General features: G+C 59.3%; 42 protein-coding genes and 1 pseudogene (1 of these 43 running past the window's edge). 25 read left to right on the top strand and 18 right to left on the bottom strand.

The features are described 5' to 3' along the window. On the bottom strand, window positions 1-684 hold the 5' portion of the coding sequence (locus PAF17_RS12660; RefSeq protein WP_271889469.1) for an autoinducer 2 ABC transporter substrate-binding protein. 363 nt of this gene lie to the left of the window's left edge; the window shows 684 of its 1047 coding nt (coding positions 1-684); it begins with the start codon at window positions 682-684; its stop codon lies beyond the left edge, outside the window. 196 nt (window positions 685-880) lie between these two features. Here PAF17_RS12660 and PAF17_RS12665 point away from each other — a divergent pair, with 196 nt between their 5' ends. Next, on the top strand, window positions 881-1597 hold the full coding sequence (locus PAF17_RS12665) for a DeoR/GlpR family DNA-binding transcription regulator (RefSeq protein WP_271889470.1): 717 nt from the start codon (window positions 881-883) through the stop codon (window positions 1595-1597). Between the two features lie 22 nt (window positions 1598-1619). Here PAF17_RS12665 and fba read toward each other — a convergent pair whose 3' ends face one another. The 6 genes from fba to PAF17_RS12695 all read right to left on the bottom strand — a co-directional run bounded on the left by fba (window position 1620) and on the right by PAF17_RS12695 (window position 7797). Beyond that, entirely contained in the window at window positions 1620-2654 is a 1035-nt protein-coding gene (gene fba, locus PAF17_RS12670) for a class II fructose-bisphosphate aldolase (RefSeq protein ID WP_271889471.1), read from the bottom strand. A gap of 5 nt (window positions 2655-2659) precedes the next feature. Then, window positions 2660-3637 carry a class 1 fructose-bisphosphatase gene (locus PAF17_RS12675; protein ID WP_271889472.1) on the bottom strand — a complete coding sequence of 326 codons (978 nt, stop codon included), beginning with the start codon at window positions 3635-3637 and terminating at the stop codon, window positions 2660-2662. An 18-nt stretch (window positions 3638-3655) separates the two neighbouring features. After that, window positions 3656-4117 carry a D-erythrulose-4-phosphate isomerase gene (gene derI / locus PAF17_RS12680; protein ID WP_271889473.1) on the bottom strand — a complete coding sequence of 154 codons (462 nt, stop codon included), beginning with the start codon at window positions 4115-4117 and terminating at the stop codon, window positions 3656-3658. 11 nt (window positions 4118-4128) lie between these two features. Further along, window positions 4129-4887: a triose-phosphate isomerase gene (locus PAF17_RS12685; protein WP_271889474.1), complete on the bottom strand. Its 759-nt coding sequence runs from the start codon at window positions 4885-4887 to the stop codon at window positions 4129-4131. Further along, window positions 4884-5681, bottom strand: a complete 798-nt coding sequence (locus PAF17_RS12690) for a DeoR/GlpR family DNA-binding transcription regulator (protein WP_271889475.1) — start codon at window positions 5679-5681, stop codon at window positions 4884-4886. Before PAF17_RS12690 ends, PAF17_RS12685 begins: the two co-directional genes overlap by 4 nt. Window positions 5682-5874: 193 nt before the next feature. Next, the gene (locus tag PAF17_RS12695) at window positions 5875-7797 is read right to left on the bottom strand and encodes a multiheme c-type cytochrome (protein ID WP_271889476.1); all 1923 of its coding nucleotides are present in this window, start codon (window positions 7795-7797) and stop codon (window positions 5875-5877) included. A gap of 361 nt (window positions 7798-8158) precedes the next feature. Between PAF17_RS12695 and PAF17_RS12700 the strand changes: the two genes are divergently transcribed. From PAF17_RS12700 to PAF17_RS12735, 8 genes are all read left to right on the top strand, one after another. Next, on the top strand, window positions 8159-9751 hold the full coding sequence (locus PAF17_RS12700; RefSeq protein ID WP_271889477.1) for an arylsulfatase: 1593 nt from the start codon (window positions 8159-8161) through the stop codon (window positions 9749-9751). 75 nt (window positions 9752-9826) lie between these two features. Then, the gene (locus PAF17_RS12705; RefSeq protein ID WP_271889478.1) at window positions 9827-10801 is read left to right on the top strand and encodes an HAD family hydrolase; all 975 of its coding nucleotides are present in this window, start codon (window positions 9827-9829) and stop codon (window positions 10799-10801) included. 95 nt (window positions 10802-10896) lie between these two features. Further along, window positions 10897-11901: an AAA family ATPase gene (locus tag PAF17_RS12710; protein WP_271889479.1), complete on the top strand. Its 1005-nt coding sequence runs from the start codon at window positions 10897-10899 to the stop codon at window positions 11899-11901. A gap of 6 nt (window positions 11902-11907) precedes the next feature. Continuing rightward, on the top strand, window positions 11908-12894 hold the full coding sequence (locus PAF17_RS12715) for a DUF58 domain-containing protein (protein WP_271889480.1): 987 nt from the start codon (window positions 11908-11910) through the stop codon (window positions 12892-12894). Next, the gene (locus PAF17_RS12720; RefSeq protein WP_271889481.1) at window positions 12894-13364 is read left to right on the top strand and encodes a DUF4381 domain-containing protein; all 471 of its coding nucleotides are present in this window, start codon (window positions 12894-12896) and stop codon (window positions 13362-13364) included. The genes PAF17_RS12715 and PAF17_RS12720 overlap by 1 nt, the downstream gene beginning before the upstream one ends. Further along, window positions 13361-14347 (top strand): vWA domain-containing protein, encoded by a 987-nt coding sequence (locus tag PAF17_RS12725; protein ID WP_271889482.1) that lies wholly within the window; start codon window positions 13361-13363, stop codon window positions 14345-14347. The genes PAF17_RS12720 and PAF17_RS12725 overlap by 4 nt, the downstream gene beginning before the upstream one ends. Continuing rightward, window positions 14344-15858 carry a VWA domain-containing protein gene (locus PAF17_RS12730; protein ID WP_271889483.1) on the top strand — a complete coding sequence of 505 codons (1515 nt, stop codon included), beginning with the start codon at window positions 14344-14346 and terminating at the stop codon, window positions 15856-15858. Before PAF17_RS12725 ends, PAF17_RS12730 begins: the two co-directional genes overlap by 4 nt. After that, a complete protein-coding gene (locus PAF17_RS12735; RefSeq protein ID WP_271889484.1) occupies window positions 15855-17102 on the top strand; it encodes a BatD family protein in 1248 nt (415 codons plus the stop codon). Before PAF17_RS12730 ends, PAF17_RS12735 begins: the two co-directional genes overlap by 4 nt. 23 nt (window positions 17103-17125) lie before the next feature. Here PAF17_RS12735 and PAF17_RS12740 read toward each other — a convergent pair whose 3' ends face one another. Genes PAF17_RS12740 through PAF17_RS12750 form a run of 3 tightly spaced genes read right to left on the bottom strand, consistent with a single transcriptional unit; the run spans window position 17126 to window position 20168 of the window. After that, the gene (locus PAF17_RS12740) at window positions 17126-18148 is read right to left on the bottom strand and encodes an ABC transporter substrate-binding protein (RefSeq protein ID WP_271889485.1); all 1023 of its coding nucleotides are present in this window, start codon (window positions 18146-18148) and stop codon (window positions 17126-17128) included. Further along, complete coding sequence (locus tag PAF17_RS12745) at window positions 18118-19506, bottom strand: sensor histidine kinase (protein ID WP_271889486.1); 1389 nt, start codon at window positions 19504-19506, stop codon at window positions 18118-18120. The genes PAF17_RS12740 and PAF17_RS12745 overlap by 31 nt, the downstream gene beginning before the upstream one ends. After that, window positions 19503-20168 carry a response regulator transcription factor gene (locus PAF17_RS12750; RefSeq protein WP_271889487.1) on the bottom strand — a complete coding sequence of 222 codons (666 nt, stop codon included), beginning with the start codon at window positions 20166-20168 and terminating at the stop codon, window positions 19503-19505. Before PAF17_RS12750 ends, PAF17_RS12745 begins: the two co-directional genes overlap by 4 nt. A 104-nt stretch (window positions 20169-20272) precedes the next feature. On the opposite strand from PAF17_RS12750, the gene PAF17_RS12755 reads away from it, so the two are divergent. From PAF17_RS12755 to PAF17_RS12780, 6 genes are read left to right on the top strand one after another with little or no spacing between them, the layout of a single operon-like run. Then, on the top strand, window positions 20273-21232 hold the full coding sequence (locus PAF17_RS12755; RefSeq protein WP_271889488.1) for a Bug family tripartite tricarboxylate transporter substrate binding protein: 960 nt from the start codon (window positions 20273-20275) through the stop codon (window positions 21230-21232). Next, the gene (locus PAF17_RS12760; protein ID WP_271889489.1) at window positions 21229-21672 is read left to right on the top strand and encodes a tripartite tricarboxylate transporter TctB family protein; all 444 of its coding nucleotides are present in this window, start codon (window positions 21229-21231) and stop codon (window positions 21670-21672) included. Before PAF17_RS12755 ends, PAF17_RS12760 begins: the two co-directional genes overlap by 4 nt. 3 nt (window positions 21673-21675) lie before the next feature. Next, window positions 21676-23202, top strand: a complete 1527-nt coding sequence (locus PAF17_RS12765) for a tripartite tricarboxylate transporter permease (protein WP_271889490.1) — start codon at window positions 21676-21678, stop codon at window positions 23200-23202. Between the two features lies 1 nt (window position 23203). Continuing rightward, entirely contained in the window at window positions 23204-24565 is a 1362-nt protein-coding gene (locus tag PAF17_RS12770; RefSeq protein ID WP_271889491.1) for an acyclic terpene utilization AtuA family protein, read from the top strand. Further along, on the top strand, window positions 24562-24861 hold the full coding sequence (locus PAF17_RS12775; protein WP_271889492.1) for a DUF4387 domain-containing protein: 300 nt from the start codon (window positions 24562-24564) through the stop codon (window positions 24859-24861). The genes PAF17_RS12770 and PAF17_RS12775 overlap by 4 nt, the downstream gene beginning before the upstream one ends. Continuing rightward, entirely contained in the window at window positions 24848-25879 is a 1032-nt protein-coding gene (locus tag PAF17_RS12780; protein ID WP_271889493.1) for an AbrB family transcriptional regulator, read from the top strand. Before PAF17_RS12775 ends, PAF17_RS12780 begins: the two co-directional genes overlap by 14 nt. A gap of 60 nt (window positions 25880-25939) precedes the next feature. Here PAF17_RS12780 and PAF17_RS12785 read toward each other — a convergent pair whose 3' ends face one another. The 3 genes from PAF17_RS12785 to PAF17_RS12795 form a co-directional block, all read right to left on the bottom strand. Next, window positions 25940-27883, bottom strand: coding sequence for a TonB-dependent receptor plug domain-containing protein (locus PAF17_RS12785; RefSeq protein ID WP_271889494.1), 1944 nt, complete (start codon window positions 27881-27883; stop codon window positions 25940-25942). 162 nt (window positions 27884-28045) lie between these two features. Further along, entirely contained in the window at window positions 28046-29548 is a 1503-nt protein-coding gene (locus tag PAF17_RS12790) for a UxaA family hydrolase (protein ID WP_271889495.1), read from the bottom strand. Window positions 29549-29645: 97 nt separating this feature from the next. Beyond that, entirely contained in the window at window positions 29646-30332 is a 687-nt protein-coding gene (locus PAF17_RS12795; RefSeq protein WP_271889496.1) for a FadR/GntR family transcriptional regulator, read from the bottom strand. 291 nt (window positions 30333-30623) lie between these two features. Here PAF17_RS12795 and PAF17_RS12800 point away from each other — a divergent pair, with 291 nt between their 5' ends. The 9 genes and pseudogenes from PAF17_RS12800 to PAF17_RS12840 all read left to right on the top strand — a co-directional run. Then, on the top strand, window positions 30624-31637 hold the full coding sequence (locus tag PAF17_RS12800; protein WP_271889497.1) for a zinc-dependent alcohol dehydrogenase: 1014 nt from the start codon (window positions 30624-30626) through the stop codon (window positions 31635-31637). Next, complete coding sequence (locus PAF17_RS12805; RefSeq protein ID WP_271889498.1) at window positions 31634-32395, top strand: SDR family oxidoreductase; 762 nt, start codon at window positions 31634-31636, stop codon at window positions 32393-32395. The genes PAF17_RS12800 and PAF17_RS12805 overlap by 4 nt, the downstream gene beginning before the upstream one ends. Before the next feature lie 11 nt (window positions 32396-32406). Next, window positions 32407-33375 carry a C-terminal binding protein gene (locus PAF17_RS12810; protein WP_271889499.1) on the top strand — a complete coding sequence of 323 codons (969 nt, stop codon included), beginning with the start codon at window positions 32407-32409 and terminating at the stop codon, window positions 33373-33375. A 73-nt stretch (window positions 33376-33448) separates the two neighbouring features. Further along, window positions 33449-34435, top strand: coding sequence for a C4-dicarboxylate TRAP transporter substrate-binding protein (locus PAF17_RS12815; RefSeq protein ID WP_271889500.1), 987 nt, complete (start codon window positions 33449-33451; stop codon window positions 34433-34435). 81 nt (window positions 34436-34516) lie between these two features. Beyond that, window positions 34517-35023 carry a TRAP transporter small permease gene (locus PAF17_RS12820; RefSeq protein ID WP_271889501.1) on the top strand — a complete coding sequence of 169 codons (507 nt, stop codon included), beginning with the start codon at window positions 34517-34519 and terminating at the stop codon, window positions 35021-35023. Further along, complete coding sequence (locus PAF17_RS12825) at window positions 35016-36308, top strand: TRAP transporter large permease (RefSeq protein WP_271889502.1); 1293 nt, start codon at window positions 35016-35018, stop codon at window positions 36306-36308. The genes PAF17_RS12820 and PAF17_RS12825 overlap by 8 nt, the downstream gene beginning before the upstream one ends. Before the next feature lie 36 nt (window positions 36309-36344). Continuing rightward, window positions 36345-37274, top strand: a complete 930-nt coding sequence (locus PAF17_RS12830) for a 2-dehydro-3-deoxygalactonokinase (protein WP_271889503.1) — start codon at window positions 36345-36347, stop codon at window positions 37272-37274. Then, window positions 37249-37896: a 2-dehydro-3-deoxy-6-phosphogalactonate aldolase gene (locus PAF17_RS12835; protein WP_271889504.1), complete on the top strand. Its 648-nt coding sequence runs from the start codon at window positions 37249-37251 to the stop codon at window positions 37894-37896. The genes PAF17_RS12830 and PAF17_RS12835 overlap by 26 nt, the downstream gene beginning before the upstream one ends. A 31-nt stretch (window positions 37897-37927) precedes the next feature. Further along, a pseudogene (locus tag PAF17_RS12840) lies at window positions 37928-38065 on the top strand (IS3 family transposase); the annotation flags it as partial. 117 nt (window positions 38066-38182) lie between these two features. Here the strand turns inward: PAF17_RS12840 and PAF17_RS12845 are convergent. The 5 genes from PAF17_RS12845 to PAF17_RS12865 form a co-directional block, all read right to left on the bottom strand. After that, window positions 38183-38836: a potassium channel family protein gene (locus PAF17_RS12845; protein ID WP_271889505.1), complete on the bottom strand. Its 654-nt coding sequence runs from the start codon at window positions 38834-38836 to the stop codon at window positions 38183-38185. Between the two features lies 1 nt (window position 38837). Then, the gene (locus PAF17_RS12850) at window positions 38838-40010 is read right to left on the bottom strand and encodes a low temperature requirement protein A (protein ID WP_271889506.1); all 1173 of its coding nucleotides are present in this window, start codon (window positions 40008-40010) and stop codon (window positions 38838-38840) included. A gap of 26 nt (window positions 40011-40036) precedes the next feature. Further along, a complete protein-coding gene (locus PAF17_RS12855) occupies window positions 40037-40576 on the bottom strand; it encodes a DUF924 family protein (protein ID WP_271889507.1) in 540 nt (179 codons plus the stop codon). Then, window positions 40573-40827: a hypothetical protein gene (locus PAF17_RS12860; protein ID WP_271889508.1), complete on the bottom strand. Its 255-nt coding sequence runs from the start codon at window positions 40825-40827 to the stop codon at window positions 40573-40575. The genes PAF17_RS12855 and PAF17_RS12860 overlap by 4 nt, the downstream gene beginning before the upstream one ends. 113 nt (window positions 40828-40940) lie before the next feature. Further along, window positions 40941-41714 (bottom strand): SDR family oxidoreductase, encoded by a 774-nt coding sequence (locus tag PAF17_RS12865; RefSeq protein ID WP_271889509.1) that lies wholly within the window; start codon window positions 41712-41714, stop codon window positions 40941-40943. Between the two features lie 143 nt (window positions 41715-41857). Here PAF17_RS12865 and PAF17_RS12870 point away from each other — a divergent pair, with 143 nt between their 5' ends. Continuing rightward, entirely contained in the window at window positions 41858-42760 is a 903-nt protein-coding gene (locus PAF17_RS12870) for a LysR family transcriptional regulator (RefSeq protein ID WP_271889510.1), read from the top strand. Window positions 42761-42895 lie beyond the last annotated feature (135 nt).

Raw genomic sequence — 42895 nt, forward strand, 5'->3', positions numbered from 1 at the left:
GATGTCGGGATAGGTGGTCATCGCTTCCTTCAGTTTGGTATAGTCTGTCGCAGCGTCATCATAGGTTTCCAGCCGGTCACCGACCATTTCCATATCAGGGAAGTTTTCTTCCTGATATGCAACCGCGCCATCGATCCATTCCATCTGGCTCTTGGAGGTCAGTGAGCCGACGGTGGTGACATATTTGCCTTTTCCACCCGTGAAGGCGCCAAGTTCTTTCATAAGGTTCGCGCCATAGGCGTGGTTGTCAAAGGCTTCCAGATCGTAATCGGTGTTTTCGAGATTGGATGCCTCGTGCGAGATCACCACGATTCCGCGTTCGCGGGCCTTCTTCAGCACCGGTTCCAGGGCTTCGACGGAAAACGGCACGACTGCAATGGCATCGACGCCTTGCGCGATCAGGTTCTCGACCAGTTGCACCTGTGCGGCGGCGTCCGCCTGGCTGGGCCCGACCATCCAGACGTCATGGCCGGTTTCGTCCTTGAACTGTTCAACCCCGTCGCGCATCCGGTCGAACCAGGCGATTCCGTCGACCTTGACCACAGTCGCGATGGTATATTTCTGGTCGTCCTTGGTTGCGATCAGGTCCTGATTGATCTTGGACGTGTCGACGATTTCCTGGGCGATGGCGGGTGCGCTCAGACATGCCAAAGCCAGCGATGCCGATGTCAGCAGCGTTTTCATGCGTTTCTCCTCCTCATGCGCGATTCTGGTCCGGGGTGATCGGCGTCAGGTTGCGCGGTGTATATTGATCAGATCGATTCAATATGTTTGTATTCATTCAAAACACGATGCGCCGAGTCAACCCAAACTTTTCCCTTTCACGCGGATCATGTCCGAAGAAGGGTTGGCAACGTGCACGTCAGGTCGGAGAGGTAAGGTGGGCAGACCATCGGGACGCAGCCTGCGCGTCGAGGAAATGAAGAAGCTGTGCGCCTCTGGGGCCATTGTCCATATCGGCGAGGCGGCGCGGCAATTGCAGACCTCGGAAATCACCATTCGCCGCGATTTGAGCGGTCAGGACAGCGGGCTGCTTTGTCTGGGCGGCTATATCATGTTCGCGGAAGGGGCGGGTGAGCGCTATTCGCTGTCGCGCGCGCAAGATACCAACGCCGGCGAAAAGCAGAGGCTGGCAAGGAAAGCCGCGAAGCTGATCGAACCCGGTGATACGATTTTCATCGATTGCGGTTCGACATTGCAATATCTGGCCGCTGCGGTTCCTGAAGATGCGAATGTAACCGTGGTGACGCAGGCCCTGAACATCGCCGACGAAATAGCCAAGCGCCGTGGCGTCAGCCTTATTCTGTTGGCCGGTCATTACCACCCGGAAAGCGGCAGCTTCAGTTCCCAGACTGCGTTGGACATGCTGGCCGAAGTAAATATCACGAAAGGGTTCTTTTCAGCCGCCGGTGTGCATGAAAGGGCAGGCGTGACCTGTTTCCATTTCCACGAGGTCGCGGTCAAGCGCCATGCCATCCGGCGGTCGCACAGGCGTATCCTGGTCTGTGATCCTTCGAAGCTGGGGCGTTCGCGCCCGGCGACCTTCGGGGATCTGAGTGATTTCGAGATCTGGATCGGCCAGCCCGGTTCAGGCTGACCGACTTCGTGTTCCCGACGCGTCAGTAACGGCCCGCCATCTCGACCAGTGTCAGGGGCCGAATGCGGGATGCATGTCCTGCCGTGCCGAACGCCTCGAAACGGTTGCGACAGATATCCGCCATCATCTCCATCGCGGGTTTCAGATATTTGCGCGGATCGAACTCGGCCGGATCGCGGGCCAATGTCCGCCGGATCGCCGCAGTCATTGCCAGCCTGTTATCGGTGTCGATGTTCACCTTGCGCACACCGGATCTGATGCCGCGCTGGATTTCCTCGACCGGGACACCCCATGTCGGGCGAATGTCCCCGCCATAGCTGTTGATGATTGCTTGCAGATCTTCGGGAACCGAGCTGGAACCATGCATCACCAGGTGGGTGTTGGGGATGCGCGCATGGATTGCCTCGATCACATGCATGGCCAGAATCTGACCGTCGGGCTTGCGGGTGAACTTGTAGGCCCCGTGGCTGGTGCCCATAGCAACGGCCAACGCGTCTACGCCGGTATCGGCCACAAAACGCGCCGCTTCGTCGGGGTCGGTCAGCAACTGGTCTTCGGACAGTTTTTCGGTCGCGCCGTGGCCATCTTCCTGATCGCCCATACCGGTTTCCAGGCTGCCCAGAACGCCCAGTTCACCTTCCACCGAAACGCCGCAGGCATGGGCCATTTCCACCACGCGGGCGGTGATGTCGCGGTTGTAATCGTAGTCGGCAGGCGTTTTCCCATCGGATTTCAGGCTGCCATCCATCATGACGCTGGTGAAGCCGTTCTGGATTGCGGTCGCGCAGGTCGACAGGCCGTTGCCGTGATCCAGATGCATGCAAACAGGGATTTCGGGAAAGGCGCGCGCAAACCCCGCGATCAACCCCGCCAGGACAAGATCATTGGCATAGGACCGCGCGCCGCGGCTGGCCTGAAGGATAACCGGGCTGTCGGTGGCCTGGGCGGCCTGCATCACTGCAAGCCCTTGTTCCATGTTGTTGATATTGAACGCAGGCACGGCATAGCCGTGTTCGGCCGCGTGATCCAAAAGTTGGCGAAGCGTGATCATTGCCATGGCTGTTATCCTTTGTGGCCGGCGAGATAGGCGAGGATCGTTTCAACCTCGTCCTTTGCGCCAAAGATGAGGGGAGAAAATTCGTGCAAGCCCTGCGGTTGCCGATCAAGTATCGGCACTTGGCCGTCGCTTGCCGCGCCGCCTGCCTGCTCGATCAGAAACGCGATGGGTGCGCATTCATAGACAAGCCGCAAGCGGCCGTCCTGATAGCCGGGCCGATGATCGGCAGGATAGAGAAACGCCCCCCCTTGCAGCAGGATGCGATGCAATTCTCCGACTGCTGCCGCCAACCAGCGCATGTTGAAATTGCGTTGGCGCGGACCGTCGGCACCGGCCCGCAGATCGCGCAGCCAGGCCTGCAGCCCGGCGGACCAGTGCCGTTCATTCGAGGCATTGTAGGCGATGGTCGTAGCTTGTGGTTTCAGCGTGACGTTCTGATGCGTCAGGCGGAATTGACCCGCTTCACCGTCATAGGTCGCGATCTGAACACCGTTTCCCGTAGACCAGCCAAAATCCAGCGAATGGCCGAATGAAGCGTATCCCGCGGCGATGATCTCGCGACCGGGGCGTTGGAAGCCGTCTTCCGCGGCCGGAAGGACCGAGAACAACATTCCCAATGGCGCGCCGATTCCAATGCTTCCGGAACCGTCGATCGGATCAATGGCCACATCATATGCGCCGTCGGGGGCGAGGATCGCGATGTCTTCCGCTTCTTCGGACAACACTTGGCGCACACCCGTGTCACGCAATGCGGCAAGCATGTGGTGATGCGCCGCAAGATCCAGCGCCTTTTGCTTGTCGCCGCTGTCATTCACGCCGACAATCGAAGCAGGGTCGCCATGCAGCCTGCCCGCCGCCAGCCGCGCGGCCAGCGGAGGCAGCGCGTTGGCAATGGCCAGAACAACGCTTTCACGCCCCGGTTGCGTCAGGGCATCGGCTAACGGGCGGCCCGTCGCGGGGCCGTCATTTGGCAGGGTCAGCATGGCAGATGGTTCCCGACCTCAGGCCTTGTTGTACTTGGCGTCAACGTCGTCGATGGCATTGACATTGCCGGCCGAACGGCCTGCGGCGTCAAAATTCATCGTCTCGGCCAGCCACGCATCGGCGATGGTCTTGGCGACCTCGGCCCCGATAACGCGGGCGCCCATGGTGATGATCTGGGCGTTGTTGGACAGGGCCGCGCGTTCAGCCGAATAAGTGTCATGGGTCAGGGCGGCACGAATGCCCGGCACCTTGTTTGCGGCAATGCACACGCCAATGCCGGTTCCGCAGACCAGAATGGCGCGGTCATATGTGCCATCCAGAACCTGCCCGGCCACGCGGTCAGACAGATTGGCATAAAAGGCATCGGGCCCGGCATCGGTGCGGCTGATTTCCGACACCTCGTGCTTGTCCTTCAGGTGGTCGGCCAGAACCTTGGCCAGACCTTCGCCGGCGCTGTCACCTGCAATTGCCAATTTCATTCCTGTCTCCTTCATAGTTTCGCGGCGCAGCGCGCCAGAATGTCAAGATAACCCTCGACCTGCCAGGCCGAGCGTCCGATGAACAGCCCGTCAATATGCGGGCATTCAATCAGCTCTTCGCAATTTCCGGGGTTGACCGAGCCGCCATAAAGGCATGGCACCTTGCGCCCCAGCATCTGTTCCGCCACCGCAATGATTTCGGCTTGTCGGGCGTCGGCATAATCCGAAGAGGCGGGGATGCCGTTCACGCCGATTGCCCAGACCGGTTCATATGCCAGCAGGATTTCTGCACCATGCTGGTCCTTGCCCAGCTTGCCCAAAGCCCCGCGGACCTGGGTTTCCAGCACCTGCCGGGCACGTCCGGCCTCGCGTTCGGCCAATGTCTCGCCGATGCAGATCAGGGGAACCAAGCCGTGGCGCACGGCGGCTTCGGTCTTCAATCCGACGGTTTCATCGGTCTCGCCGAAATGCTCGCGCCGTTCGCTATGGCCCAGCTCCACGAGGTCCAGATTGCAATCGGTCAGCATCACCGGAGACACTTCCCCTGTCCAGGCACCTTGATCGTCCCAATGCATGTTCTGCGCGCCCACCTTGACCGAACTGTCGGCAAGCATGGCCTTGACCTCGCGCACGGCCGTGAAAGGCGGGATGACGAAGCGTTGGATGCGTGGGTCGCGGCCGGCATCGGCGGCGGCCAGGCCTTGGGCAAACATGCGGGCCTCGGCCAGGGTCTTGTTCATCTTCCAGCTGGTGCCGATCCAGAAGGTCATGGGGTTGTTTCCTTTATGTCCGGGTTTTGCTGCCTGACGGGCGGCGCGATGGTCAACGCAATCCCCGCCCGGTCGATCGCGGTGCGGCTTTCCGGGGGGGCGTCGGTGATGATTGCCTCGAAGTCCGACAGATCGGCCATCCGATGCAACGCCGAGTGCCCAAAGCGGCGATGATTCACCAGCAGTATCCGGCGATCTGCGGCGGCGATCATTGCGCGTTTTACACGCACAACCGATTCATCCATATGAAAAGAGCCGAGGCCGGAAATGGCGGGCGAAGAAAGGAACGCGATATCTGCGCGCAGTTCCGACAAGACGGTTTCGGTGAGCACGCCGAAAAACGCATTGAACTTGGCGTTGAACAAACCACCCAGGGCGATCAGCCGGATACGTGATGCATCCTTCAGCCTTTCGATGATTGCCGCGTTGTTGGTGATGACCGTCAGCGGAACTTTCTGTGTCAGCTGCGCGCCCAGCAGGGCCGCCATGGAACCGTCATTGATCATGACCGTCATGCCCGGTTCGATCAGGTCCAGCGCGGCCGCCGCCATGCGAGCCTTGGCCTCGCCATCCTGCAGTTCCCGGATGCGGAAATCGCTTTCGAATTGCGTGCCGGTTTCGATGGTGGCCCCGCCGCGCATCTTGCGCAACAGGCCGGCCTGTTCAAGATCATCCAGGTCGCGGTGGATGGTCATTTTCGATACCGCGAAACGGTCGGCAAGATCGTCCAGATCCACGGCACGATCCGCGATCAGAATATCCATGATCGCCTGCCGGCGCTCGTCTCGTTTCACGTCGATTTCCCCAGGATCGGTCTGAATGGTTCAGTGGGTGAATAACACAGAATGCCAACAAAACAACATATATAATGTTATTTTAATACAGTGAATGTGACATTCCGATGTGAAAACGGCACACCTGTATCAAGGTGCGCCGCTTCGGCAGATGTCAGACTGACGCGCTTCGTGGTCAGAGCGCACGGGTGGTTTACTGAGGTGGCAATTGCTGCTGAAGGTCGGTCAGTCCAGCCTCATCGGGGTTGAAGCGCAAAGCCTCTGCCAATGTTTCGCGCGCGCCCGGCAGATCGTCGGTTGCCGCCTGGATGCGGGCGATCATCATCCATGCGTCGACCCGCTGAGGGTCCAGCCGCACGGCTTCCTGAAACGCGCCTTTGGCCAGATCGAAATTGCGCATCGTCAGGGCGGTGCCCCCAAGCACCAGATGCGTTTCCGGAAAATCCGCGCGATTGGCAAGCTGCTGCTGCCAATCCTGCATGACGGATTGCATGTTCTCGGCCATTTGATCGGGCAGGCGGGCGATGGGGGCGTTCAGCAATTCCGGGGCAACATTGATACGCACCAGGCGCACTGGGTCCGCCAGCATGCCGATCAGGTTCTGGACGCGATCCATCGCGGACGAGCTGCGCTGCAACCTGACAGCCGATGCGCGAACCAGCGGGCTTTCATCCTCCAGCAGCGGCTGCGCCGAGGCAGCCGTCGCGGCATCTGCGCCGTTTTGCATCAGATACAAGGCAGTTGCACGAACGATATCCGCCTGCTCTTGATCCGTTGCAATTTCAAGGAGTGATGCGCGCGCGGCAAGCGGATCGGCAATTGCATGCGCGAAACTGGTGCCGAAATGCGGCCCGCGTTTGTCCGAGTCGGGATACCATTCCTCGATCCTTGCTGCGGCCCACTGGGCAGTTTGATCGCTGTGGCAAGCGGTGCAGGCATTCGGTGCCCCGGTTTCGTCCGCCAGGTCGGGGCGCGGAATGCGAAAGCTGTGATCGGCGCGATCATCAATGCCCATATAGGTCTGTTCCATCATGTGGCAGTTTTTGCACTGAGCGCCTTCTGAGTCCTGCGGATGGAAATGATGGTCGGGGCTGTCGAATTCCTTCAGGGGCAGGCTTGCAAATTCCGGATTTCCCGCCGGGGAATGGCATTGCGTGCAAACCGCGTTCCCTTCGGCGATCAGGCGCGCGGCATGGGGGTCATGACAATTCGTGCAGCTGACACCTTCGGCATACATCTTCGATTGCAGGAATGACCCGTAGACATAGACCTCTTCGCGGATCTGGCCATCGGGAAAGTAAAGGCCCGGCGTCAGCAGGGACAGGCGATAGGCGTCGTGATAGGGGGTGCCGGGCAGGGGGTTGCCGTCTTCAAATGCCTCTCGGCGGGAATGACAGCTGGCGCATTGCTGGATCCAGGCCTCGTTTCCGGCATCGCCTGCCATCGTGAAGCCATATGGGTCCAGCTTCGGGATCTCGATCGGCTTGCCGCGTTCGGCCCAGTCGACATGCGCGGAACCGGGGCCGTGGCAAGCCTCGCATCCGACGCCGATTTCCGCCTGCGTCGAGTGATAGCTGCGCGTGTCCGAACGATAGTTCTTTTCAAAATCCGTGGCGTGACATTCCGCACAGCGCGCATTCCAGTTCTTGTAGGGGCCGGTCCAGTGCAACCCGTCCGACGGGGGCAGCGATTGATCGGGGTAAAGGTGAAACCATTCCTTGCGGCGATCGTCCCAGACCACGTCAAAGCTTTGCAGCCGACCCGGTTCAGTTTCGAACAGATATTGTTGCAAAGGTTCGATTCCGACAACCGAATGAACTTGGTATCTACTCGTTTCTCCTGTTTTTTCAGTGACATCTGCGTAAAACCCAGAATTATTCTGGGAAAATGCCACTGCGGTGCCCGCGCCTGAAAAATGCGTGCCGTCGAAATCCGCGACAACGTTATTGGCCGTTGGTTCGGTCCAGGCAAGCGCATGGTGCGAATCGGCCCATGCCTCGGTTTCGGACTGGTGGCATGATGCGCAGCTTTGAGAGCCCACATAGTCGGGAATTTCCTGCGCAGAGGCCGATGACGCGCCAAGCGCGAGGAAAGTTGCGGTGAGGGATCTATACACGTTGCTGGCTCGGTCGTTGATCGCGGAAATGGTCTGCACGATATGCTGCGCAGGTTTGGGGCCGGATTGCCAGAGTGCTTCATCCGAGAATCGGTTTTTGCCGGGCGGTTCTCGGGGCGCCAGATTCCGACTGTTTTAGGGTGTCTTTTTGATCCCGGGACTGGCTCCCTGTCGCGTAAATCTTTGAAGCAATCTCAATTGTAATGTCTAAGACATTGAATTGATATGATTTTGCGCGACTTCCTTTGTCATCGACATGAAACGTAACGCCTTCATAACGTTTGGTGTTTGAGCAGACATTTATCTTCACATGCTGGTGAAAACCGGTAACATGACCGTATCTGAAATAGAGGAGTCTATGATGCGACCTTCGATGGCGCTTGGACCGCTGGGGGCTGCCGTACTGGCCGCGACCTTGGCAAGTGCGCCCGCTTTCGCTCAGGATACGGCAAATGCGGGCGGTGATGACGCCAAGCCGAATATTCTGGTGATCTGGGGCGATGATATCGGCACCTGGAACATCAGCCACAACAATCGCGGCATGATGGGCTACACGACCCCGAATATCGACCGCATCGCGGATGAGGGCCTGTCCTTCACCGATTACTATGGTCAGCAAAGCTGTACAGCCGGCCGCGCTGCTTTCGTGGGCGGAAACGTCCCCGTGCGCACCGGCATGACCAAGGTTGGCCTGCCCGGCGCCCCCCAAGGCTGGCAGGAAACCGATGTCACCATCGCTACGGTCATGAAGTCGCAAGGCTATGATACCGGCCAGTTCGGCAAGAACCACTTCGGCGACCGTGACGAGCATCTGCCCACCAATCACGGCTTCGACGAATTCTTTGGTAACCTGTACCACCTGAATGCCGAAGAAGAGCCCGAGAACCGCGACTATCCGGGTGACATGGTGCTGGCCGACGGTCAGACCTTCCTTGAAAAATTCGGTCCCCGCGGCGTCATCAAGGCGTCGGCTGACGGTGAAATCGAAGATACCGGCCCGCTGACCAAGAAGCGCATGGAAACGGTGGACGAGGAAACCCTGGCCGCCGCGATGGACTTCATCGATCGCAAGACCGATGAGGGCAAGCCGTGGTTCGTGTGGTGGAACGCCACCCGCATGCACTTCCGCACCCATGTCAAGGAAGAGAATGTCGGCATCTCGGGTCCCGATGGTGACAACTATCATGACGGCATGGTCGAACATGACCGCATGGTCGGACAGCTGCTGGACAAGCTGGACGATATGGGCATTGCCGACAATACCATTGTCTTCTACTCGACCGACAACGGCCCCCACTTCAACACCTGGCCGGATGCCGCGACCACGCCGTTCCGCAGCGAAAAGAACTCGAACTGGGAAGGTGCCTATCGCGTGCCGGCATTCGTGCGTTGGCCGGGCCATTTCCCCGAGGGCGTGACGCTGAACGGCATTGTCGCGCATGAGGACTGGCTGCCGACCTTGGCCAATATCGCCGGCAATTCGGACATCAAGCAACAGCTTCTGGACGGTGTCGAGCTGAACGGTCGTTCCTATCGCAACTATATCGACGGTTACGATATGACCGACTATTTCTCGGGCGATGCCGAGGAATCGCCGCGCAAGGAATTCTGGTATGTCAATGATGACGGCCAGATCGTCGCGGCGCGTTACGACGCGTGGAAAGCGGTCTTCCTTGAAAACCGCGGTCAGGCATTCGGCGTCTGGATGGAACCCTTTACCGAACTGCGCGTCCCGGCCATCTTCAACCTTCGCCGCGACCCGTTCGAAAAAGCCCAGCACAACGCGAATGTCTATTACGACTGGTTGCTTGATCGCGCCTTCGTACTGGTTCCGATGCAGGCTTTGGCGATGAACTTCCTGAAAACCATGGAAGATTACCCGCCCAGCCAGAAGCCGGGTTCGTTCAACCTGGGCGCAGTTGCCGAGCAATTGCAAAACGCTGCGCCGCACTAAATCATCGCGCAACGTGATCTTGTTCGCCCCGGCATCTGTCGGGGCGAGTTTCCCAAAGAATAACCGGAGCAACCGATGCGCATACTGCCACCTGTCGCGGCCCTTCTTGTCGGGGTATCTGCGGTTTCTGCGGACCCGCTGCCATCTTGGCAGGAAACGGACACGAAAACCGCGATCATCGATTTTGTCGAGGCCGTCACCGACCCGGATTCACAGGACTTCGTGCCGCGTGCGGATCGGATAGCGGCCTTCGATAATGACGGCACGCTATGGAGCGAACAGCCTGCTTATTTTCAGCTGCTCTATGCGCTGGATGTGTTGAAGGACAAGGCCGAGGCAGACCCGGATATTCTGTCGTCGGACGCGTTGAAGGCCGCGAATGATGGCGACATGGCCGGGTTGATGGCCAGTGGCAAGGATGGGTTGATCGAGCTGTTGAACGTTTCCCATTCGGGATTATCCGTCGATGATTTCATGGCGGATTCGCGCGACTGGCTTTTGTCGACCAACCATCCGCAGACCGGTATCCCCTTCGCCCAGATGACCTATCAGCCGATGGTTGAATTACTGCGGTATTTGCGTGACGAGGGCTTTGAAACCTATATCGTCTCTGGTGGCGGGGTGCATTTCATTCGTGCCGTTTCAGATGATGCCTATGGAATTCCCAGTCAGAATGTCGTCGGCAGCGAAGGCACGACCGTTTATGACGTGGTGGAAGGCAAAGGCACCCTGATGAAGCAGGGCGGCGTCTTTTTCATTGATGACAAGGCCGGAAAGCCTGTTGGAATTGACCGCTATATCGGCAAACGGCCCGTTCTTGCCGTGGGAAATTCCGATGGTGATTTCGCAATGCTGGAATATGCGACACAAGGCGACGGGCTGCGGATGGGGGTCTTGATCCATCATACCGATGCTGAACGTGAATTTGCGTATGACCGTGAGGGTCATATCGGCGTGCTTGATCAGGGCCTGGACGAGGCCGTTGATCGCGGCTGGCTGGTTGTGGACATGGCCAAGGATTGGTCCCGTGTCTGGACCGGACAGCAATAATAGCGCCGCCGTGTCGGGCGGGTGCCTGGCATCCGCCCGACACGTGTTCGCCCCCGAGACAGGGTTGAAACCCCCAATTGCCGGATAGAGAGATCATGGATATTTGCGACATCGATCCCAAGGACCAGATCGAAGAATTGCGCGCCCGGATGGGGCAGGCGATCATTGGCCAGCGCGATGTCATAGATCGGCTTCTGATTGGTCTTCTGGCGAATGGCAACCTGTTGGTCGAGGGTCTTCCGGGTCTTGCAAAAACACGCGCGATCAAGGCACTGGCCAAGAATCTTGAGGTGGATTTCAGCCGTATCCAGTTCACACCCGACCTGTTGCCATCGGATGTGACAGGAACCGAGGTTCTGTATCAAAGCGCCGGATCATCGGAATTTCGTTTCGCGCCCGGCCCGATCTTTGCCAATATCGTTTTGGCCGACGAGATCAATCGTGCGCCCGCCAAGGTGCAGGCCGCCCTGCTTGAGGCGATGGAGGAACGGCAGGTCACCGTCGCCGGCAAGACCCACGAAATGGAACCTCTGTTCATGGTGATGGCGACCCAGAACCCGATTGAACAAGAGGGAACATATCCATTGCCCGAGGCGCAGATGGATCGCTTCCTGATGCATGTAAACATCACCTATCCGCCGGTCGAGGACGAGGTCGAGGTGATCCGGCTGGTGCGCGGCGAAGAGATCGCGGCGATGCAACCTGAAACCGACGGGCCGCAGGCCGCACAATCCGCGAATATCCCGCAATCTGCGGTTTTCGCGGCGCGCAGGCAGATCGGCGGCATTCATGTCAGCGCAGCAATCGAGCGTTACATGGCCGATTTGGTGAACGCGACCCGTATCCCCGAACAATACGGCGAGGATTTGCACCGGTGGATCGAAGTGGGCGCATCACCGCGTGCGTCGCTGGCGCTGGATCGCTGTTCACGCACCCATGCCTGGCTGAGCGGTCGCGACTATGTTGACCCCGAGGATGTGCAGGCGATCCTGCCGGATGTGCTGCGTCATCGTCTGGGGCTGACCTTCGAGGCACAAGGGGAAGGGGTGACACCGGATCATGTCACTGCCGAGATCGTCAAACAGGTCGCATTGACCTGATCAGCCATGAAGGATCGCGCGGCCCGCATACGCACCGGCATCACCCGCAAGGTTTCCGCGGAGGCAAGCGATGATCCGCGCATACGCACCGACATGGCCCATCTGCGTCAGCTGGAATCCCAGGCCCGGCGCATCAGCTTTTTGCCCCGGCAGCCTTCGAGCAGTGTCCTGAACGGCCGGCATGCGTCGCGTTTGCGGGGGCGTGGCCTGAATTTCGAAGAGCTGCGCGATTATCTGCCGTCGGATGACACGCGCAATATCGACTGGAAAGTGACCGCCAGAACCGGTGTGCCCCATATCAGGGTTTATACCGAGGAAAGGGACAGGCCGACCTTGATCGTGGTCGATCAGCGCATGTCGATGTTCTTTGGTTCGGTGCTGAACATGAAATCGGTCACGGCCGCAGAATGCGCAGCCCTGGCCGCCTATCGAATCTTCGATCAGGGTGATCGCGTCGGCGGCATCGTTTTCGGTGACGAGGTGATCGCCGAAATCAGGCCAACACGCGGCCGTCAGGCATTGACCGGGTTCATTGACGCGCTTGCACGGGCCAATGCCTTGCTGAGTGCAGATGCCCCCGCCGTCGAGCCGATTTCCATGAACCGGGTGTTGCAGTCGGTCGCGCGCCTTGCTCCGCGGAATCATCTTGTCCTGGTTTTCAGCGACTTTGATATCGTCGATGAAACCACAGAGCGCCTGATCGCCGGTCTGGCGCGCCGCAACGATCTGGTGCTGGGCCTTGTCTCTGACCCGTTTGCCGATGCCTTTCCCGCCGATCGCCGGATTGTCGTGTCGGATGGCCAGTTACAGGTCGAGATCGATACCGCCGACAAGAAAACCCATCTCGCCTTGCAAAACATGGCACAAGGACGGCTGGCGGCAATCATGGATTGGCAGCGGCGATTCGGCTTTCCGGTGATGCCGCTGAGCAGTGCCGAAGACAGCGTGGACCAGATGCGCCGCCTCATGGGGCTGGCGGGAGGAAGACGCTGATGGAGCAGGTGGACAATGACAGCCTTGTCGGACTGCTGGATCAGCTTGTTCAGCCCGATCCTCCGGCTCCGGTGTCGATGCTTCCCCAGACCTGGGGGTGGGTTGTTGTGGGCCTGTTGGTTTTGGCATTGCTTGGCTATCTTGCGCATAAGCTGATCAAGCACCGCCGCGCAAATGCATATCGTCGCGAGGCGCTGGATCTGCTTGATGCAGCGCGGGATGATCCCGCGCGGATCGCCGAAATTCTGCGCCGGACAGCCCTCGTTGCTTATCCTCGCGACAAGGTGGCCTGGCTGACCGGCGAGGATTGGCTGCATTTTCTCGACCATCAGATCGACAAGCCGGTCTTCGCGCAGGGACCGGGGCGTGCCATCGCGACCGCGCCCTATCGCGATCAGGCGCCGGACGCGGCCCTGACGGTTTTGGCGGCGAACTGGATCCGACATCATTCGCGGGGACTGCGCGAATGATCTCCTTGGGGTTTCCATATGCGCTGATTGCATTGCCATTTCCGGTGCTGGTCTGGTGGTTGTTTCCACCGCGTCGCGAACAGGTATCGGCGCTGCGCTTCCCGTTCTTTCGCCGCGTGGTCGATCTGTCGGGCAGCGAGGCGCGGTCAGGATCGATCATTCTGCGCCGATCGGGATTGCAGATGATCGTGGCCGTTCTGGTCTGGACCCTGCTGATTCTGGCGATGGCGCGTCCCGAACGGGTGGGGGCGCCGATTCAGAAACAGCAAGCTGCGCGGGATGTGGTGATGGCCATCGACATTTCCGGGTCGATGGATGCGGTCGATTTTAACGCCGCCGATGGTGTCAGGCTGCAACGTCTTGCGGGGGTGCGCCAGGTGGTCGACGACTTTGTCGCCGAGCGTGAAGGCGACCGCATGGCCTTGATCGTCTTCGGGTCCAAGGCTTACGTTCAGGCCCCTCTGACCGAAGATCTCATAACCATTCGCGAGTTGTTGGATCAAACCGAGGTCGGCATGGCGGGACCGCATACGGCCTTGGGCGATGCAATCGGTCTGGCCATCCGCACATTTGACGCCAGCGATATCCAGCAGCGCCTGTTGATCCTGTTGTCTGACGGCACCGACACGGCCAGCCGGATGAGTCCTGTGAACGCAGCCGAGATCGCCCGGGATCGCGGGATCGAGATCTATACGATCGGTGTCGGCGATCCAGATGCAACAGGCGAGGACAAGGTTGATCTTCGGACCTTGCGTGACATCGCGGCCCGCACGGGCGGACAGTATTTCTTTGCCGAAGATGGCGATGGGTTGCGTTCTGTTTATGACCGGATAGATCAGCTTGCGCCGCGGGAAACCGAAACGCTTTCCTATCGGCCGCGGCAATCCCTGGCGTGGATGCCTTTGATCCTTGCTGGCATGCTGGTCTTGCTGACCACTTTGTTTCTGACCGGGGGTTTGGTCCGCCGGGGGCGCAGGACATGACCGGTATCCTGATCGCCATCGAAATGTTTCATTTCCTGCGCCCCTGGTTTCTGCTGCTGATCCCGGCGGCGGCCCTGCTGTGGTGGTATTTGCGTCATCGGCTGGGTCATCAGAACCTGCCGACCGATACGGTGGCGCCGCATTTGCTTGTGGCGCTGACGGTCGGGCAACAGCGCAAAGGGCGCTTGATGCCCATTGATCTTGTGGCGGTCCTGATGGTGCTGACATCCTTGGGTGCGTCTGGCCCGACATGGTCGCGTGTGCCTGATCCTTTCGTGGCCCAGACCGCGCCATTGGTGATTGCCTTGCATGTTTCGCCGTCAATGCAGGCAACGGATGTCCAACCCTCGCGTCTGGACCGGGCCAAACAGAAGATCCGTGACCTTCTGGCGATCAGGGCGGGTGCGCGCTCGGCGCTTGTGGCCTATGGCGCGACGGCGCATTCGGTTGTGCCCATGACCGAGGATCCCAATGTGTTGCAGCCCTATCTGGAGGGTTTGCAACCCGACGTGATGCCGGATGATGGGAACGATGCCGGGCGGGCGCTTGATCTGGCGAATGACATTCTTGCGGATGAGGATGCGCCGGGGGGGGTTCTGTTCGTCACGGATGCATTGCAATCATCGGATGTTGCTGGGCTGAGCAGTCAGGAACAGATCAGCGTGGCCATTCTGGCGATGCTGCCACAGGGCAAGGGCGATGCAGGGCTTGATGCGGTATCGGTGCCGGTCGCGCAGGTTGCAATTGACGATGGCGACATCGCCCAGTTGGAACGTGCATTGAATGCGGCCTATCGCCGGGCCTTGGCCGAGGATGGCAAACAGCCATGGGATGACAAGGGGTGGATCCTTGCCTGGCCGGCCGCACTATTGGTGCTGTTATGGTTCAGGCGAGGTTGGACCATGCGGTGGAGCATGGTGGTGGTGCTGTGCTTTGGGCTTCAGATCCCCGGCGGTGTCCGGGCCGAAGGGGTGGCAGACTGGTTTCTAACGGCGGATCAGCAAGGCCAGATCGCCTTTGACCGCAAGGATTTCACCCGCTCGGCAGAGCTGTATCTGGATCCCATGCATAAAGGCTATGCCCAGTTCAGGGATGGACAGTATCCCGAAGCAATCGCCACCCTGTCGCAATTGGACACACCCGAGGCATCCTTTGTTCAGGGCATGGCGTCGCTGCGCAACCGCGGCTATCGCGATGCCATTGACGCGTTTCAGCTGACCTTGGACCGGGACCCGGATTTTCCGGGGGCCGCGCATAATCTGGTGCTTGCCAGAAAGATATTGGAATATGTGGAATCCACCCGAGAGCAATCTGATACCGGCGAACATACCGGCGAAGGCGCAGACGATATCGTGTTCGATAACGAAGATGCACGCGGTGCCGATACGCAAATTCAGGGGCGCGAGGATTCCATCGGTCTTTTGACCGCGGATCAGTGGATGAATACGGTTGATACCGACACCGGTGATTTTCTGCGACAGCGATTTGCCATCGAGGCGGCCAGACAATGATCCGGGTGTTTCTGTTATATGTGCTGATGGCGGTACCGGCCCTTGCTCAAGCCACAGCAGAGCCGATCGTGGAGATCGCGCTGGATCAGCCCGAGGTGATCCCGGGGCAGTCCGCATCCTTGCGGGTCACGGTTCTTGTGCCCAGTTGGATGTTGAGCCCCCCCGAATTCCCCAGTTTCGAAGCTCCGAACCTGCGGGTCATGACCCCGCCACGTTCGGGCACGTCGATCAGCAGGAATATAGATGGCGATACCTGGTCGGGTGTGACTCGGCGTTTCCTGTTGATGCCATTGGTGCCGGGGCGCTTCGCGATTCCGGCGCAAGAAATCGCGCTCAACTATGCTGATTCTGATGGAACCACGCCAATTGCCGCTACGGTCGCCACACAGGCCGTGACCCTGACAGGGGTGCTGCCGGAAGGAGCCGAGGGTTTGGATCCCTTTATCGCCGCCAGTGATCTGCGGCTGACGCAGGAACTGTCCGGTGATCTCACTGACCTTCAGGTGGGCAATAGCGTCCAGCGCGTGATTACCGCAGAAATTACCGGCACCTCGCCCATGGTGCTGCCCACCCTCATCCCATCGGCGGAGATTCCGGGTATTCGTGTCTATCCCGATAGTCCGAAGATTGCCGAAACCCAGGAACGTGGCCTGTTGGCCGGTCATCGCGTGGAAAGTGAAACCCTGATGGCCGTTGCCGGCGGACAGGGCGAAATCCCCGCCATTTCGCTGCAATGGTATGATCTGGACAGCAAGGAAATCCAGACAGCCACGATCCCGGCCATGGCAGTGACGGTCGAAGGCGATCTGGCTGATCGTGCCCGACAGGTCGCGGCCACGGATTGGCGCCTTCTGGCGGTAATTCTGGGCGGATTGGTTTCTGTATTGCTGGCGCTGTGGTGGATTTTGCCGCGATTGCGCCGATACCGTGCCGCCCGTCAACATGCCTATCGTGCGGGGCCGGGTTACGCCTTTCGCCGCCTGTCTGCCGCCCTTCATGGCCATGACTATCGCGAAACGCGCCGGTGGCTGGCAATCTGGCTTGCCCGTTGCGCGCCATTGTCGTCAGACGATTCCAAAGATTTGTCGGCGGCAATGGCTGCCATTGGGGCGGCGCGCTATGGGCAGCATCCGTCAGACCGGCAGGGCGAGAACTGGAAAGCACTGCAAAAGGCGATCGATACCGCCCGTCTACATATGAAGACGCGGGACAAGCCTAGCTTGCCAAAGTTGAACCCCAACTGACATGGCGATCTGACGTCGCTGGGTCAGGGTTGGACCATTGCCGCGTTCCATTCCGCCAAAAGACCCGCCCGCCGCAATTGATCATCATAGACCAGCAGGCCGGTATCCAGCCGGATCGGACGCAGATGCGCGGACGGAGCCTCACCCGTGCCGGGGATCAGCGCAACGCCGGAATCGGCCGCGAACCGGCGCTGCGCGGTATCCGACAGCAGAAACGACAGCAGCGACGTCGCGCCGCCGGGGTCGGGGGCATTCACGGGGACAAGGGCCGAACGGACGATCGCGAATGTGTAATCCTCCAGTGCCAGCCGCACCAGATCGGGGTCGTCAGGTGTAAAGCGCGCGGCATAGCTGGCCACGACATTATAGGCGATGGTGATCCGGCCTGCGCGCAATTCCTCGATCATGTCGACCGAACAGCAGAACAGGCGCGCATTCAGACGACCCATGACCTCGGCCATGCGCCAGAATCCTTCGGATTCGCGGCTGTCCTGCGACATCAGAAAGTATCCCACACCGGATTGCTGGGGGTCATAGGTGGCAACGCGGCCATTCAGGGCCGTTGGATGTTCGCGCATCATGGCGATCAGGTCACGGCGTGTGCGGGGTACGGAAAGATCGCCCAGACCGCGGCGCGACGCCAGCGTGACCACCGGTTCCAGCGCGACCCCGAACAGCTGATCGCGCCAGCGTGCCCAGGATGGCAACCCCGTCGCTTTGGGCAGGATAGAGGCGGCGAAGCCATCATTTGCCAACTTCATCTGCAAATCCATTGCAGAGGACATGACCAGATCATAGGCAGCGCCCTCGTCATGGATGGCCCGGAACACCTCGATACTGGCGGCCTGATCATATCTGACCCGCATATTCGGGCGCGTCTCGGCGAAATCCTGCAGAACCGGGGAAATTGCGGTCAGGTCGGTCGTGGACAGGACCCGGATCTCGTCCGATCCGTCGCCAAAGATCCTTTGCTCTTCGATCTCATAGGCAGTGGCCGGTGCTTGCAAGCAAAGGCTTATGATTGCGGCAAGAACAAGGTCGCGCATGTGCCTTTTTCCTTTCCGGGTTCGAGAACGAATTTACCACCATGCGCGGCCGCGACCTCGGACACGATTGTCAGGCCCAGCCCTGATCCGACCACATCACCGACATTGCTGCCGCGCTGGAAACGGGCCGTCAGGTCGGTATCGCCATCGGGCAGGCCCTTGCCTTCGTCTTTGACCGACAGTTCCGCCATGCCCGCCTGTGTTTGCAGGGTGACGGTGATCCGGCCGTCGCTGTGGGAATATTTCAGGGCGTTGTCCAGAATGTTGCGCAGCGCGACCTCGATCATCCGCTCGTCCGCCGGTATTTGGCAGGGATGTTCCAAGCCTGTATCGCGCAGCTCTATATCACGCATTTCGGCGATGGGCTGGACAGAACGCAGAACCGAACGTGCAAGCGCCGCAAAATCAATCTCGGCCGCGCTGAACTGGTCGCTGCGATACAGCACCATCGCGTGATCCAATATCTGCGTGGCCGAGCGGCTGCTTTCGCCGATGGCGCGCAGCATCCGGCGCAGCCTTGCCCGCGTCGCCTCATCCGAGGTTTCCGCAAGCGCGATTTCCGCTTCGGTCCGCACAAGCGACAATGGGGTGCGGATACGATGCGCGGCCTCGAAGATGAAGGTCTCGGCCAATTTCAACGCGCCACGTAGCCGCGCAATGAAATCGTTCAAAGCACCGACCAGCGGCACAAGCTCGCGGGGGGTCGGATGGCGGACAGCACGCAGGTCATGGGGGCCGCGCCGCGCAACGGCCCCCGCCAAGCGATCAACCGGCCGGATCACCGCACGTATGGCCCATAATGCCAAGGGTACGGCCAGAATCAGGAATCCCAATCCGATCCAGACCGCACTGCGCGCGGTGTCGCGCGCGATCGCCGCCTGTCCGTATCGGGTTTGTCCCAACGTCACCACCACCTCTTGCACCTTGTCATCCAGCAATACCCTGCGCGTGATCGCAGCCAGTCGCAGGCGGCTGTCCTTGTATTCATTGCTGTAAAAGACCGGAGACAGATCGTCGGGCGTGGTCTGGGGTTGCGGTAACGCGTCATATCCGGTGACCAGCCGCGTGCCGATCATCAGGCTGTAGAAGATCCGTTCATCGCCCATCGCCCCCAACATCGAGAATGTCGCATAGGGCAGGTCCAGCGCCAGCCCGTCATCCAGCGCCCGGATCCCATCCCCAACCGAAATGACAGCCGCGCCCAGTATCGCATCCTGACTGGCCCGCGAGGCGCGTTCTGCGGCGAACCTGACCGCAAAGAAAAGTGCCACGACCAGCAGCAGGGACAGGGCCAGAAATTGCCACACAAGTCTGCGGCGCAGCGAAAACCCAGCCTGTCGCGCCAGAACCGCCCTCATTCCGGGATCAGCCGATAGCCGACACCGCGCAGGGTTTCCAATCGCGCACCAGAACCCTGCAGCTTGCGGCGCAGGCGACCGACATAGACTTCGATGGCGTTGTCGCTGATTTCCTCGTCAAAGGAAAACAGGCGGTCGATCAGATGTGGCTTGGAATAGGTCTGGCCGGGTCGGGACAGTAGAATTTCAAGCAAGCGCAGCTCTCGGGCGCGCAGCTCGCGGGTTTCGTCTCCGATGGTGATCGTCGCGGCAAGGGCATCGAAGATAAAGCCGGCATAATGCTGGCGGCTGTCGGCCACCCCCTGATGGCGGCGCAGCACAGCCCGGCAACGGGCTTGCAGCTCGGCGAAATCAAAAGGTTTGGTGATATAATCATCAGCGCCCTGATCCAGTGTGCTGATCCGATCACTGACCGAAGCGCTGGCGGTCATCATGATGACCGGAGTGCTGCGTTGCGCGGCACGTTCTTTCGAAAGAAAATCCCGACCGTCCCCGTCTGGCAGGGAAATATCAAGTAATATCAGATCATAAGGGGCGGAATCCAGAAAATCTCTGGCTTCTTGCAACGTTCCGGCGCGATCGACGCCATGCCCGTCCATTGCCAGCCGCGAGGCGACAGCAGCAGCAAGATCATCGCTATCCTCGACCAGAAGAAAACGCATGCGCCCAACTTTTCAGCAGTTCATGACAGGTTGGTGTCAGCTTTTCACCAAAAATTGTATCCCGCAAGCCTGCGCCAAACGCGCGGGCTGATGGGAGGAAAATCATGAAGAACTGGACCCGCGTGGCGATTGCCGCGCTGATGACAAGTGTCGCGGCCCCTGCAATGGCCGAAGAATGCATCGCACCTGCAAACCCGGGGGGCGGATGGGATTTCACCTGCCGTCAGATCGGCCGGATCATGACCGATCTGGGCATCGCGCCGAATCTGGTGCAGGTCACCAACCTCGCCGGTGCCGGGGGTGGCGTTGCCTATACCCAGGTTGTCAGCAGCCGTAACGACGACCCCGAGGTGTTTGTTGCTGCCAGTTCGGCCACCACCACGCGTCTGGCACAGAACGCATTTGCGGGCGCGACGGCGGATCAGGTGCGCTGGGTCGGCACGATTGGCGGCGATCCCGGGGTGATCGTGGTCGCAAAGGACAGCGAGTATCAGAACCTCGCCGATCTGGTCGAGGCCGTGAAGGCCGATCCGTCGAAGGTTGCCTTCGCCGGCGGATCTGCGGTCGGTGGGTTCGACCACCTGAAGGTTCTGATGATGCTGGACAAGGCGGGTTTCAGCGAAGCGCGTCAGGTGAAATATATCGGGCTTGACGGCGGCGCAGACGCTGTGACGCAGACAGTTGGCGGATTTGCGCAGGCCATGACCGGCGATCTTTCCGAGATCACCGGCTTTATCAAATCCGGGGATGTCCGTCCGATTGCGGTTCTTTCAGAAGAGCGGGTCGCGGGGTTTGACGACGTTCCTACCGCAAAGGAGCAGGGCGTCGATATCGTCGCGATGAACTGGCGTGGCATCTATGTACCAAAGGGCATCAGTGATGAACGTTACGACGAATGGGTCGATGCGTTGCAAAAGGTTGGTGCCAGCGATGAATGGCAGCAGGTGATGGCTGAAAACGGGTTGGCGCCCTATGATGTCTTTGGGGCCGATTTCGAAGCGTTTGTCGCCGACAACATCGCCCAGATCCAGGACGTGTCCAAAGAGATCGGGTTGCTGAAATGATACGTGGCGACCGCATCTTCGGGTCGGTCGTGATTGTCATCGCGCTGGGGTATATCCTCAGCGCGCGCGGCATCGAGACCAGCTTCATGTCGGACCCGGTCGGCCCGCGGGTTTTTCCCTACATGATCGCGGCGGTGATGATCGTTTGTTCATTGGTGATGGTCCTGCGTCCTGACCCCGAAGCCGATTGGCCGGCCGGACCCATGCTGGTCCAGCTTGCAATCGCCTTTGGTGTTCTGGTGGCTTATGCCTATGCGATCACGCCGCTTGGCTTCATTGTTCCGACCGCCTTTGCGTCCGGGGTGCTGTGCTGGCAGATCGGCGGCAAGCCCGTGCGTGCCGCAATCACCGGAATGGGTCTGGGTATCGGGCTTTGGGTTCTGTTCCGTCTGATCCTGGGTCTGGGTCTGCGTGGCCTGCCTGCGGGCTGGGGGTTCTAAATCATGGATATTCTTTCCAATCTTGCGATGGGCTTTGAAATCGCCGCATCGCCCTATACGCTGCTGCTGGCGGTGATCGGCTGTTTCGTCGGCACGATCATCGGCGCGCTGCCGGGGCTTGGGCCGTCGAACGGCGTCGCACTGCTGATCCCGATTTCCTTTTCGATGGGGCTGGACGCGATCTCGGCGCTGGTGCTGCTGACCTCGGTCTATTACGGCGCGATGTATGGCGGGCGCATCAGTTCGATCCTGCTGAACATTCCGGGCGACGAACCCGCGATGATGACAACGCTGGACGGCTATCCCATGGCCAAGCAGGGCCGCGCCGCCGAGGCGCTGGTCGTGTCGGGCGTGGCGTCTTTCGTGGGGGCATTTGCGGCGACAATCGGGTTGATGATTTTCGCCCCATATCTGGCGCGCGTTGCATTCAAATTTGGTCCGGCTGAATATTTTGCGCTGTACATGCTGGCCTTCTGCACGCTTGGCGGGATTGGGTCCAACAATCAGGCGAAATCGGCGCTGGCCGCCGCGATCGGTCTGGCCATTGCGATGATCGGGCTGGACAAGACCACCGGCATGCCGCGTTTCACCTTTGGTGAACTGCATCTGATGGACGGGGTCGATTTCCTTGTCGCCATCGTCGGCCTGTTCGCTGTTGCCGAGGTGTTCTTCTTTATCGAGACCCATGGCAAGGACAGCGCCATCGGCGTCAAGCTGGGCAAGATACTGGTGCCATGGAAGATGCTGCGCCAGACCAGCGGCGCCATGGCGCGCGGCACCGGGATCGGGTTTGTGTCAGGTGTGCTTCCCGGCGCGGGTGCATCGCTGGGGTCGTTCCTTGCCTATATGGCTGAAAAATCCGCCTCGCGTGACAAGGCCAGTTTCGGCACGGGAAATCCTGCGGGGGTTGCGGCGCCAGAGGCGGGCAACAATGCGGCGGCAGGCGGTGCGTTGGTGCCGATGCTGACATTGGGGGTGCCCGGTTCCGGCACGACGGCGGTGCTTCTGGCATTGTTGCTGACGCTGAACATCACGCCCGGACCATTGTTGTTCACCGAACGCCCTGAAGTCGTATGGTCGCTGATCGCGGCTCTGCTGATCGCCAATATCGTATTGCTGTTGATGAATGTGCCGATGATCAAGATCTTCGTGCATATTCTGTCGGTGCCGGCATGGATCCTTTTGCCCGGCGTCACGATGGTCGCTTTTGTCGGCATCTATTCGTTGACCGGGTCCAGCTTTGACATGCTGATGATGGTTGGTTTCGGTGTTCTTGGATATGTGATGCGCAAGCTGAGCATACCGACGGTGCCGGTGATCCTTGGCATCCTGCTGGGCAATGCAATGGAAGACAACCTGCGCCGCGCCATGGTGTTGTCGAACGGCGACTGGACCTTTCTTTTCAGTTCGCCTATCGCGATAGGGCTGTGGATCGCTGCCATTCTGGGCTTTGTCGCGCCGATTTTCCTTCGTGGGCTGCTGAAAAAGCCGGCCTTGCCCGACAATGATCCAACAACGATCGAGGATTGACATGCCGACTCGTGTATTGGTGCCTTCGGGCGTCCTGGGACTGGGCTTCGACCGCACCGCGCTGGCGCGCGGTGTGGCCATGCGCCCGGACATCATCTGCATCGACGGAGGGTCCACCGACAGTGGCCCCTTCAGCCTTGGGGCGGGACAATCGAAATATTCCCGCGCCGCTACCAAATCGGAATGGCGCAGCCTGATGCAGGCCCGCGCCGAACTGGGCGTGCCGCTGGTCATCGGTACCGCCGGCACCTGCGGAACCGACAGCACCGTCGACTGGATGTATGACATCACGGTCGAACTGGCGGCAGAACTGGGCCAGTCGCTGAAGATCGCGCGGCTGTATTGCAGCCAACCGGTCGCGCGGATCGCGACCGCCGTGCAACAGGGGCAGGTCACGCCGCTGACGCCCGCGCCGGAACTGGATCTGTCGAACCTGTCGAACATCGTCGCCCTTGCCGGGGCCGAACATATTCAGGCCGCGCTGAACACAGGTGCCGATATCGTCATCGCCGGTCGCACCACCGACACCGCCACCATCGCCGCTTTGCCGCTGGCACGCGGCGATGCCGTGGGCGGTGCCTGGCATGGTGCCAAGATCGCGGAATGCGGGGCGCTTTGTTCGACGAACCCGACCTCGGGCGTGATCATGGTCGATTTCGACGCCGACGGCTTCACGGTCGAGCCGATGGCCGAAACCGCCGCCTGCACCCCCCATTCGGTCAGCGCGCATATGCTGTATGAAAATTCGGACCCGTTCCGCCTGTATGAACCGGGCGGGCATCTGGACGTGACCGACGCGCGCTATACCGCGCTGGACGCCCGCTGCGTGCGGGTCGAGGGATCGCGCTGGATTCCCGGCACCTATACCGTCAAGCTGGAGGGGGCGCGGATCGGCGGCTATCAGACCACGATCATGGCGATCCTGCGCAACGCCCATTACGCAAGGAATGCGCAGGCATGGGTCGATCGGCTGACCGGTTTCCTGACCGGCGAGATCGAAAGCCGCATGGGGCTGACCACCGCCGATTACACGCTGGAATTCCGGCTGATCGGGGTGAATGGCGCATTGGGTGATCTGGAAAACCGCAGCGGCGATCCGGTCGAGGTCGGCGTTCTGGGCATCATCACCGCCCGCAGCCAGGACGAAGCCGCCGAGATCGGCAAGCTGATCAATCCCTTCGTGCTGCATTACCCGCTGACCGATGACGAGGAACTGCCGACCTTCGCCTTTCCCTATTCGCCCGCGACCACCAATCGTGGCGCGCTTTATGAATTCGCGCTGAACCATGTGCTGCATCTGGACGACCCGATGTCGGCCTTTCGCATTGAACTCAGCCAGACAGACGCAAAGGTTCCGGCATGAAACTGGGCGATACGGTTCTGAAGGTCAGATCCAAGAATGCAGGCCCGTTCTGGGTCACCATCGACATCTTCTGCGACAAGCCCGATGTCTACCGGATGGTGCGCGACCGGCTGTCCAACGCCGCCGTCGCGGGGCTTTACAAGGTGCCCGAACAGATCCTGAAACGGTTCGACATCGAGGATCTGCGCGTCATCAAGTTCAGCGTCCCCCGCCCGGTCGTGCAGGGTTCGGCGGCGGATCGTGACATGCATGGCGCCCAATACGCGGCTTTGCTGGAAGAACATGAACTCGATTAACCGACGCATTCTGACTTTCGTTCTGGCGGGGGCCGGGGCCGCGATCTTCCTGCTTTTGAAGTTGCCCCTGCCTTTGTTGCTGGGGCCGATGCTGGCTTGTCTGATCGCGGCGCTTGCAGGTGCGCCGCTGATGGGGGCAGGGGCGCTGTCCACCTTCATGCGCACCTTCCTGGGGGTTGCGGTGGGCGCTTCGATCACGCCAGAGGTGCTGATCCGCATGCCCGATATTGCCGCCTCTCTCGTCTTTGTGCCGGTGTTCATTCTGGTCATCGCGGCGGTCGGTTATCCCTTGTTCCGACGCGCGTTCGGTTTTGACCATCCGACGGCGTGGTATGCGGCAATGCCCGGCGGCTTGCAGGATATGCTGGTCTTCGGGGAAGAGGCCGGCGGTGATATTCGCGCCCTGTCCTTGATTCATGCAACACGGGTTTTGGTGATCGTCACGGTCGCGCCCCTGATCATGCAGACATTCTGGGGCGTCGATCTGTCCCAGCCTCCGGGTGAATCCATGCGTGCAACCGACGCAGCCGAGATCCTTGTCATGGTGGCGGCCGGGTTCTTTGGCTGGAAAATCGCGGAAAGGGCGGGCCTGTTCGGGGCATCTATTCTTGGTCCGATGATCCTGACCACGATCCTTTCGCTGACTGGCGTGATCCAGCATCGTCCGCCCGCGGAAATCATCCAGGCATCGCAGTTCTTCATCGGAATTGCGGTTGGCGTCAAATATGTCGGCATTACCGCGCGTGAATTGCGGATCGATGTGACGGCGGGTTTGGTCTATGCGATCTTTCTGGCGATTATCAGCGTGGTTTTCATTGAAATCATCATGCATCTGGGGTTGGCCCCGCCGCTGGACGCGTTTCTGGCCTATCTGCCCGGCGGTCAGGCCGAGATGGTCATCATTGCCATCATCGCGGGGGCCGATCTGGCATATGTGGTCAGCCACCACTTGTTGCGCATCGTGATTGTGATCACCCTGGCACCGATTGTCGCCAAGGTGATGTCCCGCCGGGGGTAAGGCCGCCGGCGGGCATGGTATCGGGCCTGATCGCGGCGTTGGATCACCTGACCCCGAACATCAGAATTCCGAAACAAGGACCAGTGACACGGTTCGCCCCGGCTCTTTCAGCACACCGACCGATTCATATTCGTGGCCATAGGTGGCGCGATCGGCGTAATCCGTGTCGAACAGATTTTGCACCTCGGCGCGAATGGTCAGGTTATCGTGCCGGGGTGGGGTATATTCGGCAAAGACATTCAGAACCGTATAGGCATCCAGATCGTTTTCGGCACCCTCCGGCATATCATAATCCAGAGCCGCATCGATCCAACCGCCGACACGCAACCCGTCCCATGCGGTTTGCTGTTCGACCTCCAATGCAAGAACCGTTCCCAGAGGCGCGCCAAAGTCCAGCGCCTCATAGCTGGCCGAATCCTGCCCATTCACTGAAATGTCGCTGTGAGACAGGGTGAAACGCGCGGATCCGGTGTTCCAGCCATATTGCGCGCCAAGGTTGAACCCTTTGCTTTCAAAGTCGAAATTCTGATCTCCGCTGCGGGCATTGTCGATCCGGGTCAGGAACAGGTCGCCACCAATCACCAGATCGCCCTGAACCCAGTCAAAGCCCAACGTGGCGTTTTCGGCGCGCGCTGGTTCCAGATCGTCATATTGCCAGCTGGGGACGTAGGTATAATTATCTTCGATATCGATGCCGCCAAAGACCGAGGATACGCCGCCGCGCAGGGTCAGTTGGTCGGTCATCGCATAACTTAGCGAGACATTTCCAGAGAGGCCGGAATTGGTCTGGTCGCTTCCGTCCAGACCTTCGAAATTCTGCCGATCCGCGCGCAGGCCCGCCGATATGCGCGTGCGATCGTCCAGATCCATCCGCGCCTGTGCGAACACCCCGATATTTTGCGACTGCTCTTCGAAGTGGTCGCCATATAGCGGGCTGCGGTATTCACCAAAGCGGTCTTGCCAGTCAAGTCCGGCAACAACGGTATTCTGACCACCGAAGCTGAAGGTGTTTTGCACCGTTGCGGACCATGTCCCCGACGTGCCGTTGCTGTCCCAGGGATCCGGGACAACGATATCGCTTTCGGAATATCCGACATGGATTTCGGGGTCCCACATCCCGTCCGCCTGGGTGTTTTCGTAGTGGAACGAATAGCTGTCGCGTGTGGTGTCATACCGGCGAAGGTTGTTGTTATCACCGAAGAAATCGCCAAAATTTGCGCGAAACTGACGCAGGGCATCATCGCGCAACCGCTGTCCCGACAATTCGAAGCGATGGCCTGTATCCGCTTCATAGGCGATCTTGGCCAAACCGCTGTTCAGGTCAGCTGCCGTGCCTCTCATGACGGTGCCATCGCCGCTTTCGTAATCATTTCCCGTCGCGCGCTTGCCATAGGCCAGCCACGAAAAACCCTGAGCCTGTCCCGCTAATGTCAGCGCGGCCTGAGCTGTGTCGCCGTTATCCGCATATGACAGCCGCAGATTTCCCCCGAACATGTCGTCAGCACCAAGGATGTCTTCCGGATCAATGGTTTCAAAGACCACCGAACCGGCCAATGCATAAGGTCCGGCATCCGCGGGCGAGATCGTTGCGTCCGCGCGAACCTGTTTCAGAAGGCCGGGGTCAATCGCATTTGCCGTAACATGGTGAAAGGCCCGGTTGTTCTGCGCCGTGCCGTCAATGGTCACGCCGAGATTCAGCATATCAACGCCGTTTACATAGATCTTCTGGGTCAGAGGCAAGGCGCCGCCGACCGACACCGACGCGATGCCCGAAAAGACATCCTTCAGATCGCCGGTCCGTGCCTGTTCCAGTTCCAGACCCGACACATACATGCTGGTCGCGCGGTCGGCGGCCCCGAAATAGGGATCATTCGCCTCAAGAAAGATCGGGTCGAGCTGATAGACTTTTTCCTGCGCGCCTGCGGCTGTCGCCCCGGCAAGGGCGATGGCCGTCGACGCATAGAAGCGCGCAATGTGCCGTGAACGGGCAGCTGAATGAGACATGGGGCAACCTTTTTCCTGAATGCCGATCACTCGGCTGTGATTAATCCGAGTAAAACATTCAGGATATTAAATCAACGCCCCGGAAAGCTGTCTCTTTCGACAGCTGCTTAGACCTGAGATGCGCCGCGATCTGTGGCAGGTACAGTGACGCGCTCTGTCGTTTTACATCACCGCACCGATTTGCCAGGGAACGAATTCGTGGTCGCCCAGACCTTGGGCTTCGGATTTCGAAGCTTCGCCCGAGGCGACCCGCAGGATCATGTCATAGATCTCGCGTCCGACCTCTTCGATCGACGCGCGATCGGTCAGAATCCGCCCGGCATTTACATCCATGTCATCGGTCTGGCGAAGATAGGTTTCGGTATTGGAGGATACCTTGATCGAGGGGGAGGGCTTGGCCCCGAAGGCGGACCCGCGTCCTGTCGTGAACACAACGATATTGCAGCCCGACGCAATCTGCCCGGTGACCGATGCGGGGTCATAGCCGGGACTGTCCATGAAGACAAAGCCGCGTTCGCGGATCTGTTCGCCGTATTTATAGACGGCATTCAACGGGGTCGTGCCGCCCTTGGCTGCAGCGCCAAGTGATTTCTCTAGGATCGTGGTCAGGCCGCCCTTCTTGTTGCCGGGGCTTGGATTATTGTTCATCGATCCGTGATTGCGTGCGGTATAGTCCTGCCACCAGTCAATCAGCGTCAACAGCTTTTGGCCGACCTCGGGGGTGCGGGCGCGCGCGGTCAGCAAATGTTCTGCCCCATAGATTTCCGGTGTCTCGGCAAGCACACCGGTGCCGCCCTGCGCGACCAGAAGATCACAGGCATGGCCCAATGCCGGATTCGCGGTCATGCCCGACCAGGCATCCGATCCGCCACATTGCAATGCGACGGTCAGTTCGCTGACGGGGCAGGGTTCGCGCCGCGCCTCGTTGACGAGGTGCAGCATTTCTTCGACCATGCGAATGCCCGCGGCGACGGTTTTTTGAACACCGCCCATATCCTGAATATTCATATGCTTGAACAACGGGCCAACCTGCATCCCATGCGCTTCGACAAGCCAGTCGATCTGGTTGATTTCACAACCCAGCCCCGCCATCAGGACGCCACCGACATTCGGATTGCGGGCATAGCCCCACAACACACGCTGCAACGCCTCGAAACCCTCGCCTGACGCCGCCATGCCGCAGCCGGTCCCGTGGCTGAATGCGGCCACGCCATCGACATTGGGATATTGGGCCAGCCGTTCGGGCGTGAAATGCTGTGCAATCAGATGCGCGGCGGTTGCCGAGCAATTGACCGAAGTCAGAACGGCTATGTAGTTGCGCGTTCCAACGCGGCCATTGGCGCGCCGATAACCCATGAAACTGTCGGGTTCCGTCGCGGGTGCCGCAGGGTGCAGGTTCGACGAGAATTCGTAGTCCATGCCGATGTCGCGAAATTCGAGATTATGGACATGGACATGTTGTCCGGCTGCAATATCCTCGCTGGCGTAGCCGATGAGCTGCGCGTATTTGCGCACCGCCTCGCCCTTGGAAATGGCGCAGGTCGCGATTTTGTGGCCCCGCGGGATCATGTCCAGCGTGATTATATCCTCGACGCTCGAACCCTGCCGGATTTCGGCGACGGCGGTCACAACATTATCCGCGGATGAAAGTCGAATGGTTTGCATGCGGTGCCTCATACATGGGTGCCACCCTGCAAGGGGCAGTTCACAAAGTTAAAACAAGATTTGGGTCGCGCCGCGATATTTGGTGTCGCGGCGGACATCAGCCGGGAAAGGCCTCGTCCAGAGAATCCATCACGGCCTGCAGGTGTTGACGCATTTCCGATTGCGCGGCCTCGCCATCCTGACGGCGGATTGCATCCAGAATACGCATATGGTCATAGACCGCGCGGGTGCGGGCCTCGTCTACGCGGACACGCTTTTGTAGCTCGGGCCAGAGCTGTCCTTTTTCGCGCATCTTCCACATTTGAATGATCGTGTTTTCGATCAGTTGATTTCCGCAGGCCGCGGCAATCAACAGGTGAAAATCACGATCGCCGATTTCGGTTCGAAAACCATCTTCATGCTCTTTAAGCATTTGGATGATTGTCGTTTCCATTTTGCGGGGCAGATCGTCCGGGCGCCGTTGCGCGGCCAGGTAGGCCGCGTAGGGTTCGATCGCCAGGCGCGCCTCCAATTGTTCAAAAGGTCCGTATTCCCCATCAAAGCCGATGGTCATCAGGTTTTGTGTCGGCGCCGCGCTGACGAATGCCCCCGCATTCTTGCGCACAGTCACCACGCCGGTCACCTCTAGCGCGACAAGTGCCTCGCGAAGCGTAGGGCGGCTTACACCCAATTCGGCGACCAGTTCGGCCTCGCTTGGCAGTTTTGCTCCGGGCGCCAGGCCGCGCGCCCGGATAAGCGATGCGATTCGTTGCGCTACTTCTGCAAAAAGGCGTTCTGTCGTCATGTTTTCTGTGTCCGGGCCGCCGGGCTGGCTGCAACTTTCAGGCAATCTAGCATTAGATTGACAGACAATCAAGAAACTTGGCTATGCGCAGCATCTTCCAGACTGGAGGAGTATGTTGCCATATATTGCTGCGATATTTGTGATACCTAGAATGCTTGAACAGATTTGGTGCGAGCGATTGTTTGCCAATTTATAGATTGACAGGCAATAATTTCAGGAATAGGTCGCTGCCAACGGATTGATTGGCAATGCGCGTCGCGCTTGCGGGCCGCTGGCATCAGGGGGCAAGAATTGAAAGCACTTATCTATCACGGGGCGCGTGATGTCCGGGTTGAGGATGTCGCCCACCGCCACGATCCCGCCAAGGTCGGATTGCGTCTTCGGTATTGCGGAGTATGCGGCACCGATATTGGCATTTTCTCTGGCAAGCATCCCAGGGCTGCTGCGCCGCTGGTCATTGGTCATGAATTTGTGGGGACCGTTTGCGATCCCTTGCCCGAAGGTCGATTTTCAACCGGGGATCGTGTGGTTGCCTATCCGCTGATTAGCTGTGGGAACTGCTATCCATGCCGAAATGGCAGCCCTCATGTCTGTCAGACCTTGCGTCTGATCGGTATCGATTGCGACGGCGGCATGGCCGAACATGTCGATGTCCCCGAGGCCGATCTGTTCGCCATTCCCGCCGCCCTGAGCGATGAGGTCGCCGCCCTGATCGAGCCTTTGGCGGTGGTGGTTCATTCGCTTTACAAGGCGGAATTTCAGCCTTTCGACAGTTGCCTGATCATGGGTGCGGGGCCGATCGGGTTGCTGACGGCAATCGTTGCGCGTCATGCGGGGGCAGGGCGCTTGTTGATTTCGGATATTGACGAAGCGCGCCTGTCGATCTGTCGCGAGCTTGGCTTCGAGACCGTCAATGTGGCCAGGGAATCCCTTGCCGAACGCGTGGCGCAGGTCACGAATGGTGATGGGATGGGCCTGATTTTCGAATGCTCGGGCGTGGCAAGTGCGGCGATCGAGATGAGCGAACTTGCGCGTGTCGGCGGCACCATCTGTGTGACCGCTACCCATAAAGACGCCCATCCGGTGCGACTGATAGACGTCAATTTCAAGGAATTGCGTGTCATCGGATGCCGCGTTTACACGAAAGAAGACTATGCACGCAGTATCGATCTGGCGGTCGAGTTGCAGGACGAGCTGCGTAGCATCATCACCCAGATCGTTCCGCTATCCGAGGCCGGCAAGGTCTTTGACATGATCGCGGACCCATCTCTGACAACCGTCAAGATTCTTGTGGATTGCTCATGACCGTTTCAATTGACCTGACCGGCCGCAAGGCCATCGTGACCGGTGCCACGCGTGGCCTGGGCCAAAGCATGGCCGAAGCCCTGATGCAGGCCGGAGCCGAGGTCGTGATCACCGGCACGAGCAATTCGGTGCAAGACAGCGCATGCAAGCATAGTGAGGCCGGGTATCTTTGCCACGGGGTTCAGGCTGATTTTTCCGATGCCTCCGGTGCGACGACGATTTTCGATGCTGCGTTGGACAAGCTGGGTGGCCGCGTCGACATTCTTGTTACGGCGGCAGGCATTCAGCGCCGTGCACCGGCCGAGGAATTTCCGCTCGATGACTGGGCCGCCGTGCTTCAGGTCAATCTGACCTCCGTCTTTCAGCTGTGCCAGCTGGCCGGCCAGAAGATGCTTGAGCAGGGCGGGGGCAAGATCATCAATGTGGCGTCACTGTTGTCATTTTTCGGGGGTTTCACGGTGCCTGCCTATGCGGCCAGCAAGGGTGGCGTGGCGCAGCTGACCAAAGCCCTGTCAAATGAATGGGCGGGACGCGGCATCAATGTCAACGCGATCGCCCCCGGATATATGGCGACCGAGATGAACACTGCGCTGCTGAACGATGCGGGTCGCAATGCCGAGATATCGGCACGCATCCCCGCCGGTCGTTGGGGACAGGGCGAGGATATGAAAGGGGCGACGCTGTTTCTGGCGTCGAACCTGTCTGATTATGTCAACGGCGCGATTATTCCGGTCGATGGCGGGTATCTCAGCAAATGACCGGAGAAGTTATGAAGATTGTCATTTCCGATCTCGATCACGTCGATCACGAGATTGAAACCCAGACTTTGCATGCCGCCGGTTTTCAGTTCGAAAAGTTGGACTGCAAGACTGAAGATGATTTGATCCAGCAATTGAAAGGCGTATCGGTCGTCATCAACCAATATGCCCCCTTTACCCGGCGGGTTTTCGAGGCGCTGCCGGATCTGCGTGCGGTCGTGCGCTATGGGGTCGGGGTCAATCATATCGATTTGCAGGCTGCGGCGGATGCCGGCGTGCATGTCAGCAATGTGCCCGATTACGGCATGAACGAGGTGTCGGATCACGCAGTCGCCCTGGCTCTGGCCCTGGTGCGCAAGCTGGTGCCGATGAACAACGACACACATGCAGGCGGTTGGGATTACCAGCATGCAATTCCGATACGCCGGACGTCATGCATGGTCGCCGGGGTCATCGGATTGGGCCGGATTGGCCGTCTTTATGCGCAAAAAATGCATGCGATGGGCTATCGCGTCATCGGTGCCGATCCGGCCATGCGCGAGACCGGCGGGCTTGAATTTGTCGAAATGGTGACGCTGGACGATGTGGTGACACAATCGGATATCATCGCGCTGTTCTGTCCGTTGAACGACGAGACGCGCCATATCATCGATGCTGCGGCTATCGCGCGGATGAAGTCTGGTGCCTGTGTCGTCAATACCGCGCGCGGCGGCCTGATTGACGAAACCGCGCTTGCCGCCGCCCTGAATTCTGGTGCGCTTGGCGGGGCGGGTATCGATGTCTGCGCAACCGAGCCCTTGCAGCAAGCCAGCCCGCTGCGCGGGATCGCCAACTGCATCCTGACGCCGCATATGGCCTGGTATTCAGAAGAAGCCGGTGACGAGTTGAAGCGCAAGGTCGCGGAAGAGGCGATCCGATTTATGCGCGGCGAGGCCCTGCATTGGGATCTCAGCGCGGCGTTGCGGCGCTGTTTGGCCTGAATTCCGTGCCTCCTTGCGCTCGGACATGAGGGCAGGGGGCACCCGACGCATCAAAACCTCTGGAGGAGAAACAATGAAATTTGCTTGTATCGTCGCTGGCGCGATTGCCGCCACCGCTCTGGCCGGACCCGCACTTGCTGCCCCGGTTCACATTGCCGTCGGCTTTGGCCCGGTCATGGATACCCCATATGGACAGGGGCACGCCGAATGGAAGCGCCTGCTGGAAGAACGTTCCGATGGCGAGATGATTCTTGATCTGTATCCTTCGGACCAGCTGGGGAATGGCAAGCAAATGCTTGACCAGATGCTGCTGGGTGAGCAGGTCTGTTTCTCGACCGATGCTGCGCCGTTTGCGGATACAGGTGTTCCGGATATGGGGATTGCACAGGTCGGGTTCATGTTCCGTGACTGGGACGAAGCCGATCGCCTGTTCGCAAGCGATCTTTGGGCCGGTCTGGAAGATCAACTTGCCGACAAGGGTATCAAGATCGTTGCGCGCAACTGGCGCTATGGTGCACGCCAGACACTGACCACCACCAAGGTCGAACATCCCGCCGATCTGGAAGGCCTGAAAATCCGGGTTCCGCAGGCAACCGTGTTCGTGAAAAGCTTTGAACATCTGGGTGCGGCGGCGACACCCATGGCACTTGGCGAGGTGTATACCTCGTTGCAACAGGGTGTGATTGACGGGCTGGAAAACCCGCTGGCGGTCATTGACGGCGGCAAGTATCAGGAAGCTGCGAAATACCTGTTGATCGACAACCATATGCGGACCGTCAACCTGATGGGTTGTTCGACATCGCTTTGGGACAGCCTGACGCCTGAACAACAGCAGTTGCTTGTGGATACGGCTGAAGAAGCGGGTGTCTACCAGAACAAGCTGGTCGAAGAAAGCGACGCGGCAGTGATCGAGAAGTTCAAATCCGAGGGCGTCACCGTGACCGAGGCGGATTATGACGAATTCGCCGAAGCGATCCAGCCGATCTTTCAGGATCCGGCATTCTCCAACTGGACACCCGGTTTGCATGACGAAGTGCTGCGCATCATAGGGCGCGAATAAGTTTGATCGGGGCTGCCGGAACCGGTGGCCCCGCGATCCCAGCTGGCTGCGATGCGCGGCCTATATGGCAAGGTTGATGAAATGGGCAGCAAACTTCGCGCGGCATTGGATAGGATCGATTTCGCGATCGCCTATCTTGCGACAATCGGCATCGTCGGCGTAACGATCCTGGGAATCGTGATGCGTTATGTAGTCGGCGCGCCTTTGACCTGGCTGGAAGAGGTGCAGATGATGCTGATCGTCTGGCTGGTCATGTTCGGCGGCAGTGCCGCGTTCCGGTTGAACCAGCATGTCGCCATCGATGCGGTCGTGGACACCTTGCCTCATGTCTTGCAGCGGCTTGCCCAATGGGTCGTTGCGGTGGTGGTTCTGGTGTCGCTTGGGTTTCTTGTCTACGCGGGATCGAAATTCGTGTCCTTTCAGTTTGGTGCCGCGCGCGTCACGGATGTGCTGGGGATTCCTTATGGGTGGATCTATCTCGCGCTTCCGGCCGGAGGCGGAATGATGATGATTTCGTATTTCCTCACGACAGTCCTGCCGATGTTTTCAGGCGCGACAGAGCCTTTGGACGGAGAGCGGCATGTCTGATATTGTCACGCTCGCGCTGGTGGTGCTGTTCATTTCGTTGATGATCCGCGTCCCGGTTTTCATTGCGATCCTGGCTGGCACCGGGGTCTATTTCCTGGCCTCGGGCTCGGTATCCCCGACATTGATCGCGCAGCGGTTTTCATCGGGCATGGAAAGCGTGCCATTGCTGGCGGTGCCGTTCTTTGTTTGCGCCGGGGTGTTCATGAACCATTCCGGCATCACAGGCCGGCTGATGGATCTGTGCGTTGCCTTGACGGCGCGGATCTGGGGCGGGTTGGCGCAGGTCAATATCCTGCTTTCCACGCTGATGGGCGGGTTGTCGGGGTCCAGCCTTGCCGATGCCGCGATGGTCTCGAAAATGCTCGTTCCGGAAATGGAACGGCGCCGCATGTCCAAGGCCTTTGCGACATCGGTCACGGCCTTCAGCTCGACCATTACTCCATTGATTCCGCCCGGGATCGGCATGATCATCTATGGTTCGACCGCGAATGTCTCGATCGGCCAACTGTTCATGGGCGGCATTTCGGTTGGCTTCTTGATGTGCGTGTCGATGATGTTCATGACCGCGCGCATCGCACGGCGCCGTGGATATGCCCCGATGGCAACCGAAGCGGATTACGAACCCGTGCCGTTGAGGCAGGCCTTCTTGCGCTCGGCGTTGCCGCTTTGCCTGCCGGTGCTGGTCATGGGCGGGATTCGCATCGGCGCATTTACCCCGACCGAGGCTGGCGCGGTGGCCGTTATCTATGCGCTGTTCCTGGGCCTGATCTATCAAGAACTGACTTTCGCAAAAATTCGGCTTTGCCTGCGTGAGACCGTTCTGACCACAGCATCGGTGATGCTGATCGTCGGCGCGGCTTCGGCACTGGCGTGGATCCTGACGCGCGAACGAATTCCCCAGAACCTGACGACCTGGATGGTCGAGGTGGTTTCCAACAAGTATTTCTTCCTGCTGATCGTGAATGTTTTTCTGCTTTGCGTCGGCATGTTCATCGAAGGCAACGCGGCCATGATCGTGCTTGTGCCGTTGTTGGTGCCGATCGCCCGCGCCTTTGGAATAGATGACATTCATTTCGCGTTTGTGGTGATTTTCAACCTGGCAATGGGGGGGATCACGCCGCCAATGGGCACATTGATGTTCGTGTCCTGCGGGATCACGGGATGCAAGATCCGCGACTTTCTGCGCGAAAGCGCGCCGTTCTTCGCGCAAATGACGATCTGTCTGTTGCTGATCACCTTTGTCCCGCAGGTTTCGATCCTGCTGGTGGATATTTTCTATCGTTGATGGTCGCACCTGCGTGGCGCCATATTTGAGGATCCGATGACCAAACCCGAACTTGTCGCCATTGATTGGGGCAGCACCAGCTTTCGCATGTGGCTGATTGGCCCCGATGGCGAAATATTGGCCGAACGGCGCAGTGCCGAAGGTATGATCCATTGCAACCGGACCGGCTTTGCCGATGTGTTGTTGTCGCATTTGCAGGCGTTGAATGTCGCACCGGATGTGCCGGTGATTGCCTGCGGCATGGTGGGCGCGCGACAAGGCTGGGTCGAAGCGCCTTACCTCGATACCGGTGTTCCGCTGGATCAGTTGACGCAACATGTGGCGCGGGCCGATTTTTCCCGCAACCCGGTGACGATCCTGCCAGGTGTGGCGCAGCGTGGCATCGGCGCGCCCGATGTGATCCGGGGCGAAGAGACTCAGGCGATGGGCCTTGTCGATCAGGGCGAGGCGGTTGTCGTCATGCCCGGAACACACAGCAAATGGGTCGAGCTGAAGGATCGGGCCATTCACCGGTTTTCCACCTATATGACGGGCGAACTGTTCGCGATCATCTCGGCGCATTCGACGGTCGCGCCGTCATTGGAGGCCGATCATGTGATTTCCGAATCCGATCCGGGCTTTGTCCAGGGGCTTGAAATGGCATTGGACGATCCGTCGAATGCCCTCGAAACGCTTTTTTCATTGCGTGCAGGGGTGCTGTTGCAAGAGTTGGCCCCTGATGCCGCCAAGGGAAAATTGTCGGGCCTTTTGATCGGGGCCGAGCTGGCGATGGCGCGGCGTCGCTATCACGATGTTGATGTGCATCTGGTGGCGTCGGGCAAGGCGGCAGCCCTTTACGGGGCTGCGCTTGAAATGGCCGGAATGGCTTATCGCCGCCAAGACGCGGAAACGCTGTCGCGGCAAGGGTTGATCTATGCTGCAAAGAATCTGGAGTTGCTGAATGACAAATCGTACGCCCCTGCCTGAACTGCGCCGCCCGCTTGTCGCCATCTTGCGCGGGCTGCGCCCCGAAGAAGCGCAAGGACATATCGGAGTTCTGGTCGATGCCGGTTTCGAGGCTGTCGAAGTGCCGCTGAACTCGCCCGAACCATTTGACAGCATCGCCACTGCGGTTGATGCATTCGGCGCGCAGGCATTGATTGGTGCCGGAACCGTTCTGGACCCTCGTGATGTTGACCGGCTTGCCGATCTGGGGGCGAAACTGATCGTCACACCCAATCCGAACGCGGCAGTTATCGCGTCGGCTTGCGGGCATGGCATGGTCAGCATTCCGGGTGTATTCACCCCCGGAGAGGCCCTCTCTGCGTGGCAAGCAGGGGCGTCGGCATTGAAATTCTTTCCTGCCGGCGTGCTTGGCCCCGAAGGGATCGCCGCGATCCGCGCAATCCTGCCCGCCGAAGCCCCGGTGGCCGCGGTTGGGGGCGCGTCTGAAGACAATTTCGCGCAATATATTGCGAAAGGCATCAGCATCTTTGGCTTGGGCAGTTCGCTCTACAAACCGGGGATGGGTCGGGATGAGTTGAAACAACGCGCGCTTGGCATCATCGCGGCATATGATAACGCGATGCAAGCGGTTCGCGCTGCTTGAGCGATTGTCTGTCGAGACCTGTTTCAACTGAAAGAAGAAGTATGGCGGGCCATTGCCCGACGAGATGCGCCGGCTGACGCTGCTCGCGGACGAGAATTCGCGGCTCCAGAAGATTGTTGCGGACCTGACGCCGGCGCGCGAAATGCTTCAAGATGTCATCCGGCGAAAGCTCTGAAGCCGGAAAGGTCGTGTGACCACCAGCTTGTGCCCACCCTCGTCTGCATTCCGGAAAACTCTGACGACGGACATGATGATGTAACGTAGATCTCACTCGACCCAAATATTGCTAGCTCCGACTGGCGTGCAGCCCGACCAACCGCGACAGCAGGATCACGGTGTAGAGTGTCCCACCGATAGCTTCGAAGGCGACGAAGGACTGAGCGTAGAAGCCAACCGGCGTGATGTCACCATACCCTAACGTGGTCAGCGTCACGTAGCTGAAATAAACCATCTGTTGCCAGTCGACTGACGCGCCGGAACTCGCCACGAAAGACCCCGGCGCGCACCATTCAATCAGGGCCAGGAGGGCGGCAAAGCCCGATCCGATCACGAGATAGAGCGAGGTCGCGGAGATCAGCACATCGGTCATCACCGTTTTGGCCCCGAATGTGTAACGCGCCAGTACGATGGCCATCCCGAGGTGATAGGCAATGGAGGTCAGGTAGACGGCTAGGGCTGCGCTGTTTGAGGCGGCGAAGGAGTTCAGGAGACCTGCGATAAATACGGCAAACCCTGCGCCTCCAACGAGGTTGCGCAGCATCTGGTTGTTCGTCAGAGCCCAGGTTGCCACCACAAAGATCGCTGCGTAGAAGCCGTAGAACAGCGCGGGCCAAATCCCGCCAGCCGCCGACAGCGGGTAGGTCAGGTTATGGATCAGGATTGCCGCCAGAAAGCCGAAATTGGCGACAACCTTGTTCTGGGCCGTGGGGAACGCCAGCATCTCAGATCGCCTTCCGGTGACCTAGTGCCGCCATCGTCACCATGATCAGCAGGATACCTGCGCCAAGCCATAGCCCTTCGAGATGCAGTCTCAGCGCCAACCACCCCCAGCCTGCAAGGGCCGCCACCACCAGAAGGTAGAGCCCGCGAAACCGTGCCGCCGTGACCCGGTGAAAGATCGCGCAGCCAAGCAGAAACAGCGATGGCCCGGCGAAGGCGATGATCGCAGTCTCGGTATGGATCGCGTCATGGGGATGGGCCACGATCATCTCGATGGCGACGGCGGTCACGATGGCACCGCAGACCGCGACCCCATGCGCATAGGCCAGGCCCGCCCGCGCGAGGCTGGTTTGATCGGTCTCATGTTCGAAGCGATGCTCGCCCGGTTCGGAGAGATCGACGAAGTAAATCCACCATAGTGTCACGATCATGAGGAAGCCGATCAGTGCAGCGATGCCCGTGTCCGGGTGGATTTCATGGCTGACCAGATAGCCCCCCAACAGCAGGATGGATTCCCCAAGCGCAATGATAAAGATCAACTGGTTGCGCTCGAAGAGATGCAGTCCTTTCAGCGGCCAGCTCGACATTGGGGTCGAGCCCTTGCCGGGCAACCAGAATCCCAGATAAGGCGCGGCGTAATCGATCAGAACGGCAATGATCCAAAGCTCCAGGCGTGCGGGTGCGATGAAGGCGCCCAAAATCCAGAAAAGGCCGGAAAACCCACTCCATGCGCCAAGCTGGGCATAGTTGCGCCCCATCACCTGACCGCGAAACACAAAAGCCATATAGCCCGCCCGAATCATGGCCATGGCGACATAGGCAAAGGCGAACAACCAAGAGCGTTCGCCAAAGGCCTGTGGCGCGGCCACCGCCATCATGAGCGCGCACCCCATTAGGACAATCATCAATCCGCGTCCGCTGGGATGATCCGGGTTGACCCAGTTCGCCGCCCATGCCGTGTAGTTCCATGCCCACCAGACAGCGGCAAACAACGTCACATATTCCAGCGCTCCTAACCAACTCGCATGTTCAAGGAGGTAATGAGAAAGCTGGATGATGGTGAAGACATAAACGAGATCGAAGAACAGCTCCATCGTCGTGACGCGAGGTGTGTCTTCGGGGCGTAGGTCACGCAGAGCGCGTGTTGGAACAAGGCTGTGCAATAGGTTGGACATGAATGCTTCCTGTTGAATTTTCCTGACTATCCCTGAAATCCGCCAGTATTCAAATACCAGGTTTCTTCCGGGGTCAGCGCGCGTTCGAAGATCGGTTGCCTGTGGGGAAACCGGCCGAAGCGAGCGATGATGTCACGATGGCGTTTGGCCCGGTGAAGTCCCGAGGGCAGATAGCGACGATGCAGCGCGACCGATTGGTCCTGATCCTCCAGTGCTTCAGAATGCGCGAAAGGCAAAAGCATGAAAAGGCAGAGATCCCGCGGCACTCGGTCGATGAAGCCTTGCCGCCAGGCATGGCGCGCCACGGACAGGGCCTGAGGATCTGCGTGATACATATCTCTGGTGCCGCGGAACGCATTGCGCGGATAATGATCCAGCAGGATCAACAGGGCGAGACAGCCCTCTGGCGTGTTTTGCCAATCCGCCAGTTCGCCCGCCATAGCGGCCCCATGCAGGGGAGCGAAGCCGGTGCGAAAGGCGACGTCGAAAGCGGGCGATTGGGAGAACCAGTTTTCCGCAGCGTCTTGCCACCAGACAAGTGTCTCACGGATGCGCGGGTTCGTCATGCTGATCGCCGTGAAACGAACCAGGCGACAGCGCAAGGGATGCCGAAGACGACAACGAAGATTGGCAATTCGTCGGATACGGAATATCCGGCGTGGGTCACCCCGATCCAAAGATTTATTGCGGAAGCTATCACCCAGAGTATTGCGTAGACAGGAAACGCCCGGCGCAGGGACGCGCTGTGCCAGAGTGCCATGGCATAGGTGATCGCCAGCAGGACAAAGCCGCCAAGGATCACGAGAACAGTATGCATACAGAAACCTCTGTGGTGGGCGGAACTTCGATTTGAAAGGTGACGAGGCGCCGTTCGGCCCCGCCACCCCGGGTGCTACTCGTAAACCAAGACCATTTAATCGCCCTGACGTCTTACTTGGTCGTATAGCCGCCATTGACGAGGATGGTCTGGCCCGTCATCCACCATCCGCCCGAAACCATGAAGGTGATCCAGGGCACGATATCCTCGATGTCGGTTAGACCGGTCTTCGAGAAAGGCGACAGCGCGGCGGCACTCTTGTGATATTCGACCGCTTCTTTTTCCTCCGCCGGGTAAAAGAATGGCGTATCCATTGGGCCCGGCCCGATTGCGGTGACCGAAATGCCCCGTTCACCCAATTCCTTCGACGCTGCGCGGGTAAAATGCTCTACCGGGGCCTTCAGGCCCTCATAAGCCGCGTAGAAGGGTGTGTAGGCCCCCAGCAGCGAGGTTACGATGGTGCAGACTTTTCCGTTGTCATTGACGTGCTTGCCGGCCTCTTTCAGGAAGAAAAAGGCAGATTTGACGTTGACCGCACAGGACTGATCGAAAATCTTTTCGCTCACCTCTGCCATCGGTTTCTTCACCACCATGCCGACGGTATTGATCGCGATGTCGGGGCGGCCGACGGCAGCGACCGTATCCGCGAACAATGTCTCCATCGCCGAGGCCGAGGTCAGGTCCGCCTGAAAGGCTATCGCTTCGGCCCCTGCCGATTTGATTGCCGCGATGGTTTCTTCCGCCGCCGCCTTGGTTGCGTCGCTGTTATAGTGGATGGCGACAGCTTTCGCGCCGGATCTGGCGAACTCGCGTGCCAGAAGCCCGCCCAGGTTCTTCGCGCCCCCGGCGATCAGAACCACTTTTCCTTCAATGCTGTTTCTCGACATCTTATGTCCTCTCCACTTTGCGTGCCCCGTTTGAAACGATGGCTTGCAGAGTAGATGGCATGTTTATCGATCCAGATAATCAGGGGTATCTTGACAGCATTCGACAGAAATGTCGAACAATGGGCATGGATCGAATTCGACAGATGCAGGTGTTCATTCAAGTCGTGGAAAGCGGGAACTTTACCCGTGCAGCCGAGGCCCTTGGGATGCCACGTTCGACTGTATCCAGCACAGTGCAGGTGCTGGAGGACAGACTTGGTGTACAGCTCCTTCAACGTACGACCCGGGTGGTCCGACCGACGCTGGAAGGGCTGCAATTTGCTGACACTGCCCGTGATCTGATCGATGCGTTCGGGCAGGCCGAAGGTCAGTTTCGGTTGCAGTCCGATGATGTTTCAGGACGTCTTCGGATCGATATGCCAAGTCGGATCGCCCGGCGCCTTGTTATCCCGCACCTGAAGGACTTTCGCGCTCGATACCCGGCAGTGACGCTGGAGATCAGCGCAACTGACCGGATGATCGATCTGGTCTCGGAAGGGATCGACGCGGTTGTGCGTCTGGCCGTTCTGGAGGATAGCGAACTGATCTGTCGCAAGATCGGTGATGTGCCGATGCTGACCTGCGCCGGGGCGGGGTATCTGGCAGCATTCGGTGTGCCAAAAACGCCCGACGATCTTGCTCGACATCATCTGGTTAACTACGCGCTGCGGATGCCTGCCCTCTCGTCGGAATGGGACGGGATCGAAAATGGTCGTGAAATAAACTGCGCCATGCAAAGCCATCTTTGCGTCGACAACGCGGAAAGCTATGTTGCGGGGGCACTACACGGTCATGGGCTGATCCAGGTTCCCGTCTATGACGTCGCGGATGACATCGCCGCTGGCCGACTGGTCGAGGTGTTGGCCGAGTTCCGGCCCCTGCCTGTGCCGATTTCGATCCTCTATGCGCGCAGGCGCCATCTCGCCCCTCGGCTCAGGGCGTTTATGGATTGGCTGGAAGAGTTGCTACAAGCCCAAGGAGTTGTCGCAGACGTGCGGAACGACTGAAATCGACTCAAGGACGGCGCAGTGAACCGCGCCGGGTTTTTCCGGAGGCTGATTTTGACTAGTTACGCGGCCATGTTCTCAGTTTCCAGAGCCGCGTAGAAGTTGGCCTCTGCCTCGGCTGGCGGGATGTTCCCG

It is taken from the genome of Paracoccus onchidii, from assembly GCF_028294535.1.
GTDB classification, from domain to species: domain Bacteria; phylum Pseudomonadota; class Alphaproteobacteria; order Rhodobacterales; family Rhodobacteraceae; genus Paracoccus; species Paracoccus onchidii.

Coding starts and splice junctions, on each gene's coding strand:
- PAF17_RS12760 (WP_271889489.1), top strand. CDS start 21,229: ATGATACGTGGCGACCGCATCTTCGGGTCGGTCGTGATTGTCATCGCG.
- PAF17_RS12850 (WP_271889506.1), bottom strand. CDS start 40,010: ATGTCCAACCTATTGCACAGCCTTGTTCCAACACGCGCTCTGCGTGAC.
- PAF17_RS12675 (WP_271889472.1), bottom strand. CDS start 3,637: ATGCTGACCCTGCCAAATGACGGCCCCGCGACGGGCCGCCCGTTAGCC.
- PAF17_RS12705 (WP_271889478.1), top strand. CDS start 9,827: ATGCGCATACTGCCACCTGTCGCGGCCCTTCTTGTCGGGGTATCTGCG.
- PAF17_RS12770 (WP_271889491.1), top strand. CDS start 23,204: ATGCCGACTCGTGTATTGGTGCCTTCGGGCGTCCTGGGACTGGGCTTC.
- PAF17_RS12785 (WP_271889494.1), bottom strand. CDS start 27,883: ATGTCTCATTCAGCTGCCCGTTCACGGCACATTGCGCGCTTCTATGCG.
- PAF17_RS12830 (WP_271889503.1), top strand. CDS start 36,345: ATGACCAAACCCGAACTTGTCGCCATTGATTGGGGCAGCACCAGCTTT.
- PAF17_RS12845 (WP_271889505.1), bottom strand. CDS start 38,836: ATGCTGGCGTTCCCCACGGCCCAGAACAAGGTTGTCGCCAATTTCGGC.
- PAF17_RS12755 (WP_271889488.1), top strand. CDS start 20,273: ATGAAGAACTGGACCCGCGTGGCGATTGCCGCGCTGATGACAAGTGTC.
- PAF17_RS12730 (WP_271889483.1), top strand. CDS start 14,344: ATGACCGGTATCCTGATCGCCATCGAAATGTTTCATTTCCTGCGCCCC.
- PAF17_RS12745 (WP_271889486.1), bottom strand. CDS start 19,506: ATGAGGGCGGTTCTGGCGCGACAGGCTGGGTTTTCGCTGCGCCGCAGA.
- PAF17_RS12710 (WP_271889479.1), top strand. CDS start 10,897: ATGGATATTTGCGACATCGATCCCAAGGACCAGATCGAAGAATTGCGC.
- PAF17_RS12835 (WP_271889504.1), top strand. CDS start 37,249: ATGACAAATCGTACGCCCCTGCCTGAACTGCGCCGCCCGCTTGTCGCC.
- PAF17_RS12685 (WP_271889474.1), bottom strand. CDS start 4,887: ATGACCTTCTGGATCGGCACCAGCTGGAAGATGAACAAGACCCTGGCC.
- fba (WP_271889471.1), bottom strand. CDS start 2,654: ATGGCAATGATCACGCTTCGCCAACTTTTGGATCACGCGGCCGAACAC.
- PAF17_RS12820 (WP_271889501.1), top strand. CDS start 34,517: ATGGGCAGCAAACTTCGCGCGGCATTGGATAGGATCGATTTCGCGATC.
- PAF17_RS12870 (WP_271889510.1), top strand. CDS start 41,858: ATGCAGGTGTTCATTCAAGTCGTGGAAAGCGGGAACTTTACCCGTGCA.
- PAF17_RS12865 (WP_271889509.1), bottom strand. CDS start 41,714: ATGTCGAGAAACAGCATTGAAGGAAAAGTGGTTCTGATCGCCGGGGGC.
- PAF17_RS12810 (WP_271889499.1), top strand. CDS start 32,407: ATGAAGATTGTCATTTCCGATCTCGATCACGTCGATCACGAGATTGAA.
- PAF17_RS12725 (WP_271889482.1), top strand. CDS start 13,361: ATGATCTCCTTGGGGTTTCCATATGCGCTGATTGCATTGCCATTTCCG.
- PAF17_RS12715 (WP_271889480.1), top strand. CDS start 11,908: ATGAAGGATCGCGCGGCCCGCATACGCACCGGCATCACCCGCAAGGTT.
- PAF17_RS12700 (WP_271889477.1), top strand. CDS start 8,159: ATGCGACCTTCGATGGCGCTTGGACCGCTGGGGGCTGCCGTACTGGCC.
- PAF17_RS12855 (WP_271889507.1), bottom strand. CDS start 40,576: ATGACGAACCCGCGCATCCGTGAGACACTTGTCTGGTGGCAAGACGCT.
- PAF17_RS12860 (WP_271889508.1), bottom strand. CDS start 40,827: ATGCATACTGTTCTCGTGATCCTTGGCGGCTTTGTCCTGCTGGCGATC.
- PAF17_RS12720 (WP_271889481.1), top strand. CDS start 12,894: ATGGAGCAGGTGGACAATGACAGCCTTGTCGGACTGCTGGATCAGCTT.
- PAF17_RS12750 (WP_271889487.1), bottom strand. CDS start 20,168: ATGCGTTTTCTTCTGGTCGAGGATAGCGATGATCTTGCTGCTGCTGTC.
- PAF17_RS12765 (WP_271889490.1), top strand. CDS start 21,676: ATGGATATTCTTTCCAATCTTGCGATGGGCTTTGAAATCGCCGCATCG.
- PAF17_RS12735 (WP_271889484.1), top strand. CDS start 15,855: ATGATCCGGGTGTTTCTGTTATATGTGCTGATGGCGGTACCGGCCCTT.
- PAF17_RS12805 (WP_271889498.1), top strand. CDS start 31,634: ATGACCGTTTCAATTGACCTGACCGGCCGCAAGGCCATCGTGACCGGT.
- PAF17_RS12780 (WP_271889493.1), top strand. CDS start 24,848: ATGAACTCGATTAACCGACGCATTCTGACTTTCGTTCTGGCGGGGGCC.
- PAF17_RS12795 (WP_271889496.1), bottom strand. CDS start 30,332: ATGACGACAGAACGCCTTTTTGCAGAAGTAGCGCAACGAATCGCATCG.
- PAF17_RS12815 (WP_271889500.1), top strand. CDS start 33,449: ATGAAATTTGCTTGTATCGTCGCTGGCGCGATTGCCGCCACCGCTCTG.
- PAF17_RS12775 (WP_271889492.1), top strand. CDS start 24,562: ATGAAACTGGGCGATACGGTTCTGAAGGTCAGATCCAAGAATGCAGGC.
- derI (WP_271889473.1), bottom strand. CDS start 4,117: ATGAAATTGGCAATTGCAGGTGACAGCGCCGGCGAAGGTCTGGCCAAG.
- PAF17_RS12740 (WP_271889485.1), bottom strand. CDS start 18,148: ATGCGCGACCTTGTTCTTGCCGCAATCATAAGCCTTTGCTTGCAAGCA.
- PAF17_RS12790 (WP_271889495.1), bottom strand. CDS start 29,548: ATGCAAACCATTCGACTTTCATCCGCGGATAATGTTGTGACCGCCGTC.
- PAF17_RS12825 (WP_271889502.1), top strand. CDS start 35,016: ATGTCTGATATTGTCACGCTCGCGCTGGTGGTGCTGTTCATTTCGTTG.